Source organism: Paenibacillus sp. FSL P2-0322 (genome assembly GCF_037975315.1).
In the GTDB taxonomy this organism is placed as follows: Bacteria; Bacillota; Bacilli; order Paenibacillales; family Paenibacillaceae; genus Paenibacillus; species Paenibacillus polymyxa_B.
The window spans coordinates 72672-130342 of sequence record NZ_CP150243.1; the positions used below are offsets into that span (position 1 = coordinate 72672).

Genomic DNA, 57671 nt, shown 5'->3' on the forward strand with positions numbered 1-57671 from the left:
CGGGTCATGATCCAGTAGGTGTGGAAGAGGAGCTGGCTCGGGTCATTCCGGTCGTTCAGGCCATCCATCGTATCGCACCGCACATTCCGTTATCTGTAGATACTTACAAAGCCGAGGTAGCCAGGCAGGCGCTTGAGGCTGGCGCACATATCATTAATGATGTGTGGGGGTTTAAGGCAGACCCCGATATGGCACGTGTAGCTTCGGAATTCGATTGCCCGGTCATTTTGATGCATAATCGTCATGACCGTAACTATAGTGATTTGGTTTCTGATATGCTGTCCGATTTAAAAGAAAGTATCCGATTAGCGCTGGATGCGGGGGTACGTGAGGAACAGATCATTTTAGACCCAGGTATCGGTTTTGCCAAGGATTACGATGAAAATATTCATGCCATGACTTCTCTCGATACATTGAGTCAGCTGGGCTTTCCGCTGTTATTGGCTACGTCGCGCAAAAGGTTTATTCGTACAGCACTGGATTTGCCTGTGAATGATGTGGTGGAGGGCACGGCGGCTACCGTTGCCTTTGGCATTGCTCAAGGGTGCCAGATTGTGCGTGTACACGATGTGGCGCAAATCAAGCGCACCGTACGTATGTGTGATGCGATGGTGTACGGGTCTAAAAATGCACTGAGTTATGGTGGTTAGAAGACGCTTCATGAATGATTTGATCCTGCGATCGCTGTTGCAATGGGATTCTTTTGAATTGGTAAACATATGACTGTTAGAATCCCGTTGCAAAGGCGAGCGCTTCGCTTCTCCGGATTCAAATCCTTCATTCCGCTACAACGCGCCATAAAGTCACTGTATTTTTAGGGAGTTATTTATTGTGTAAGGTGAACAGAAGAATAGATCAAGTAGAACGAGAACGGAGTAGGCGGAATGGTGCTGTACAAGCAAAGCGGTCGCTTTAAAAGCTTTCCGTAGGAAAGCTCGCTTCGGAAGCATCACTTCCCCGAATTTCTACCTTTATTATAGGTTTTATTCAAGAAATCTGGGGCAGTGGCGATGGGGAGCACCATCCGACTGCGCAATGGCACGATACGAAACTTCTAAGTTGAGCTTATTGAGAAAATCTAATAAAAAACAGGGGGGGATACCCACGATGGATAAAATGGTTTTGCATCGTATGGAGTATTACGGATATCATGGCGTTTTTCCAGAGGAGCGCAAGCTGGGACAACGTTTCTATATTGATTTGGAACTGGAGCTTGATCTGCGTGAAGCGGGTGAGCAGGATGCCTTGGACAAAACGGTTAATTACGCCGAGGTGCATTACACCGTTAAAGATATTGTAGAAAAGGAATCTTACCAATTGATTGAAGCTTTGGGCGAACGTATTGCATCTTCCCTACTGGACACTTATACTAGTGTCAATGCACTGACTGTCAAAGTCACGAAGCCGCATCCGCCGTTTGATATTCATTTTCAGGGCGTGACGGTTGAGCTTTATCGCGCAAGAAAGTAGGAACGATACATGAATGCACATTCGACCTCTGAGGCATCAGAGGCTTATATTGCTTTAGGGGCTAATTTGGGGGAGCGCGAGCATACCCTGTATGAAGCCATTACGGCGCTGGACGAACATCCGGGTATACGGGTGCTTCGGTGCTCCAGCCTGTACGAAACAGAGCCTGTTGGGTATCTGGATCAACCTTCTTTTTTGAACATGACGGTAGCCGTATCTACAACACTTGCTCCAGAGGAGCTTCTGGTATATATGCTGGAGGTGGAGAGTCGTCTGGGGAGAGTAAGACACATTCCTAATGGGCCACGAACCATTGATCTGGATTTGTTATGGATGGAAGCGGCGCAACTGGCTACACCGGATTTGGAGCTTCCTCACCCTCGTATGTTGGAGCGTGCTTTTGTGCTGGTTCCTTTGGCTGATATCGTTCCGAACCAAGATCCGTCCGGTCTGTACAGTATCGTGCATACTGCATTGAATTCTGTGGATGGAAAGGACGGCATACAGCTTTGGAAAACATGCAGCTGGCGCAACGACTCCGCGCCTTTCGGAAGCTAAAAGGGTTCACACAGCAGGAGTTGGCAGAACGTACTGGTATATCTTTGACTGTATTAGGTGCTGTGGAGCGAGGCAATCGTAGAGTAGACCCAGACATGCTGAACATCATCGCCCAAACGCTAGAAATTGAAGTCCGGGAACTGACGGAATGACGATAAGTATACGATATAAAAGAAGGAATAAAGGGGTGAACAGATATGTTGAAAATCGGCGATATTGAAATGAAAAACCAAGTCGTCTTGGCACCCATGGCAGGCGTGTGCAATCCTGCTTTTCGCTTGATCGCCAAGGAGTTCGGTACAGGCTTGGTATGTGCAGAGATGGTTAGTGATAAGGCCATCATTCACGGCAACAAGCGTACACGTGAGATGCTGTTTGTAGATGAGCGCGAGAAGCCGCTTAGCTTGCAAATTTTTGGAGGCGACCGCGAATCTTTGGTGGAAGCAGCGAAGGTGGTAGATCAGGAAACGAATGCAGATATTATTGATATCAATATGGGCTGCCCGGTTCCCAAAGTGACCAAATGTGATGCAGGTGCTCGTTGGCTGCTCGATCCAAACAAGATTTATGAAATGGTATCGGCGGTAGTGGAATCGGTAAGCAAGCCGGTTACCGTGAAAATGCGTATTGGTTGGGATAGCGAGCATATTTATGCCGTAGAGAACGCTCGCGCTGTTGAACGTGCCGGAGGTCAGGCCGTTAGCGTACATGGCCGTACACGGGAGCAACTGTATACGGGACATGCGAATTGGGATATTATAAAAGAAGTTAAAGAAGCAGTTTCCATTCCTGTAATTGGAAACGGTGATGTGGCATCACCGGAAGATGCCCGCCGCATGCTGGATCTGACCAATTGTGATGGCGTTATGATCGGACGCGGTGCTCTGGGGAATCCGTGGATGCTCTACCGTACGATTGAGTACTTGCAATCAGGTGAGCTGTTGCCCGATCCTTCACCGGAAGAAAAAATCCGCATTGCCATTCTGCATATGGATCGTCTGGTTGCATTGAAGGGTGAAGCGGTAGCTGTCCGTGAAATGCGCAAGCATCTGGCTTGGTACCTCAAGGGGTTTAAAGGTTCTGCACGTATTAAGGATGTCATTATGGAAGAAACAAAGCGCGACGATATGGTACGTATTTTGGATCAATTTGTATCTCAATTGCACATGGTAGAAAACGATGAGCCTTCTACAAGTGCTGCTTCTCCTGCTGCTGTTGCGCAATAAGGAAGCTGTTCCGGCCTGCGCACGCGATTGACTTTTCCAATTGCTTGCCCTATAATCGTTCAGTATAAAATCTTGATGTATGCTACAAATTGTGTGCAGCTCTCAAGACAACAGCAGGAAATGTTCTCATTCCCTCAGAGTGGCATATTATGTTTTGAAAGCGTGCATTCCGATGCACTTTTAAACTTTTCCCATGACAGGAGAATCGGTTAAGATGAGCGATAAAGAAGTCATTCTGACACAGGAAGGTCTTAGAAAGCTCGAAGATGAGCTTGAGAACTTAAAGTCTGTCAAACGCCGCGAAGTGGCTGAACGGATTAAGGTAGCCATCGGATACGGAGATATTAGTGAAAACTCCGAATATGAGGATGCGAAGAATGAGCAGGCCTTTATTGAAGGCCGTGTAATTACGTTGGAAAAGATGCTACGCAATGCCCGCATTATCAATAGTGATGAAATTGACACCGATGTTGTGGGAGTAGGTGCAACTGTGACCGTTGAAGATTTGGAATTCGGAGATATTACAGAGTATGCTATCGTAGGTTCCGCCGAATCCGACCCGCTACAGAATAAGATTTCGAATGAAAGTCCGGTTGGCAAGGCAATTCTCGGTAAGAAAAAGGGAACTGTTGTGGATGTCACCGTTCCAGCAGGCGTTATTCAATATAAAATCGTGGATATCAAGAAATAAGACACGGACTTTGGAATTTAATGTAAAAGCTTCCTTGTGGAAGCTTTTTTTCTCTACACCCGGACGGACCCCGGCCCGTCTATTCATATTGAAGGAGCTGATTTAGCACCATGTCGGATGAAACTACTAACCAGGAAACACAAGAAAATCGCGAGGAATTAAGTGAACTATTACAAATTCGTCGTGCCAAATTGGACGAGCTTCGCGCATTGGGCATTGATCCTTTTGGACGCAAATACATACGCACGGCTGAAGCGGGCGTACTACTGAACAAGTATGACAGTTTGACTAAGGAAGAACTGGAAGAAAAGAATATTGAAGTTAGCATAGCAGGCCGTATTATGGCTAAACGTGTTATGGGAAAAGCCAGCTTTGCTCATATACAGGATCTTAGCGGACGTATTCAAATTTATGTTCGTCAAGACACGGTACCTGAATCCAAATATAAAGCATTTGGTATTTTGGATCTGGGTGATATTGTTGGTGTTAAGGGTGTGCTCTTCAAGACCAAAACGGGCGAAACGACAATCAAAGTGCTGGATATTGAGGTCTTGTCCAAATCCTTGTATCCATTACCAGAGAAATATCATGGCCTGAAGGATGTTGAATTGCGTTACCGTCAGCGGTATGTCGATTTGGTTATGAACCCTGAAGTACAAAAAACGTTCATTACACGGTCCCGTATTATTCAATCCATGCGTCGTTATCTCGATTCGCTCGGCTATTTGGAAGTTGAAACCCCAACATTACATTCCATTGCTGGCGGGGCGGCGGCGAAGCCATTTGTTACGCACCATAATGCATTGGACATGCAGCTTTATATGCGTATTGCTATTGAACTCCATTTGAAACGACTAATTGTCGGCGGAATGGAGAAAGTATATGAGATCGGTCGTGTTTACCGTAATGAAGGTATTTCGACCCGCCATAACCCTGAGTTTACGATGATTGAGCTGTATGAAGCGTATGCTGATTATAAAGATATCATGCAATTGACGGAAAACATGGTTGCACATATTGCGCAGGAAGTACTGGGCACACAGCATATTCAATATCAAGGCCAGGAAGTGGATCTGACGCCGCAATGGCGCAGAGTCTCCATGGTTGATGCTGTTAAAGAAGTAACAGGCGTAGACTTTAGCGTGCAGATGAGTAATGAAGAAGCTCATCGCCTTGCGAAAGAGCATAAAGTTTCGGTTGAACCGCATATGACATTTGGCCATATCCTGAATGCATTCTTTGAGCAGTTCGTAGAGGAAACGCTTATTCAACCGACCTTTATTACTGGACATCCGGTTGAAATTTCGCCGTTGGCCAAGAAAAACGAACAAGATCCGCGGTTTACGGATCGCTTCGAGCTGTTCGTGGTTGCTCGTGAGCATGCGAATGCGTTCACTGAGCTGAATGATCCAATCGACCAGCGCCAACGTTTTGAAGCACAATTGCTGGAACGTGAGCACGGTAACGACGAGGCGCATGAAATGGATGATGACTTTATCCGCGCCTTGGAATACGGGATGCCACCAACAGGTGGACTGGGCATCGGCATCGATCGTTTGGTTATGTTGCTGACAGATGCGCCTTCCATTCGCGATGTGCTGCTTTTCCCGCATATGCGTAACCAACAGTAGAATAACATAACATTATGAATATAGAGGATCAGCCGGGCTTCCCGTGTCTTGTTCCTCTTTTTCATAAGAACGGATGGAGAGAATACTCTAATGAAACGCAGCGTCAAGCTTAGTCGGTTCGCATCGCCTCCTTTTATATTGGTCATCGGATATTTATTGATTATTGCATTGGGTACTTTGCTACTGATGCTTCCTGTTGCCAATCATAGTGGTCATGCTCCGCATTGGATTGATTCGCTTTTTACGTCCGTCTCAGCCGCTTGCGTCACAGGACTGGTCGTTGTTGACGTCGATTCAACGTATACGATGTTTGGCGAAACCGTCATTTTGGTGCTGATGCAGCTAGGCGGGCTGGGGTTTATGACCTTAGCGACCTTGTTTGCGCTGTTGTTGGGGCGGCGATTATCGTTAAAGGATCGGTTGCTGCTTAAGGAGGCTATTAATGCCGATAGCATGGAAGGGATCGTGCGTATTATTCGCAAGGTGCTGATCTTTTCTTTTACCATTGAGGCGATAGCTGCCGTCGTCTTAGCTTTGCGGTGGATGCGAGAGATGCCTGTCGGACAAGCGATATATTATGGAATATTCCATTCCGTATCCCTCTTTAATAACGGGGGATTCGATCTGTTCGGGACTAGCTTCCAACAATACGCTGGAGATTTTGTTTTCAATATGATTGCATCTGTGCTCGTTATATCTGGAGGCTTGGGTTTCCTTGTACTTAGCGATTTGTTCGATTTTCGCCGTACCCGGAGACTGTCTCTACACTCCAAAATGGTGCTTAGCGTGTCGGGAGTGCTCATTGTGGTTGGTGCGCTGGTTTTATTTGTTTTTGAGTTTACCAATGCACGAACCTTGGGTGCGCTGAACTGGGAAGGCAAAGTATATGGAGCTGTCTTTCAATCGGTCTCCACGAGATCATCAGGTACGAGCACAGTCGATATCAGCGGGTTAAGGCAGGCAAGTCAGTTTTTTATTATGTTGCTGATGATTATCGGTGCTTCTCCGGGCTCCACGGGAGGAGGAATTAAAACGACTACGTTTCTGCTTATGGTAGGTGCCCTAATCGCCGTCATGCGAGGACAGAAGGAAATTGTGTTTTTCCGTCATAGGGTCCCCAAAGATATCATGATGCGGGCGCTGACCATTATTGTACTGGCCCTATTTATATTCTCGATTGTGGTTATACTGCTCTTAATGACAGAGGATGCGCCATTTCTCTCCCTTGCATTTGAGGCTGCTTCCGCAATCGGAACGGTAGGGTTGTCTGTAGGAGTGACGCCAGGATTGTCTGACGCAGGCAAGCTGATTATTTGTGTGACTATGTTTATTGGTCGGATTGGTCCTCTTACGATTGCCTATGCCATTCGTCCACGCTCGACCAAGACATTGTACCGTCGTCCCGAAGGTCATATTGTAATTGGATAGTGTATCTGTAAAAAAAGATGTACCCGTGCTGATTAGCATAGGTACATCTTTTTTCATTTCAGATCATCATAATTCTTTATGGGTAGCATATCATGTAAAATGCCCATTTTGAGAACAAGACGAAATGGGCTGAACAGATACTGATTTTCGCAGAAAAAACGGCTATTTGTTTCCTTTTATGTAATTATAGACAAAATACTAGGAATATTATGTATAATATTGTATGATAGTGGGCATGAAAGGGGGATAGTTGAGGTGAATACCAATTTCTAATTTGAAAGGAATCATCTATTATGTATTTATTTATTATTAGTGCTGAAGTTTTATTTTGGGTTTTTGTTGTTGCAGGCTTGATCGCAAGGTATATGTTTGGCTTGAAGAAATTAGGCGGTCTTCTTTTACTATTTACCCCCATTATTGATATCCTGCTACTGATTGCGGTGTTCATCACGGTGAAAAGTGGCATGGAGATTACGACTGCTACTGGCTTGGCGGCCTGTTATTTTGGTATTACAGTAGCATTTGGTCATAGGTTAATTAAGTGGGCGGATGTACGGTTCTCCCATTGGTTTGGTAAGGGACCCAAGCCTGAACGCAAGTATGGTGCTGCTCATGCAAAAGAGGAACGGATAGGTTGGTTGCTTCACCTTTTGGGCTGGGCTATAGGTAATGCTTTGTTGCTTGCAATCATTATGTATGTTGATGATCCGCAGCGTACGGTGTCTTTGGAGGGCATTATGCAAACATGGGCGATCGTTCTGGCAATCGACTTTGTTGTCTCCTTTAGCTATACTTTAGCTCCCAAAAAACAAAAGCGTAGTCTATAGAGGTTAAGGCTTTACACTTAGATTAGATAAAATCTGGCTGGTCACTCAGGATGTTCAAATCGGAAGACTCATTGTTGGTGAAAATGAAGTGGTTACTTCCGGTAGTGGGGTGAGTCCGTCGTCGAAATGTAAATATTTACAAAAATATGAGGATTTTATGTTTAACTCACTTTGACAGTCACCTTATTTTTGCCTCGCTATCTTTTTTCACACACATGTATCCCTTTCGATTTGAACACAGACCAACAGAAGCAACACAACTATTTTTTGTGAGATGACAGACAGCATGCAAGATGTGTTACACAAATTTTAAAATAAATTTTGTGATTTGCCTAAAACGTCGCCTATCCAAGTTTGGCAATTAACGCGATAATATTCCAGGAAAGATTACATATGTCTATAAATGTAGACATACGCAGTTAAGTTGTTATTTTGTTTAAAAATGTAAAAAAGAAAGGTGGTTTCTGTGGCAGTACTACTGAGCGGTAAGAACATTTTGATTATGGGCGTGGCTAATAACAGGAGTATTGCCTGGGGGACAGCTCAATCTTTAGCTGCTGAAGGAGCACAGCTCATTTTTACTTACGAAAATGAGAGGGTTGCAGAGCGGGTACTAAAGCTCGTTGAAACCATTCCAGGAGCACTGGTCTGTCCTTGTAATGTTCAAAGCAATGAAGAGCTTGATGCATTGGCGGATTTTCTAAAAGAAAAAGTAGGCGTATTACATGGTTATTTTCACAGTGTCGCCTATGCTAAGGCTGAGGATTTGGATGGCTTGTTCGTTGACACTTCTCGTGAGGGATTCGCCGTTGCACAAGAAATCAGTGCCTATTCTCTGGCTGCTGTCTCCCGTCGAGTATACCCACTGATGACAGAGGGTGGAAGTATCGTCACCATGACGTATATTGGCGCAGAACGAGCGATCAAAAATTACAACGTTATGGGTGTGGCGAAGGCTTCACTGGAAGCCAGCATGCGCTATCTGTCGAATGATCTGGGCACATATGGCATTCGCGTAAATGCGATTTCCGCTGGTCCGATACGGACCTTGGCTGCCTATGGCATTAAAGATTTTAACACAATGCTCAAACATATTGAAGAAACTACGCCCCTACGCAAGACGGTTGATACGTCGGAAGTCGGAGATACGGCGTTATTCCTATTTTCCCATTTATCGAGAGGCATTACGGGTGAAGTTATCCATGTAGATGCTGGATACCATATTACGGGGATGTAAGGAGGGAACGTTGTGCTTATTACGCATACGGATTGCCGTATTATCTCACCTGAAGGAATTATGACTAGGGAACGTCTGGAGCGAGACGTTACGATCTTCTCCCGGATGTTGACGCTCAGAGGAATTCCCGAAGACGGTAGAGTGATTCTGAAAGCGGCCAATTCCTATTGGTTTGTTGTGTCTCTGTTTTCCCTGTGCAATATCGCTGTTTCGGTGACTGTGGTGGACGAGCAGACTGTGCTCGATGAGGTGGCTCAAATCTATGATGAAGCGGGTGCCTGTTGCATCCTTACGGATTCCGATTTAGAACTTCCTCATGCTCTCGTTATTCTAATTCAAGATCTGATTCAAGAAGAAGCAGTACACCCGGATTGGGTGGGAGAGCCAAAGCTTGAAGCCCTCGACTTTAACAAGTGGTGCGAGAGGCCAGATGCGCTCATTCTGTATTCTTCAGGTACGACGGGAAAACCCAAGGGAATCGTGAAAGCTGGTTCAGCTTTTATGGAGAATATCAGGCATTCCATACACGCCATGAACTACCTACCGTCTGACCATATGCTCCCCGTTGTGCCTTTTTCTCATTTTTATGGAATCTCACTTATCTTCTCCTGGTGGTTAACTTCATGTTCTCTCATCATCTGCAATCCAAAAAACCTCTGGAGCGTCATTGCAAGTATTACGAAAGACCGGGCGACGGTCGTAGACGCTAACCCCTCTGCTTTTTACACCTTGTTGCGTATGCTAAACCGAAAACCCGAACAACTGGAAATGGTCAAGGAAGCTCCGGTGCGCATGTGGTGCGTAGGCGGTTCCCCACTTACCCAGGACCTTGAAGAGAAATTTAACAACATATTTGGACAGCCCCTGCTGAATGGTTACGGCCTTTCTGAACTGGGCAACGTTACGCTGGGGACGCTAGAGTGTCCGAAGGGTTGTGGACTACCATTACCTGGTGTGGATCTGAAAATACTAGATTCTACAGGCAACCAGCAGGCGGACGGTATCGTAGGCGAAGTGTGGATACGCAGTGCTGGATGCATGGAAGGTTATCTAAATCGTCCAGACCTGACGCAATCCGTTCTACAGGACGGCTGGTTCAAGACGGGAGACCTGGGCTATCTGGATGACGGAATGCTGTATGTCATTGGTCGCAGCGGTAAGACGGTCAACCGGATGGGCTACATGGTATCTCCGGTCTATATTGAGGACCGAATTGGTTCGCTAGGCTACCGATCCTGCGTGATTACCTTGGAGGATGAGGCTAAAGGGACATTGCTTGTCGCATTCATCGAAAGTGATTCCTCACAGGTCGTGCCTGTGCTCCGCAAAGAGATGAGTCAGGTACTCCCTTCATACATGTTTCCCGATCTTTTGCTTCCGCTCGATCATTTTCCTTTAAATCGCAATGGAAAAGTAGATCGTCTGGAGATGGAGCGTGTTGCTCTAGAGAAAGCTGCTTCTCGCAAAGCATAACAAGATATATACCAAAACTGCATACAGGAAAGGGAGAATGTGCCATGAGTATAAATCCAGAACTGGCAGAAAACACACTGTTTCTGAAAAGGCATGAATCTATTCTGAAATGCCTCAATTATTTGATTGAAAATCGGCAGGAAGTGATGGATATTCTCACGCAATTTTCATCCTATCGGGCCGCCAATGCAGAAATTGACTCCACGATCCTCACACTTCAAGGTGCTCTGCAAGAAGTGCAGACCTATCAGCCAAGCTGGCAACGATCTATGGCTGTATTCATGCCTTCCAACGTCATTTTGTACTCCTATGCATTATACCTCTTGATTCCGTCCCTGTACGTTGAAAATATAGACTTTCGCCCTTCTTCTCACGTAAACGAGTACGTCAACATGCTGCATGAAAAGCTTCAGGCTGTACACGGATTACCCATCTATATTCGTAAGGTCAGTCAAAGGGTTTTTATGGAAAATTCGGTTATGCCAGCTGATATTGTGGTGTTCACCGGGAGCTATGTCAATGCGGAGAAGATCAAAAAACAAATCCGAAAAGACCAACTCTACATCTTCTATGGACAAGGGATCAATCCTTTCGTCATCGGACCCGATGCTGATCTGGAACTGGCGGTTACCGATGTAATCCGAATGAGACTGTTCAACTCAGGACAGGACTGCCTGGGACCCGACATCATTCTGGTACATCAAGATGTGACAGAGAGCTTCAAAAACCTGCTGATTATGCGGCTTGACCAACTTGTGTTTGGAGCCAACGATGATCCGAACGCAAACTATTCCCCTATTTTCTATAAAGATGCGCTGAACTCAGTTTCTGAATATTTTAATACGAACGATAAGTTTATTATCTACGGCGGTGGCATTGATTTCCGTACGAAAAAGATGGAGCCAACGGTTGTATATAGCGAGCTAGATCAGGATTTGGAGATTATTGAGTATTTTTCACCGGTCTTCAACGTGGTTAGCTACCGAGACGACGAGCAGCTGATCAAGCGTATTTCCTCCAGTTATTTCAGTGAACGAGCAATGGGTTGCAGCTTATACGGGTCTAGTCACCTGGCGGACGTTCTGCGAAAGAAGCACACGCTGACCATTAATCAGACGCTTGAGGATGTGGATCAAGGCAATAAGCCTTTTGGTGGCTATGGCACGATGTCGAACTATATTTTTTACGATTTCAAGCTCATTTCGAAGCCGATCTTGATTTCAGAAATTGTCGCAGAATATTTGTCGGAAAAGAGGAGTTTGGTATGACTGCGAGTTTATTCCCTTGGGATGCCATCATTGGCTACTTAAAATCGGCTGGGGTTCAGCATCTCTTTGGATTACCAAGTGATGATCTCAAAATCGTATCGTCACTCCCCTCATCCGGTATGGATTTTATTCTGTGCAAAGATCAACGTAATGCTGTGTTCATGGCAGCAGGTTATGCGCTCACCACCAACCAGATGTCCGTATGCGTTGTGGGGAAAGGCCCTGCGCTCAGTAATACACTTACAGGGCTACTGGAGGCCAAGAACCTGGGCGCTCCGCTCCTGCTTTTGGCGCTTGGCACTGGCGGAGACAAGCTGGGTACCCGATCCTTTCAGGAAGCCGATCAAATCTCACTCGTGAAGCCGCTCGTAAAATGGGCTTATCGTGTCGAGCATGTGGATCGGCTTGTATGGGCGATGGAGCGGGCTGCCTTTTTGGCTATCAATGGAGCACCGGGTCCCGTCTATATCGAACTCCCTGAAAACCTGATGGACCAGCCTGTGCCAACAGGGCTTCAGTTTACCCCACCAGAAAAGCTGTCGTGCTCTCCGTCTCGTCGGGAGTTGGATGCATCGTGGGAAATTATTGAGAACGCCCGCAGACCACTCATTCTAGTCGGAGGCGGCATGAAGTCAGGTACAGGTGATGTGATTGAGCGGTTCGCTAACCAACATGGAGCGGCCTTGTTCGCAACCGCCTCGGGACGGGGTGTAGTTGATGAAGACCACGAACTCTTCTGTGGTGTTGCAGGACTCTATACAGATCTCAGTCTAAGACAAATCTGGAAGGAATCTGATGTGGTGATCACACTGGGCAGTCGATTGGAAGAAACGGCTACCTTCGAGTGGGATATTTTGCTACAGGATACACCTTTGATTCAAGTCAATGTAAATCTGGAGGATTTTGCACACGAATACAAGGGTATCAAGGTGCTCGGTGATGGATATGCAGCGGTGGAGCAGTGGCTTGAACGACGTGGGCAGGAGCCTGATGGAGTGTGGCTTGAAACGATTGGGAGTTGTAAACAGGAGGCTTTTTCTCACAGGGCTATTTATCTGGAAGAGCTGAAAAAGACCCCTGGAATCCACGTTCCTGAGCTGTTGGACATGATTCAGACGGAGTTCCCTGAAAATCTAGTGCTTCTTCAAGAGAATGGATTGCAGGATATGTGGTCCTATTTTTATCCATATTTTCGCTTTGCCCACAGTTCTCTTTCGATTGTTCCTAGTGATCAAACGAGTCTTGGATTCGGTGCGGCGGCTGCTCTGGGAGCAAGCGTGGCAACACAACGTCTAGTAGTGGCACTTGTAGGTGACGGTGCGTTCAATCTCTTTTGTTCGGATTTTATGACGGCGGTGGAGTATCAAATACCGTTAATCTATATCGTACTCAATAATGGTGGCTATGGTTGGTTGCAGAATCAGATGAATTATAAACATCTCACAGGGCAGTCCCTCCCGTTTGTTTCTGAGGCGGCCAAGACAGGAATTCAAATTCCTCAGTATGAGTTTGTGGAAAGCCTTGCAATTCGGAGTAAGGGAGAGGCACGGGAACAGCTTCAGCTTGCTTGGCAAAAGTATCAGGAGAACAAGCTTGTGGTCGTCGAGGTATATGCTGATCTTGCGGATGTGCATGAAAAAATCAGTCATGTGTATGGCGACTTTCCTCTCTACGAGCAACAGGCTTCCAAGAATTAATTTCAACGAAGGACGTGGATACAGTGAGAAGACGTGTTGTAGTGACTGGACAGGGAGTCGTAACGCCGGTCGGGCTTAATCTTACGGATTTCTGGAATTCACTGTTGGAAGGAAAAAGCGGAATCGGACCTGTCACTGCTTTCGATACAGCGGACATTCCGACAAAGATCGGTGCACAGGTTACGGGCTTTGACCCATTGCAATATATGAGCAAGAAGGAAGCTAATAAAGTCGCACAGTTCACTCAGTTTGCTTTGGCGGCTGCCCGGCAGGCAGTGGAGCAATCAAAATTAGTGATTGATGAGCGGAATGCAAGTCGCGTGGGGGTTATTGTCGGCTCTGGAGCAGGCGGCCTCGACGTTATAGAGGAGAACTATGGGAAATTAACAAAGCTTGGTCCCAAAAGAGTTTCTCCTTATTTTGTTTCCTCGATGATGATTAATTCAGCACCTGGTGAAATCTCCATTGCTATTGGAGCCAAGGGGCCTTCTTTTGCTGTGGTTACGGCTTGTGCCACAGGAAGTAATGCCATTGGTGAGGCATTACGTACGATCCAGTACGGCACGGCTGATGTCGTGGTTGCTGGTGGAGCAGAAGCCAATTTTAGTCAGCTTGATCTGGCATCTTTTGCGAATATCCATGCTCTCTCCAGACGTAATGAAGAGCCGCAGAAGGCTAGTCGTCCGTTTGATGTGGATCGTGATGGATTCGTCATAGGTGGAGGAGCAGGAGTTTTGGTGCTGGAGGAGTTGGAGTATGCTTTGAACCGCGGAGCCACCATTCTGGGCGAAGTTGTGGGTTACGGATGCACAACTGATGCGTATCATATCACGGCTCCAGATCCCTCTGGCTCCGGCCCGGCAGAAGCAATCAACATCGCACTGCAGGATGGCGGCTTAACACCGCAGGAAATCGACTATGTCAATGCCCACGGTACGAGTACGCCATTTAATGATCGTATGGAGATTAACGCTATTCAAAAAGTATTCGGGGAGCATGCCCCCCAATTGGCGATATCGTCTATTAAATCCATGACTGGCCATTTAATGGGCGGTGCAGGGGCAGTCGAATTAATTGCGACTGTGCAGAGTATGATTCACAGCAAAGTACCACCGACACTCAATTGCGACAATCCTGAAGCTCCTGAATTGAATTTTGTGCCGCATGTATATCAGGAACGCGAGGTCCGCGCGGCGATTAGCAATTCATTTGGTTTCGGAGGGCACAACGTCTGCCTTGCTGTTCGCAAGTGGGAAGGGGAATAAGCCTGTGAGCGAAGAGCTGATCCATATCCCGGATGTGCTTCCGCACCGGTACCCATTTCTTCTGTTGGATGGCGTGACCGGGTACGAAACGTCGCAATGGGCGAAGGGATACAAGCTTGTCACCTGGAGTGAGTGGTTCATTACTGACACTAACCCATACATGCCTCCTATGTTGATTGTGGAGTCGCTTGCACAATTAGCGGCATTCGCTGCGATTGATAAAAAAGGAATTTCATACCTGACTAACCTCAATGGAATTCGATTCCACAGCTTGGCCAAGCCTGGGGACCGAATTGATCTCTATTTTGAAGTGATCAAGCGTCGGCGGGGCTATATTCTTGGAAGCGGTCGGGCTTCCGTAGGGGATCGATTGGTGGTTGAGGCGGAAGAAATTGTTTCACTGGATCAATGACAGGGTGGAAGCGCACGTTAAACTGTCCTTTTGTCCTCCTGACTGCCAGGTGCAGCGGGAGGATATTCACATCATGGAATAGGAGTGAATGAGATGAATGACATGCAGTTATATGATTTAACAAATGCGCAGAAGCGTATATGGTATACCGAATTACTCTACCCAGATACGTCAGTGTCACAGCTTTCCGGTACAGCTAAGATGAAGGGGCACATCAATATTGCTGCCTTTATGCAGTCCATTAATTTGATTATCAAACAGTATGATGCGTTCCGCATCCGTATTACTTCGGTGGATGGAGTGCCTCAGCAGTACGTCGTTCCTTATGAAGAGAGACAGCTGGAGTGCCTGGATCTTAGCCACTATGAAAGTGTATCTGAGGTGGAAGCCTTACTTGAGCAACACAAAAGCAAACCTTTGCCCCTGCTGGATTCTGAGCTCTTCCAGTTTTTAATTGTGAAGATTAGCGAGGAAGAGTATTGGATTAATATCAAGATGCACCATATTATTTCTGACGGAATATCAATGGTGGTCTATGGCAATCAGCTGACAGCATTTTACATGGAGTTAATTCAAGGAAATGAACCGAAGCTGGGCGACGATTGCTCGTATATTCAATATATTGCAGATGAGAATGCATACGAACTTTCTGACAGATACCAAAAGGATAAGGCTTACTGGCTGGATAAATTTTCTGATTTGCCTGAGCTTACGGGTTGGAAGTCATATAATCCGTTATCTTTAAGCACCCACGCCGTTCGGGAGCATTTTACCGTACCAGAAGTGCTATATCACGAGCTGCAAGCATTTTGCCAACAGAACAGGATTTCTTTGTTCCAGTTCTTCATGGGTGCGATGTATATCTACATACACAAAATGACGAATCAGCCGGATGTGGTGATTGGCACTTCGTTCGCTAACCGGGGGAACAAAAAAGAGAAGCAAAAGATAGGTATGTTTGTCAGCACCGCTGCTGCCAGAACATACGTCAAAAAGGATATGGATGTGTTGAGCTTCCTGCAGGATGTAGCCAGAGATCAGATGTCAGTCCTGCGGCATCAGAAGTATCCGTACAATCAGTTAATTCAGGATCTTAGAGAAATGCATGGTAACAAGGATATTCAGCGGCTTTTTGGCGTTTCAATGGAATATCGTCTTATCAATTGGGTTGATTTGGATGATGTGCGCATTTTGACGGATTATGATTTCTGCGGGGACGAAGTGAACGATTTCGTGCTTCATATCGTGGAGATCCTGGATGAAGGCGAACTGGTACTGGATGTCGATTATCGGACGGAGCTGTTTGAACGCAGTGAAGTTAAGGACATGGTTTCCCAGTTGCTTACGATCGCCGAGCAGATCATTCATTCACCTCAGCTTTCTATCGCAGAGGTAAACTTATTGGGTGAACCAGAAGAGCAATCCATTTTGGCTCTTTCGGAAGGCGCTGCAGTCGATTATCCACGTGAGAAGACCATCCATGGCTTATTCGAGGAACAAGCCGAGCGCACGCCAGATCACGTAGCCGTTCAGATGGACGAGCAGAGCATTACATACCTAGCTCTAAACGAGCAGGCTAACCAGCTTGCGAGATATTTGCGCTCCGAGGGAGTAGTTGCAGATACGCTCGTAGGGATTATGGCTGACCGTTCCTTGGAGATGGTCATTGGGATGTTGGCCATTTTGAAAGCAGGTGGTGCCTATGTACCGATTGACCCTGATTATCCCGAGGAACGTATTCATTATATGCTGGAGGATTCAGGGGTCCGTCTGTTGCTCACCCAAAGTCATCTATGGGAGAGCACCACTTTTGACGGAAAGCTTGTGAGTTTGGACGAAGCTACAACGTATACAGGAGATGCTTCCAATCTGGAGAGTATTTCGGGACCAAGCCATCTGGCCTATGTTATCTACACGTCGGGTACGACCGGCAAGCCAAAGGGCACGCTGATTGAACACAAAAATGTAGTTCGACTGCTCTTTAACGATAAAAATCTATTTGATTTCAGCTCTCAGGATACGTGGACGCTATTCCATTCGTTCTGTTTCGATTTCTCCGTTTGGGAGATGTACGGAGCGCTTCTTTACGGAGGGAAATTGGTGATTGTTCCATCTCTCACAGCCAAGAGCCCAGCAGCTTTCCTGGAGTTGTTGAAAGACAACCAAGTCACCATTTTAAATCAGACGCCAACGTATTTTTATCAGGTGCTACAGGAAGAGTTAACGCACTCTTCGACAGAGCTTGGCCTTAGAAAAATCATTTTTGGTGGAGAGGCCTTAAGTCCATCTCTTCTGAGAAACTGGCGGGTCAAGTATCCTGATGTGCAGCTGATTAATATGTACGGAATTACGGAAACAACAGTCCATGTCACCTACAAGGAAATCACGGAACATGAGATTGAAGCGGGGAAAAGCAATATTGGCAGAACGATCCCCACACTTAGCGCTTATATTCTCGATGAGCAAAGACGGCTGCAGCCTGTTGGGGTTCCGGGAGAGCTATACATTGCAGGGGACGGTCTTGCCCGTGGGTATTTGAATCGGCCGGATTTGACGTCTGAGAAATTCGTTGAGCATCCGTATCGGGCGGGAGAGCGGCTGTACCGAACTGGGGATCTTGCTCGTTGGTTGCCTGATGGCAATATTGAATATTTGGGACGGATCGACCATCAGGTCAAAATTCGCGGCTACCGAATTGAGCTTGGCGAGGTAGAAGCCCAAATTCTCAAGGCTCCGAACGTACGAGAAACGATTGTCCTCGCACGGGATGACGAACAGGGCCAAAAATTGCTGTGCGCCTACTATGTAGCCTCCAGTGATCTTTCGCCGGGGGAATTGCGGTCTCAGCTGGCAGCGGAACTCCCCGCTTACATGATTCCTTCTTATTTTGTCCGGCTGGAGCAAATGCCGCTTACGCCAAATGGCAAACTGGATCGCCGTGCGTTGCCGGCTCCTGAAAGCAGCGTACAATCCGGCGAGGCTTATTTGGCTCCGAGAACTGCTGTGGAAGCTCAGATGGTACTCATCTGGCAAGATATCTTGGGAGTTACCCGCGTCGGTGTCAGAGATAATTTCTTTGAAATTGGGGGTCACTCTTTGCGGGCAACAGTGCTCGTTTCACGGATTCACAAAGAATTGGGATGTAGCATTTCGCTGCGTGAGGTGTTTCAGTCACCTACGGTCGAATCCTTGGCGCAACTTGTGAAAAAACACATTCCGACCCTGTACGAATCCATCCCGCGGGCAGCGGAAAGCGAAGCTTACCCAGTGTCCTCAGCGCAAAAGCGGTTATACGTGCTGAGACAGATGGACGGGGGAGAGCTTAGCTACAATATGCCAGGGGTCTTCACAGTGGATGGACCATTGGATCGCACGCGGCTGGAGTCCGCGTTCCAGGCACTGATCCAGCGTCATGAATCCCTGAGAACCGGCTTTTATATGCAGGATGGAGAGCTTGTTCAGCGTGTGCATAGGAATGTGCCGTTCGCGTTGAACTACACAGAGGCTTCGGTGGAGGAGACGGATACGCTCATTCACAGCTTTATTCGTGCCTTTGATCTGAGCCAGGCTCCATTACTGCGTGTTAGCTTGGTGAAGCTCCAGGAGGAGCGTCATCTGTTGCTGTTTGATATGCATCACATCATTTCAGATGGGGTTTCTATTCAAATATTGATAGAGGAACTTACTCATTTGTATCAAGGAGAACAGCTACCAGAGCTGCACATCCAGTACAAGGATTATGCCGTATGGCAACGGGAACAGTCAGAGAACCAATGGCAAGATCTTGAGAAATATTGGCTGCAATCCTTTGAAGGAGAGTTGCCGGTATTGGATTTGCCTACAGACTTCCAACGACCTTCGGTTCGGAGCTTCGAGGGTAGCCGAATTGATTTTACATTGGATGAGTTTGGAAATAAGGCAATACAAGAGCTTGCATCCCGTACAGGTACTACACTGTATATGGTATTGCTGGCCGCTTATTCGGTACTACTGCACAAATATACAGGACAAGAGGACATCGTCGTAGGTTCTCCAGTAGCCGGAAGACCGCAGGCTGAGCTTGAGGGCATCATCGGAATGTTTGTCAACACACTGGCCTTGCGCAGCTACCCGGCAGGAGATAAAACCTTTCAGGATTATCTTCTGGAAATCAAGGAAACGGCGCTCAAGGCGTTTGAGCATCAGGATTACCCTTTTGAAAAATTGGTCGAAAAGCTGGGCGTAGGACGTGATGTCAGCCGCAATCCGCTCTTTGACACCTTATTGGTATTACAAAATACCGAGCAGGAAGAGCAGGATATGGACGGAGTGCACTTTACTCCTTACTTGATGGACACCGTCACAGCCAAGTTTGACCTGTCCCTCAATGTAGAGGAGAAGGGATCAAAATTAGCCTTTGGCCTCGAGTATAGTACGGCTTTATATCGGCGTGAAAGTGTAGAGCGACTTGCAACGCACTTGCTCCGGGTTCTGCATGCAGTCTCGGCCAATCCTCAGTTGCAACTGGCCGAGATTGAAATGATCACACCGGAGGAGAAAGTACAAATCGTTGAAGTATTTAACGCGACATCGGCTCCTTATCCAAGGGACAAGACCATTCATGAGCTGTTCGCAGAACAAGTCAAGCGTACACCAGAGCAGACGGCGCTTGTATTCGGCGATGTCCAGCTAACGTACCTTGAATTGCAAGACAAGGCGAGCCGACTGGCCCAAACACTGCGTCGTTTGGGAACGTTGAGGGAGCAGCCTGTGGCCGTAATGGGCGGACGAAGCATCGAGATGGTCATTGGTATGCTCGCGGTGCTTCAGGCAGGTGGAGCCTATGTGCCGATTGATCCTGATTACCCGGAAGATCGGGTTCGTTATATGCTTGATGATTCCGACGCCAAGCTATTATTGGTGCAAAAGGGCGAGCTTATAAGTGTAGACTACGGTATACCGATTGTCGATCTTAGCAGTGAAGAGGCTTATGCTGCTGAGCCTGCCCAGCCGGAGACGGCTCAGGGATCGCAGGGGCTTGCTTATGTCATCTATACATCGGGTACGACGGGGAGACCGAAGGGCGTTATGGTTGAACACCGGAACGTGGTCCGTCTGGTCAAAGAGACCAATTATGTGGAGCTGAATGAATCCACACGAATTTTGCAAACAGGAGCCGTGGCCTTTGATGCTTCTACATTTGAGATATGGGGAGCGTTGCTTAACGGTGGGCAGCTCTATTTCGTAGAGAATGACGACATTCTGATTGCTGATAGGCTCAAAGCGGCTATTGCCAAGTACGGGATTACAACATTGTGGCTTACGTCACCCCTTTTCAATCAGCTTTCCCTGCAGGATGAGTACCTGTTCAGAGGGCTAAAAGCATTGTTAGTCGGCGGTGACGTACTGTCTCTATCTCATATGAATCGTGTAATCGAGGCTAATCCTGATCTTGTCCCTATCAATTGCTATGGTCCGACAGAGAATACGACCTTCTCCACCACCTACAAGATTCCAGATCGTGCCGAAGGGGGTGTGCCGATTGGTCGCCCAATTAGTAATTCGACCGCTTATGTGGTCAATGGATCCCTGCAATTACAGCCTATTGGTGCTTGGGGTGAACTCATTGTCGGCGGTGAAGGTGTAGCGCGCGGATATCTCAATCGTCCTGATCTCACAGCAGAGAAATTTGTTCCTAGTCCTGTGAAGGACGGAGAACCCTGCTACCGAACTGGGGATTTAGTACGCTGGCTTCCAGATGGTAATTTGGAGTTTAAAGGAAGAATTGATGAGCAGGTCAAAATACGTGGTTACCGCATCGAACTCCCTGAAATCGAGGCCCAACTGGCCAAGGTGGAGTCGGTAATCGACGCCGTAGTGGTCGTTCGCGCGGACGAGCTTGGCGAGAAGCAGCTTTGCGCTTATTATGTGGCGGATCGTACGCTCACGGCAGGCGAAGTACGTCTTTCCCTATCGCAGGTACTTCCAGGCTATATGATTCCATCCTACTTTATCCAGATGGATCGTATGCCATTAACATCAAACGGAAAGGTGGACCGCAGGTCTCTGCCGGCTCCTCAAGTAGGCGCGCATACAGGACGGAAGTATACAGCTCCTCGTACACCGGCTGAGGAAGCTTTGGCATCTGTCTGGCAAGGGGTGCTGGGTGCCGAACAGGTGGGTATCCATGATAATTTCTTTGAATTGGGTGGAGACTCCATAAAAGCTATTCAGGTGTCGTCACGGTTACTGCAGGCCGGCTATCGGTTAGAGATGAAGCAGCTGTTCAAATCGCCAACCATTGCCGAGCTAGGCGCTGAAATACAAACGGCTGTGCATATGGCTGAACAGGGAGTTGTGCGTGGAACGACTCGCTTGACTCCAGTCCAACAGTGGTTCTTTGGACGGAAGCAGGCAGAGCCTCATCACTTCAATCAAGCGGTTATGCTGTATCGTGAACAGGGATTTGAGGAAAAGGCCTTGCATCAGGTGCTAAGAAAACTCGCTGAGCATCATGACGCCCTTCGCATGGTTTTCCGTCAGACAGAGCATGGCTACGAAGCTTGGAATCGTGATCTTGAAGAAGGAGAGCTTTATAGCCTGTTCACCGCTGATTTACGGAATGAATCCGATCCGGCTGCAGCCATTACATCGCTGTCGGATAACATTCAGCGCAGTATCAATCTGGCAGAAGGTCCGCTGCTGAAGTTAGGACTTTTCCATTGTCAGGATGGAGACCATCTTCTGATCGTGATCCACCATTTGGTGGTGGACGGAGTATCCTGGCGGATTTTGTTCGAGGATATTGCAGCAGGCTATGAGCAGGTGATTCAAGGACAAGCGCTGACATTCCCGCAGAAGACGGATTCCTTCCGTGACTGGGGAGACGCCCTTGCTCGTTATTCGGAAGGTCCTGAAATGGAGACTCATCGGGCGTATTGGAGGGAGCTGGAGAATCAGCCACTCGAACAGTTGCCGAAGGATGAGGCTGTGGAAAGCCTTCTTTTACAGGATAGCAAAGTAATAACAGCACAATGGACTATAGAAGAAACCGACCAATTGTTGAGAAAAGCCCATCGTGCTTATCAAACAGAGACGAATGATCTGCTATTGACTGCTCTGGGCATGGCGGTATCCAAATGGTCTGGCATCGGAAAGGTTGCTGTGAATCTGGAAGGACACGGTCGTGAGCCGATTATACCGAATATCGACATCACCCGTACCGTCGGCTGGTTTACAAGTCAATACCCGGTGATTTTAGACTTGGGGGATGACCCAGAAGTGGCCTCCTTGATCAAGTCTGTGAAAGAAGGGCTGCGCCGAATTCCGAACAAAGGTATTGGCTACGGGTTGCTTAAAACGATGGCAAGTCAGTTGGATGAAGACAGCTTCAGCTTGCAGCCTGAGATTTCTTTTAACTATTTGGGGCAATTTGATCAGGATTTGCAAGGCAGCTCGTTGCAGATTTCTCCTTATCCGACCGGAAGCGCCCAAAGCTTGTTGGAGGAACCAGCCTATACGCTAGATATCAATGGCATGGTGACGGACGGAGCCCTGACTCTGACGATTACTTATAACGGAAAACAGTATAAGTTATCTACGATGGAACAGCTCGCTGGATATATTGAAGAAAGCCTGCGAGAGCTTCTCCAGCATTGCGTAACCCAAGAAAAAACCGTATTGACACCAAGCGACGTGCTTGCGAAGGGTCTAAGCATTGCCGATCTGGAGGAGCTTTCTAAGCAGACCAGCCACATAGGCGATATTGAGAATGTATATAGTCTGACGCCGATGCAGAAGGGCATGCTGTTCCATGATATGTTTGAGCCGCATACAGGTGCTTATTTTGAGCAGGCTGCCTTTGACTTTAAGGGTAGCTTTGATCCGACTGCATTCGGACACAGTCTGGATGCCGTGGTGGAGCGTCATGCCATCCTGCGCACGAACTTTTACAGCGGATGGGGCAGCGAGCCTTTGCAGGTTGTATTTCGACACAGAGGCGCTAAATTGGTGTACGAAGACCTGCGTGAGATGAATGCATCGCAGCGCGAAGCTTACCTGAAGACATTTGGTGCTAAGGACAAAGCACAGGGCTTCAACCTAGCTGAAGACGAGCTTCTCCGTGTATCAATTTTACAAACAGATGAAGAGAGCTTCCGCCTCTTATGGAGCTTTCACCACATCGTCATGGATGGCTGGTGTGTTCCGTTAATTACGCAGGAGGTATTTGAACACTATTTTGCCCTCCTGGAAGGAAGAGAGCCGCAGCTGGCAGAGGTCCATCCGTACAGTCGATATATCGAATGGCTGGAACAGCAGGATGAAGCAGTTGCGTCCAACTATTGGAGCCGATATCTGGCCGGTTACGAGCAGCAGACGCTTTTACCTCAAGTCGGTGGAGCAAGTAAGGGAGAAGGCTATGTAGCAGAAAAGCTGAATTATCCTCTCAGCAGGGAATTGACTGAGCGCCTTGAAAAGGTGGCCAGGGATGCTCATGTCACGATGAATATATTGCTGCAGTCCCTCTGGGGCATTGCGCTTCAACGCTACAACGGTAGCCGGGATGTCGTGTACGGAAGTGTAGTATCAGGCCGACCAGCAGAAATTCCGGGCATTGACCGGATGATCGGTTTGTTCATCAATACGATTCCCGTTCGTGTGAAGACAGAGGAGAATCTCCCCTTCACCGTTCTGATGAAGCAGCAGCAGGAACAATATATGGCTTCTCATATGTATGACACCTACCCGTTGTTTGAGATTCAGGCTCAGACGGATCAGAAGCAGGATCTAATCTCCCATATTATGGTGTTTGAGAACTATCCTGTGGAGGAGGAGGTAGAGCGTCTGGGTGGTGGCGAGGCTGCCTTTGAGATTGAGGAAGCGGAGCTTCTTGAGCAAACGAATTATGATTTTAATTTAATTGTCCTCCCTGGCGAAGAGATGAGATTGCTGTTCCAGTACAATGCACTTGTTTATGACCAAGTGACAATTGGGCAAATCAAGGGCCATCTGGTTCACCTTATGGAACAAATTGTAGAGAACCCTGCTATTTCCGTGGATGCACTAGAATTAGTCACGCCGCAGGAGAGAGAACAGATTCTGAACGTATGGGGAAATACAAAAGGCATTTACGAGCACTGTAACACGTTCCACGGGCTATTGGAGGAACAGGCGGGACGAACGCCGGATGCGACTGCCATTTGGTTCGAGGACGAGAGTCTGACCTATGCCGAGCTTAATGCAAAAGCCAATGGACTGGCGAGAAGGCTCCGTACTCAGGGAATCAAGACGGGAGATCTGGTGGGACTGATTGCTGAACGGTCGCTCGAAATGATCGTTGGGATCTACGGCATTATGAAAGCCGGGGGTGCCTATGTTCCAATCGACCCAGAGTATCCGAAAGAACGAATCAGTTATATGCTTGAAGATTCCGGAGCGAAGCTGATCCTTACACAGGCCCATCTCTTGGAACATCTCGGATGGACGGAAAATGTTTTGCTGCTGGATGAATCATCGACCTATGATGCCGACACCTCGAATTTGGAGGATACTGCTGGCCCGGATGATCTGGCTTACGTGATCTATACTTCAGGTACGACCGGTCAGCCTAAGGGCGTATTAGTCGAGCATCGGGGACTACCAAATCTTTCAAACGTATATGGGGCACACTTCGAAGTTACACCGCAGGATCGGATCGTTCAGTTTGCAAGCCTGTCGTTTGATGCATCGGTTTCGGAAATTTTAACGGCGCTGAGCCATGGGGGTGTTCTGTGCATCCCTTCTACAGAAGATATTTTAGATCATGCCCTGTTCGAGCAGTTCATGAACGATAAGGGGATTACGGTAGCGACTTTGCCACCCGCTTACGCTATCCACCTTGATCCAGAGCGTTTGCCAACACTGCGGTGCCTGCTAACCGCTGGATCGGCCGCATCGGTCGAGTTGATCGAAGAGTGGAGGAAGCATGTACGTTACTCTAATGGCTATGGCCCAACGGAGGACTCCGTATGCACCACAATCTGGTCTGTCCCGGACAGTGAGGAAGCAACGGATATTGTATCTATTGGACGACCTATTGCTAACCATAGTGTGTACATCTTGGATGACCATTTTAGATTGCAACCTGTCGGTGTAGCTGGAGAGCTATGCATTTCGAGTATCGGATTAGCACGGGGGTATCATAACCGGCCTGAGTTAATGGATGAGAAGTTCGTGGACAATCCGTTTGCTACAGGAGAGCGTATGTATCGGACGGGTGACCTGGTTCGCTGGTTACCGAATGGAACCATCGAGTACTTAGGCCGAATAGATCATCAAGTCAAAATCCGCGGCTACCGTATCGAGCTAGGCGAGGTAGAAGCACAAATGCTCAGAGTGCCGTCCGTTCAGGAAGTCGTAGCCATGGCTGTAGAGGGCGATGACGGCTACAAAGATCTAGTCGCTTATTTCGTAGCTGCTCAGAAACTTGAGGTATCCGAGCTTCGGGCCGTCCTGTCGGAGATATTACCTGGATATATGATCCCTTCCCGCTTCATACAACTGGAGGATATGCCTCTGACGTCGAACGGAAAAATCGATCGAAAAGCGCTGCAGGGCGAGCGTGGATGGGCAGCGGCTTCATCTGAGGCTCCAAGGACACCTGTGGAAATTCAATTAGCCGAAATCTGGCAAGAGGTGCTGGGTGTAGAGAGCGCGGGAGTGAAGGATAATTTCTTCCATTTTGGAGGTCATTCACTGCGTGCAGCCCTGCTAGTCTCACGAATTCGCAAGGAAATGAATCGCGAGATTAGTCTGAGAGCAGTGTTCGAGTCTCCTACTATTGAAGGATTGGCTCGTGCCATTGAGGGCTATACACCGCTGGATTTCGAAGAAATTCCTACAGCGGGAGCGAGAGAGCATTATCCATTGTCCTCGGCCCAAAAACGACTGTTTATTCTAAGTCAGCTGGAAGGTGGAGAGCTGAGCTACAATATGCCGGGTATCCTTACCGTTGAGGGAGCTTTGGATCGGGAACGGCTAGAGCAGGCATTCCGTCGTCTAATTCATCGTCATGGTTCGCTGCGTACTCGTTTTGTGACCGTGAACGGTGAACCTGTACAGCAGCTCCTGACGGATGTTCCGTTTACTGTGGAATATGCGGAGTTGAGCGAGGAAGAGGCAGGAGCTACCCTTCAGCAGTTTGTCCGTCCTTTTGATTTAGGTGTAGCTCCATTGCTGCGGGTCGGCCTTATTCGAATTGCACATGAGCGCCATTTACTATTGTTTGACATGCATCATATTGTCTCAGATGGGGTTTCTATGAATATTCTCATAGAAGAGTTTCTCCGCTTCTACCAAGAGGAGGACGTATTCCCTGAACTACAGATCCAGTACACAGACTATGCTGTATGGCAGCAAGAGCAGCTCGGAAGCGAGCGTCTTAAGGCCCAGGAAGCTTACTGGCTGGATGCTTTCCGCGGAAGCTTGCCAGTGCTGGATTTGCCAGGGGATGAAGTTCGTCCTGCGGTGCGAAGCTTTGCGGGCGATCGAATCGACTTCCAAATTGATTCTTCTCTGAGTGCTTCACTTCAGGAGCTGGCTACCCGAACGGGTTCCACTCTGTTCATGGTACTGCTGGCAGCCTATACAGCGCTCTTGCACAAGTACACAGGTCAGGAAGATGTCATTGTCGGTTCACCTGTGGCAGGAAGATCCCATGCGACACTCGAAGGTCTCATCGGTATGTTCGTCGGCACAGTGGCACTTCGTACTTATCCAGAAGGAGAAAAGCCTTTCGAGGCTTATCTGCAGGAAGTGAAGGAAACAGCGCTGCGGGCCTATGAAAACCAGGATTACCCGTTCGAGGAGCTGGTAGAAAAGCTGGAGCTTCAGCGTGATTTGAGCCGTAACCCGCTATTTGATACCATGTTTGTCCTGCAAAATATCGAGCAGGGAGAACAAGAAATAGAAGGATTGCGCTTCACTCCTTACGATAATGTACATCCGGCTGCCAAGTTCGATCTCACGCTGACCGTGAGTGAAGCAGACGGGGTATTGAACTGCACGCTTGAGTACGCGACTGCGATCTACAAACAAGAGACTGCCCAGCGGATGGCAGGCCACTTTGTACAGCTTATTCGGGAAGCCGTCTCCAATCCGGGAATGCCGTTGTCATCCCTTGATATCGTGACACCTCAGGAAAAATCAAGGCTGATGAAAGCGCCGGACGAAGCCAAGGCAGATTATCCTCGTGACAAGACGATCCATGCGCTGTTCGAGGAACAGGCTGCACGTACTCCGAATGCAGTGGCAGTCGTATGTGAAAATACAGCCCTGTCCTACAGCGAGCTGAACGAGCGGGCCAATGGACTTGCCAGAATGCTAAGGGAACGTGGTTTGCAACCAGACGGTTTGGCTGGAATTATGGCGGATCGTTCCCTTGAAATGGTGGTCGGGATTTTAGCCATCTTGAAGGCAGGCGGAGCCTATGTCCCTGTAGACCCTGAATATCCAGAGGACCGCATTCGCTTTATGCTTGAGGATTCGGGAGCCAAGCTACTGCTGACACAAGCGCATCTGGAGCAACGTGTCTCCTTCGCTGGGGACATCGTAAGTCTGGATAAAACGGCTTCCTATAAGGAAGATGTCTCAAACCTGCAGCCTGCAGCCGGACCGGAGCATCTTGCCTACGTCATCTACACATCGGGCACGACAGGCAAGCCAAAGGGAACGCTGATCGAGCATAAAAATGTAGTTCGCTTGCTCTTTAATGATAAAAATATGTTTGATTTTGGTCCTCAGGATACGTGGACACTGTTCCATTCATTCTGTTTTGACTTCTCTGTATGGGAAATGTACGGAGCATTGCTGAACGGAGGACGGTTGGTCATCGTTCCATCGCTTACCGCGAAGAGTCCAGATCGTTTCTTGCAATTGCTTAAGGATCAGAAGGTCACCGTTTTGAACCAGACACCGACGTACTTCTATCAGTTGCTACAGGAAGAGCTTGGTCATCAGGCGGCAGAACTGAGCCTCCGTATGATTATCTTCGGTGGGGAGGCATTAGCCCCGGCCCTGCTCAAGGAATGGAGAACGAAGTATCCGCAAGTACAACTCATTAACATGTACGGCATTACCGAAACGACCGTGCATGTAACCTACAAGGAAATTACAGAGTTGGAAATTGAACAGGGTCGCAGCAATATCGGCACCACGATTCCGACACTGCGGGCGTACATTTTGGATGAACAACGCCGTCCACAGCCGATTGGCATTCCAGGTGAACTTTATGTGGCGGGCGTAGGTCTGGCGCGAGGCTATCTGAACCGACCGGAATTGACGGAAGAGAAGTTTGTCGCTCATCCGTTTGAAGCGGGCGAGCGCATGTACCGCTCGGGTGACTTGGCACGCTGGTTGCCGGATGGAAGCATGGAGTATTTGGGACGGATTGACCATCAGGTAAAAATCCGTGGTTACCGTATTGAGCTGGGCGAAGTGGAAGCGAAGCTGCTCCATGCTCCGTCTGTAAGGGAGGCCGTTGTGCTCGCCCGGGAGGATGGAAGTGGACAAAAAGTGCTTGTCGGCTATTTCACTGCCGATCAGATGCTGACGGTAGGCGAGTTGAGAAAAGCCTTGGCTGCCGAACTGCCGACTTATATGATTCCATCTTACTTTATGCAATTGGAACAGATGCCTTTGACACCCAATGGCAAGCTGGATCGCAAAGCGCTTCCGGCTCCAGAGGCCAATGTGCAGACGGGGGCGGTTTATGAAGCGCCGAGAAACGCAGCTGAGGAAGCTTTGGCTTCCGTATGGCAAGGTGTGCTGGGAGCGCAGCAGGTTGGCATCCATGATCATTTCTTCGATCTGGGTGGTGACTCCATCAAGGCGATCCAAGTGTCCTCGAGATTGTTCCAAGCTGGATATAAATTAGAGATGAAGGATCTCTTCAAATATCCGACAATTGCCGAGCTAAGCCCGTATCTTCAGGCAGCTGGACGTATAGCGGAACAGGGCGAAATTAAAGGTGCAGCAGAGTTAATGCCAATTCAGCGTTGGTTCTTTGAACGCCATACAGCGGAGCCGCACCATTATAATCATGCCGTCATGCTCTATCGGAAAGACGGCTTTGATGAGGCTGCACTCCGGTTGACAATGGACCAAATTGCGATCCATCATGACGCGCTGCGCATGGTTTTCCGGCCTACAGAAGCTGGATACGCAGCTTGGAATCGGGGAACGGACGAAGGCGAGCTCTACACATTGGACATTGCCGATATGCGGCAGGCGGAAGACCAGACAGCTGCGGTTCAGGCCCAAGCCGATGCCATTCAGGCAAGCTTTGACTTGGAAGGTGGCCCACTGTTCAAGCTAGGCCTGTTCCATTGTGACGATGGCGATCATTTGTTGATTGTCATTCATCACCTCTTGGTTGACGGCGTATCCTGGCGCATCCTGTTTGAGGACATTGCAGCGGGGTACGAGCAGGCATGGAATGGACAAGCAATCGTCCTTCCACAAAAGACCGATTCGTATCTTGTATGGTCTGAGCAAGCGACGAAGTATGCAGCAGGGCCTGCTCTGGACAAGGAGCGTGCATACTGGCAGCTGATTGAGGAGGCGATTTTGGCCCCACTGCCGAAGGATGAGGATCAGAAGCCGGGCACCATTCGGGATACTGAATCGGTTACGGTAACGTGGTCTGCGCAGGAAACTGACCTGCTGTTGCGACAAGCGAACCGGGCGTATCATACGGAGACGAATGACTTGCTCTTGACTGCTCTGGGGGCAGCCATTCAGCGCTGGACAGGCATGGAGCAGATTTTGGTCAATCTTGAAGGACATGGACGGGAAATGATCGTACCAGACCTGGATATTACCCGTACCGTGGGTTGGTTCACAACCCAGTATCCAGTTCTGCTGAACCTGCAAGGCAGACAGGAAGTATCTGCGCGAATCAAGCGCATCAAGGAGAATTTGCGAGAGGTTCCGCATAAAGGAATCGGCTACGGTCTTCTGAAGTATATGGCACTGGAGAAAAGTGTTGGATTCGGCGTGGAGCCGGAAATTTCCTTCAATTATCTTGGGCAGTTTGATCAGGATTTGGAGGGTAATGCCCTTAGCCTATCCACACATTCAGTTGGTAAAGCGCTCAGCGATCTCACACCACAGCAATATGCTCTGGATGTGAATGGCATGATTGCCGAAGGCCAGCTATCACTGACGATTACGTACAGCAGCAGGCAGTATCGTAAGGAGACGGTGAGTCATTTTGCTGAATTATTACAGTCAAGCCTTAGTGAGGTCATCCGTCATTGTGTGGCTCAGGAGCGTTCACAGCTTACACCAAGTGATGTTCTGTTCCAAGGATTAACATTGGAGCAGCTTGATCGACTCACGGCGCAGACGGCTCACATCGGAGAGATTGAGGATGTGTACAAGCTGACGCCAATGCAGAAGGGAATGCTGTTTCACAGCCTTCTGGAGCCGGGCTCCTCTTCATACTTCGAACAGGCAACGTTTGAGCTGCGTGGCAGCTTCGATGTAGATACCTTCTTCGAGAGCTTCCAGGCTTTGGTGCAACGACATGCCATACTACGTACCGGCTTTTACAACAACATTGCTGATGTACCACTGCAAGTTGTCTTTAAGCAACGGTTAATCCCTCTGCACTACGTAGATTTGCGCGACGCATCTATGCAGGAACAAGAAGCCCGAATCAAGACTTATATTGCTGAAGATATGGTTAAGGGGTTCAGCTTGTCAGAAGATCCGCTGATGCGGGTGACCGTCTTGCAGAAGGATCAAAGCTGTCTTGTATTGTGGAGCTTCCACCATATTGTCATGGATGGCTGGTGTATCCCGATCATTACACAGGAGCTGTTCGATTATTATTCTGCCAAGAAACAGCAAGTACAGCCTGTCCTACCTCCAGCTCAGCCCTATAGCCGTTATATCGAGTGGCTTGATGCACAGGATGATCAAGAAGCTTCAACGTATTGGAGCCAATATCTTGAAGATTATGACGGGAACACCGTATTGCCGGAAGGTAAAACGAAATCTCAAGCCAAAGAGGCGGGCTATGTTCTGAATGAGCATGTTCTCCATCTGGGTGCATCCTTGACCAGTAAAATGGATGTTGTCGCGAAGCGCAATCACGTGACCGTCAACACACTCATGCAGACAGCTTGGGGACTGATTCTTCAACGTTATAATGCCAGCTCGGATGTCGTTTTCGGCGGCGTTGTGTCGGGTAGACCCGCTGAGATTGCAGGGATCGAAAATATGGTGGGTCTATTCATCAATACAGTACCTATCCGTGTACAGTCATCCAAAGACGAAGCCTTTGTCGAAGTGATGAAACGTACACAGGCACAGTCATTGGCTGGTCGTGCCTACGACACCTATCCACTGTATGAGATTCAGGGGAAAACAACCCAAAAGCAGGACCTGATTTCTCATATTATGATCTTTGAAAATTACCCGCTCGACGAACAGGTGGAGCAATCGGGTAATCAAACGGAGGACAATCTCGAAGTTGCCAACTTCACCATGTTTGAACAAACCAACTATGACTTTAACCTGGTTGTAATTCCAGGCGAAGACATCAAGGTCTGCATTCGCTATAATGCTTCGGTTTACGAGCAAGAAAGCATTGCACGAATCGGAGGACACTTGTTGCAGATGCTCGATCAGGTGGCTGCTCGTCCGCAGGCGACGATACAGGATCTGGAGATTGTAACATCTGAGGAACGGATGAACCTGCTTGACTGGGGCGGCAAGGCCCATACCTATCCAAGTGATCAGGGGCTGCACACCTTGTTTGAGGAACAGGTGGTCCGTACGCCGGATAAGATTGCGGCAGTAAACGGCGACATCCAGATCACGTATCGGGAGCTGAACGAGCAGGCGAACAGACTAGCTTCCACCTTGATAGACCAAGGACTACGGAGTGAACAAGTGGTAGGTCTGTTGGCAGATCGGTCTGTAGAGCTGCTTGTCGCCATCATGGGTGTACTCAAAGCGGGTGGAGCCTATGTACCTATTGATCCTGAATATCCGCAGGAGCGGATTCAGTATATTCTGAAGGATTCTGGCGCTGAAATTCTGCTCACACAGAGCCACCTGACTAAGTTGGCCTCTTTTGAGGGAACGGTTATGGAATTGGATTCCCCGCACATCTACGGAACCGAGGTGGATAATCCCAATATTCCTGTTGGAGGAAACGATCTGGTGTACTTAATCTATACCTCGGGTACAACCGGAAATCCGAAGGGAACCATGATTAACCACAAAGGGATCGTGAACTACATCTGGTGGGCCAATAAGGTCTATTGTGCTGGGAAACCAACGGATTTCCCGTTGTATTCATCCATTTCGTTTGACTTGACGATGACATCAATGTTTACTCCGTTAATAAACGGAGGAATAGTGCGGATTTATGATGGTATAGATAAAGCGGAGGTTGTTCAGCATATTTTGCGCGAAAATGCGGTCGATATTCTCAAGCTGACGCCAACGCATCTCAGTCTGATAAAAGACATGACCATTCCAGCGGAAAGTCGTATTCAGCAACTCATTGTGGGCGGAGAAAATCTGACCACACATTTGTCCAAAACGATTACCGACCTCTTTGGTGGCAACATCAAAATCTACAATGAATACGGTCCGACCGAAACCGTCGTCGGCTGCATGATTCACCTGTACGATCCTGCGAAGGATACACGGGAATCCGTACCGATTGGGTTGCCGTCCGACAACATATTCATCCATATTCTGGATGATCAGCTTCGTCTCGTACCGTTAGGCGTGGAGGGCGAAATGTACATCGCCGGGGACGGGGTAGCCCGTGGATATCTGAACCGTCCTGAGCTTACCGCAGATAAATTCATTAGAAATCCGTTCGCTTCGGAAGGAAATATGTATCGCACTGGGGATTTGGCTCGTCGCCTTCCTAATGGAGACATTGAGTACATTGGACGCATTGACCATCAAGTTAAAATACGGGGCTATCGTATTGAGCTTGGTGAGATTGAGGCCAAGCTGCTGGACATTCCACTTGTCGAGGAAGCTCTCGTTGTTGCGTGGGCAGATGCTCATGGGCAGAAATCGCTGTGTGCTTACTTCGTAGCTGATCGCGAAATGTCTGTCAGCGAGCTGAGAGACGAACTGTCTGCCGGACTGCCTGCATATATGATTCCGTCTTACTTCGTCCAACTGGACGTGATGCCTCTGACACCGAATGGCAAGCTGGATCGCAAGGCACTGCCTGAACCGAACTCGGGTATAAAGGCGGGAGCAGACTTTACCGCTCCGCGGACGGATGTGGAGAACATTTTGGCTTCAATCTGGCAAGGTGTACTCGGCGTGCCGCTTGTCGGCATACATGATAATTTCTTTGAGCTTGGAGGTGACTCGATCAAATCCATTCAAGTATCCTCAAGGCTTCTCCAAGCAGGCTATAAGCTTGAAATGAAGGATTTGTTCGGTTATCCGACAATTGCAGAGTTGGCGCAGCGCGTTAGTGTGGTCAGCCGAATTGCGGATCAAAGCGAGGTACACGGAGCGGTAAGACTGGGGCCTGCCCAGCACAGATTCTTCCATGAACAGTCTATGGATCTGCATCACTTTAATCAGTCGGTCATGTTGTACCGACGGGATGGCTTCAATACCGATGCGCTCGCCGAGGTTGTTCGGAAAATTGCAGAGCATCATGATGCTTTACGACTGGTGCTCCGCCAAGGAGAGCAGGGGTTGGAGGCCTGGAACCGGAGCGTGGGTGAGGGAGAACTCTATAGTCTCCAAATCCATGACCTGTGGGATGAAACAGACCCCGCTTCAGCGATAGAAGCAGGTGCGGAAGCCATTCAGCGTAGCATCTCTCTGGAGGATGGACCTCTCTTTAGACTGGGTCTGTTCCGCTGTGTGGAAGGCGAACATCTGTTGATCGTTATTCATCATCTGGCTGTGGATGGCGTATCCTGGCGTATTCTCTTTGAGGACCTGCAGGAAGGCTACGAGCAGGCAGTACGTGGAGAAGCGGTCAAGCTTCCACAGAAGACGGATTCGTACCGTGCATGGGTTGAGGGAATCACACAATTTGCAAACAGCCCGGCGGCTGAACAAGAACTCAGCTATTGGGCAGAGGTAGAGGGAGATGGCTTTGCCCCTCTTCCAAAAGACAAGGTAGACGGCGCTCTTCTCATCAAAGACAGTGAGGCTGTCACGGTGAGATGGTCACCAGAAGAGACAGAGCAGTTCCTGAAAGAAGCGAACCGCACTTACAATACGGAGGTTAACGATCTGCTCCTGACGGCTCTGGGTATGGCTGTTCACGAGTGGACGGGAATCGAACGTGTAGGCATCCTTCTGGAGGGACATGGGCGGGAGCCTATTGTGCCGGAACTGGATATTACTCGCACAATAGGCTGGTTTACAAGTCAATACCCTGTCGCCCTTGAGATGGGAGGGGAATTGGAGATCGGCGCCAGAATCAAGCACATTAAGGAAGGCTTGCGTCGTATCCCGAACAAAGGTGTCGGATATGGTATTTTGAAATATTTAAGCGGCGGTTCTGGTGTCTCCTCCTTCTCGGCTGAACCTGAGATTACCTTCAACTACTTGGGACAGTTCGACCAGGATCTTGCAGGAGGGACGATGGAAGTATCGCCTTACTCAGTAGGACCTGAGGTCAGTGAGCAGATGGTGCAGCATCAGACATTGAACATTAATGGACTGATTGCCGAAGGACAGCTTCAACTTTCGGTCAGCTATAACCGTCATCAGTTCCACGGGGAGTCTGTGGCTAAGTTTGTTGACATTCTGAAGAACCGTCTCAGCGAAGTCATTGGACATTGCGTAAGTAAGAAAAGAACAGAACTTACACCAAGCGATGTACTCCTCAAAGATATCAGCTTGGAAAAAATCGAGGAGTTAGAAGAGCAGACACGGCATATCGGCAGTATTGAAAATATGTATAAACTGACGCCGATGCAAAAAGGAATGTTGTTCCACAGCTTGCTGGAGCCTCATTCGGAAGTCTACTTTGAGCAGGCCAAGTTTGAAATTCAGGGAGCATTCTATCCTGAGGATTTCAAACGCAGCTTAAAATATCTGATGAAACGGCATGCCATATTGAGAACCAATTTCCATGCCGGGTGGGGCGATTTCCCTATTCAGATTGTGTTCAAAGAAAGAGCATGTGACTTCGTATACGAGGATCTGCACGAGCTGGAAGCCGATGAAATTCAAGCGCGTCTTGCAGCTTATACTGCTCAGGACAAAGCAAGAGGCTTTAATCTTGCTGAAGAAGCATTGCTGCGTGTTGCTATTCTACGTACAGCAGAAGAGGCTTACCATTTGCTGTGGAGCTCTCATCACATCATTTTGGATGGCTGGTGTATGCCGCTTGTGCTCCAGGAAGTGTTTGAGACGTATGGGGTTCTGCGTGAGCAAAGGGAACCTGAGCTTCCTGCAGCTGTATCGTACAGCCAGTATATTCAATGGTTGGAGAAGCAAGGCGAGGAAGAGGCATCCTCTTACTGGAGAGGGTACCTGGAAGGCTACGAGCAGCAGACGAAGCTGCCACAAGCCATCACACAGCCATCGGCAAAAGCAGAAGCCTACGTGTCGGAGAAGCTGGTATTCACGTTGGATGCGGAACTGACCGATCGCCTGGAACAGGTGGCCAAACAGCATCAGGTGACGATGAATACGCTGATGCAAGCAGCCTGGGGAATCGTGTTGCAGCGTTACAATAGAAGCCAGGATATCGTCTTCGGAAGTGTGGTATCGGGAAGACCTGCCGAGATTCCGGGTATCGAAAGCATGATCGGTCTCTTCATTAATACAGTTCCGGTTCGGGTACAGGCCGAGGGAAGCGATTCGTTCTCCCATGTGATGAAAAGACAGCAGGAATTATATTTGGCAGGACATGCTTATGATTCCTATCCGCTCTATGAGATTCAAGCACAGAGCGAACAAAAGCAAGATTTGATTTCTCATATTATGGTGTTCGAAAATTACCCAGTAGAAGAGCATTTGGAAGAGAAAATTGCCAGTGAAGAGGCTGAATACAAAATTACGGATGTTCAGATGTTTGAACAGACGAATTATGATTTTAACCTCATTGTGCTGCCGGGTCGTAATCTGGAGTTCTTGTACCGTTACAATGCCCGCGTCTATGATCGGGAGAGCGTGGAACGAATTCAAGGACACTTGACGAGAATTCTGACAAGCGTTGCTGTTCAACCTGCTATCCGTATTGATGAGCTGGAGCTGATCAGGCCAGAAGAGAAATCGCAGATTATAGAGGTGTGGGGCGATACAGCAGCTCCTTATCCGCGTGAGCAGACCCTTCACGGTATATTTGAGGAAAAAGCAGCACTCACACCGGATTGTACAGCACTTATTTACGGTGAAACGGAGCTTACCTATGGAGAACTTCATCAGCAGGCGAACCGCCTTGCACGTACGCTGCGTGCCCAAGGGGTCAGACCGGACCAACCAGTCGGCATCATGGTCGAGCGTTCGCTTGAGATGATCATTGGCATTCATGCCATTCTAAAAGCTGGCGGGGCCTATGTACCGATTGATCCGGAGTTCCCAGAAGATCGTATTCGCCACATGCTGGAGGATTCGGGAGCGAAGCTTTTGCTGACGAAGAACCATCTCAAAGATCGTTTTCCGTTCACTGGCACGATCCTGGCACTTGATGATCCGCAGGCGTATCATGCGGATAGCTCGAATCTGGAGCCAATTGCGGGGCCGGAGCATCTGGCGTATATCATTTACACGTCAGGTTCAACCGGCAAGCCGAAAGGGGTAATGATTGAACATCGCGCTGCCGTCCATACGCTGAGTCAGTTGGAAGCTGAATATCCGATGTTGGCAGGCGACCGTTTCCTGCTCAAAACGACATTTACCTTTGACTTCTCCGTGCCGGAGCTGTTCTGCTGGTTCTTTGGAGAGGGGACTCTCGTGATCCTGCCACAAGGCGTGGACAAAGACCCGATGGCACTGCTAGGGGCCGTGGATACGAACCGTATCACGCATCTCAATTTGGTGCCGTCGATGCTCAGTGTGCTCGTTCAATACTTGAAAGAAAGCGGCGCCCAAGGATTCCTTACTCTGAAATATCTGTTTGCCTGCGGCGAGACGCTGCCTGCCAAACTTGTGGAAGAGTATTATAAAGTATCTCCTTACGCAGTACTGGAAAACATCTACGGTCCTACGGAAGCAGCCGTATATGCGACTCGGTATACAACGAGCCTTGAGACTGCGGCTCTAACGCATGTGCCAATCGGCAAACCGTACGCTAACGTCCAAGTATGGATGATGGACAGCGCTTCTCAGGTATCACCTGTGGGGGTACCGGGAGAACTCTGCATTGCGGGCGAAGGGGTAGCGCGGGGGTATTTCAACCAGCCGGACCTGACGGCAGAGAAGTTCATTCCTCACCCGTACAAACCGGGAGCACGGATTTACCGAACGGGCGATTTAGCCCGATGGCTGCCGGACGGGAATATTGAGTATTTGGGACGGATCGATCACCAGGTAAAAATCCGGGGTTACCGCATTGAGCTGGGAGAAGTGGAAGCACAAATTTTGAAAGTGCCATCTGTGCAGGAAGCGGTTGTTCTTGCACTGGCTGATTCTACTGGAAGTACTCAGCTTTGTGCATACTTTGTGGCCGAAGAGGGGCTTACAGCGGGCGTACTACGCGAGGCACTGGCCAGCGAGCTGCCAAGCTACATGATTCCGACTGCTTTCGTACAGTTGGCACAAATGCCGCTGAATCCGAATGGCAAATTGGATCGCAAAGCGCTACCGGCACCGGAAACACTTCTGCGGAGCACAGCGGAGTATATCGCGCCGCGTACGCAGACAGAAGTAGAACTCGCTCAGATTTGGTCCGAGGTGCTCGGCGTACAGGAAATCGGGATCAGGGATCATTTCTTTGAACTTGGGGGCCATTCCCTGAAAGTATTGGGCTTGATCCAAAGGATCTCGTCCGGTATGGGCGTCCAGCTCCCACTCCAAGTCGTGTTTAATCTGCCGACTGTGGAAGAAATGGCGCATGAAATTTCCAAGCTGCAGGCAACAACTGCTGCTAATGAAGAGGAAATGGAAATTATCCGCTTCCCAGGGAAAGGAACGCTCAAAGTGTTTTGCTTCCCTCCACGGGTAGGCCACTCTCTGGGGTACTATGAGATGGCCAAGGAGCTGGAAGGGCTTTGCGAGGTGTACGGGATGGAATTTATCGGCGATCGTTTCCAGGGTCAAGATATGCTGGATCGATACATCGATGCCATCGTGGATATTCAAGCAGAGGGCCCATATGTATTCCTGGGATACTCACTTGGAGGAAATCTCGCCTTCGAGGTAGCGAAAGCCATGGAAAGCCGAGGTCACCATGTTAGCGACCTTATTATGGTAGATGCTATGAGAAAGATGTCCAAGGATGAATCGACACCGGAGGAGCTTGAAGAGATTGTCGAGATGGTACTGGACAGCATTAGGGACCAGTACAAAGCATTCCTCGCCGATCCAGTGGACAGGGAGCGAGTCATGGACAAAATGTTGGTTTACTCCGTCTACCGCGATGAGCTTATTAACTCAGGTGAAGTTCATGCGAATATCCATGCTCTAATTGCAGAGGATGATAGTATTGGTCCGGATACATCATTAGATAAATTGTTATGGCAACAGGCGACACTTGGTCAATACAAAGAATACGAAGTCATCGGAACGCATGATGTGCTGCTTGATTCCGGTTTTATTGGGGAAAATGCTAAAGTACTGAGACAGATACTTGGCAAGGTCGCAGAGGCCCCATCTAAAAACAAGCCCATTTTGTCCTAAGCTCAATCAAGCATAATAAGTGTTAGGCAGCAAAGACGCCCGGATTCCTTTATATAGAAGGAACCCGGGCGTCTTTTGTTTTTTTTAAGCTGTCCTTAACATATAAAGTCCCTAATCATCTGTGTATGCTTTAGACGTGGTTGACTGAAAGTGACTGGTGTCGGTGATGAGTTCACGGATGACTTGGATGACAAGCTCCGGTTGATCATGGATGATCATATGCTCGCTCTTCTTGGCAACAATAAATTTGCTGTTTGTAGAGATGTTAAGCATCTCGCGCTGTCCCATTTGCCAGCTTTGTTCGATCTGATCATTTCCGCGTTTACTAATACCGAACTGAGTCAAATCTTGTTGAATGCCCCGGGCAATTACACGTACAGGGAGATTACCCAGATGCTGTCCCCGTATGGCATCTTCGGTAGTGCTTGCTAGATCACCCTCCTCCGCAACAGATCGAAAGTATTTAGAGGAAGCGACAATATTCACAAAAGATTTTCTATCTTGATATTCGACCCGACCCGTTAGCATTAAATTGGGGAACAGGCGAAAAGCCCCTGACTTTTCTAGGAGAATGGATATTAACGGGGAGGGATTGACTTTAGGCCGTTCCTTGGCATAGATCTCATTTGTCCGGCGAGCGTCATTTTCAGGCCTGGCATCCACCAGAACCAATCCTGCCACTTCGTCTTTGTATGTCTGCGCGTACAGTCTTGAGTACATCCCTCCAAGGGAATGGCCTACCAGAATATAAGGAGCTTGGATGTCTGCGTTTTTTAAGGCGACATGAAGCTCTCGAACGATGTTTTCCCCGGTTCGTGGAGTAGCAGCCTCCTCGCTCCAGGCATAGCCTGCCCGGTCATAGGATACAACAGTGGCGAATGATGACAGTTTTTCGGGAATATCTCTCCATGACAGGCTACTTTCCCCGCTCCCTGATTCAAGCAATATTGTTGGAGAGCCGTTACCGAGTTTACGAATATGGAGTCGATAACCCCCGGCATCGACCAATTCCCCCGGAGGTGGGTATTGTGATTTATCCTTTTTGGATGCAATCCACTCATACACAAATCCTGAGATCACGAAAAGCAGTAAGCAAGAGATGATAAGAAACACAATTCTCGTCCATGTTCGCCTTCGTTGCTTCATTAGAAAATCTACTCCTCTATACAGCTATAATTAATCATTACCTAAAGTTGCGTGAAACAAAGCTGCTATCGCATGGTTTGTTGCTAGCTCCTTATCTTTTTTACCCATCCTTTCTTTGTCAAATCATCAATATTAAAGAAAAAGCAGAATATGCACTTGAGTTGTAATGAGCAACACGCGTATTCGAGATCATTGAATGGATCTCACGTCGTTCTTGGATGCAGATAACTAAGTTCATTTAGCAAAAGTACAGAGTACACAGGATGTCATTACAACAATAAAGATAGTAAAAACAATTTATTAAAAAACGGTTGCATTTAAATATGCGGAGTGGTATACTCTAATTCCGGCCAAGAAATACAATATTGCGAGCGAGTGTTACAAAAAAAGATTTAAAAAAGTGCTTGCAAAGTTGGTTCGGAGATGATATGATATAAGAGTTGGTGAAGCGATAAACTGAATCGACCGAAAAAGAATGTTTGATCTTTGAAAACTGAACAACGAGTGAGTAAAACGATTTTGTTCGCAAAATCAAACAAGAGATATTTTTTATCTCGTCAGTTTCAAAATGAGCTTATCGCTCTTTCTATAAACCAGCTTCGGTTGGTCTTTAATGGAGAGTTTGATCCTGGCTCAGGACGAACGCTGGCGGCGTGCCTAATACATGCAAGTCGAGCGGGGTTGATTAGAAGCTTGCTTCTAATCAACCTAGCGGCGGACGGGTGAGTAACACGTAGGCAACCTGCCCACAAGACAGGGATAACTACCGGAAACGGTAGCTAATACCCGATACATCCTTTTCCTGCATGGGAGAAGGAGGAAAGACGGAGCAATCTGTCACTTGTGGATGGGCCTGCGGCGCATTAGCTAGTTGGTGGGGTAAAGGCCTACCAAGGCGACGATGCGTAGCCGACCTGAGAGGGTGATCGGCCACACTGGGACTGAGACACGGCCCAGACTCCTACGGGAGGCAGCAGTAGGGAATCTTCCGCAATGGGCGAAAGCCTGACGGAGCAACGCCGCGTGAGTGATGAAGGTTTTCGGATCGTAAAGCTCTGTTGCCAGGGAAGAACGTCTTGTAGAGTAACTGCTACAAGAGTGACGGTACCTGAGAAGAAAGCCCCGGCTAACTACGTGCCAGCAGCCGCGGTAATACGTAGGGGGCAAGCGTTGTCCGGAATTATTGGGCGTAAAGCGCGCGCAGGCGGCTCTTTAAGTCTGGTGTTTAATCCCGAGGCTCAACTTCGGGTCGCACTGGAAACTGGGGAGCTTGAGTGCAGAAGAGGAGAGTGGAATTCCACGTGTAGCGGTGAAATGCGTAGATATGTGGAGGAACACCAGTGGCGAAGGCGACTCTCTGGGCTGTAACTGACGCTGAGGCGCGAAAGCGTGGGGAGCAAACAGGATTAGATACCCTGGTAGTCCACGCCGTAAACGATGAATGCTAGGTGTTAGGGGTTTCGATACCCTTGGTGCCGAAGTTAACACATTAAGCATTCCGCCTGGGGAGTACGGTCGCAAGACTGAAACTCAAAGGAATTGACGGGGACCCGCACAAGCAGTGGAGTATGTGGTTTAATTCGAAGCAACGCGAAGAACCTTACCAGGTCTTGACATCCCTCTGACCGGTCTAGAGATAGGCCTTTCCTTCGGGACAGAGGAGACAGGTGGTGCATGGTTGTCGTCAGCTCGTGTCGTGAGATGTTGGGTTAAGTCCCGCAACGAGCGCAACCCTTATGCTTAGTTGCCAGCAGGTCAAGCTGGGCACTCTAAGCAGACTGCCGGTGACAAACCGGAGGAAGGTGGGGATGACGTCAAATCATCATGCCCCTTATGACCTGGGCTACACACGTACTACAATGGCCGGTACAACGGGAAGCGAAATCGCGAGGTGGAGCCAATCCTAGAAAAGCCGGTCTCAGTTCGGATTGTAGGCTGCAACTCGCCTACATGAAGTCGGAATTGCTAGTAATCGCGGATCAGCATGCCGCGGTGAATACGTTCCCGGGTCTTGTACACACCGCCCGTCACACCACGAGAGTTTACAACACCCGAAGTCGGTGGGGTAACCCGCAAGGGAGCCAGCCGCCGAAGGTGGGGTAGATGATTGGGGTGAAGTCGTAACAAGGTAGCCGTATCGGAAGGTGCGGCTGGATCACCTCCTTTCTATGGAGAATCGTTTCCTGCAACGGAAACATTCAAATATGAAGCGTAAGCTTCAAAACTCAGGTTTAGGCCTGTTACTCACTCGTTGCTCAGTTTTGAGAGCTCAAACTCTCAAGCTTCGACGAATGTTTCATTCACACATCCGTGTGGAACCGAAATATTCATCGGGTTTCGCTTCGAAGAAGCGAATTGCACCTTGAAAACTGGATACCGAAACGAAATTGCGTTTTAGAATATTCCTTTAAGCTGATCTTGTGTAAACAAGTGAAATAAAGGTAGCAGGTAAGGAAAGATCTTTTGCCTTTGGCAAAAATCATTCTTTATCGAACATCGACATTTTCTTTCTTTGAAAGAAAAGTCTAGGTTAAGCTACAAAGAGCACACGGAGGATGCCTAGGCGCCAGGAGCCGACGAAGGACGTGGCGAACAACGATAAGGCCTCGGGGAGCTGTAAGCAAGCTTTGATCCGGGGATGTCCGAATGGGGAAACCCGGCTGTCTTCATCGACAGTCACTTTCTGCTGAATACATAGGCAGAATAGAGGCAGACCAGGGGAACTGAAACATCTAAGTACCCTGAGGAAGAGAAAACAATAGTGATTCCGTCAGTAGCGGCGAGCGAACGCGGATTAGCCCAAACCAAGGAGCTTGCTCCTTGGGGTTGTGGGACGTCTCACATGGAGTTACAAAGGAACCGGTTAGATGAAGAGGTCTGGAAAGGCCCGCCAGAGAAGGTAAAAGCCCTGTAGTTCAAAACTTGTTCTCTCCGAGACGGATCCCGAGTAGTGCGGGGCACGTGAAACCCCGTATGAATCCGGCAGGACCATCTGCCAAGGCTAAATACTCCCTGGCGACCGATAGTGAAGCAGTACCGTGAGGGAAAGGTGAAAAGCACCCCGGAAGGGGAGTGAAATAGATCCTGAAACCGTGTGCTTACAAGAAGTCAGAGCCCGATCTATGGGTGATGGCGTGCCTTTTGTAGAATGAACCGGCGAGTTACGTTCCCGTGCAAGGTTAAGGTGAAGAGCTGAAGCCGCAGCGAAAGCGAGTCTGAATAGGGCGAATGAGTACGTGGACGTAGACCCGAAACCGGGTGATCTACCCCTGTCCAGGGTGAAGGTGCGGTAACACGCACTGGAGGCCCGAACCCACGCATGTTGAAAAATGCGGGGATGAGGTGGGGGTAGCGGAGAAATTCCAATCGAACCCGGAGATAGCTGGTTCTCCCCGAAATAGCTTTAGGGCTAGCCTCGGAAATAGAATCGTGGAGGTAGAGCACTGATTGGGTGCGGGGCCCGCAAGGGTTACCAAGCTCAGTCAAACTCCGAATGCCATAGATTTAGTTCCGGGAGTCAGACAGTGAGTGCTAAGATCCATTGTCGAAAGGGAAACAGCCCAGACCATCAGCTAAGGTCCCCAAGTGTGTGTTAAGTGGGAAAGGATGTGGAGTTGCACAGACAACCAGGATGTTGGCTTAGAAGCAGCCACCATTGAAAGAGTGCGTAATAGCTCACTGGTCGAGTGACTCTGCGCCGAAAATGTAACGGGGCTAAACACACCACCGAAGCTATGGCTTGATGCATTGCATCAGGGGTAGGGGAGCGTTGAATGCGGGTTGAAGGTGTACCGTAAGGAGCGCTGGACTGCATTCAAGTGAGAATGCCGGTATGAGTAACGAAAAGATCTGTGAGAATCAGATCCGCCGAAAGCCTAAGGGTTCCTGAGGAAGGTTCGTCCGCTCAGGGTAAGTCGGGACCTAAGGCGAGGCCGATAGGCGTAGTCGAAGGACAACAGGTCGAAATTCCTGTACCACCGTAATCCGTTATGAGCGATGGGGTGACGCAGTAGGGTAGTGACGCGGACTGATGGATGTCCGTCTAAGCAGTGAGGCTGGTGTGTAGGCAAATCCGCACATCGTAAGGCTGGGCTGTGATGGGGAGCGAAAATTATAGTAGCGAAGGTCATGATCTCAGACTGCCAAGAAAAGCCTCTAGCCAGGAGAAGGTGCCCGTACCGCAAACCGACACAGGTAGGCGAGAAGAGAATTCTAAGGCGCGCGGAAGAACTCTCGTTAAGGAACTCGGCAAAATGACCCCGTAACTTCGGGAGAAGGGGTGCCTCGGTAGGGTGAATAGCCCGAGGGGGCCGCAGTGAAAAGGCCCAAGCGACTGTTTAGCAAAAACACAGGTCTGTGCGAAGCCGCAAGGCGAAGTATACGGGCTGACGCCTGCCCGGTGCTGGAAGGTTAAGGGGAGTGGTAAGCCTTCGGGCGAAGCTATGAACCGAAGCCCCAGTAAACGGCGGCCGTAACTATAACGGTCCTAAGGTAGCGAAATTCCTTGTCAGGTAAATTCTGACCCGCACGAATGGCGTAACGACTTGGGCGCTGTCTCAACGAGAGATCCGGTGAAATTTTAATACCTGTGAAGATGCAGGTTACCCGCGACAAGACGGAAAGACCCCATGGAGCTTTACTGCAGCTTGATATTGAATTTGGGTACGATCTGTACAGGATAGGTGGGAGCCGTTGAACTTTGAGCGCCAGCTTGAAGGGAGGCATCCTTGGGATACCACCCTGATCGTATCTAGGTTCTAACTTGGTACCGTGATCCGGTGCGAGGACAGTGTCAGGTGGGCAGTTTGACTGGGGCGGTCGCCTCCTAAAGAGTAACGGAGGCGCCCCAAGGTTCCCTCAGAATGGTTGGAAATCATTCGAAGAGTGCAAAGGCAGAAGGGAGCTTGACTGCGAGACCTACAAGTCGAGCAGGGACGAAAGTCGGGCTTAGTGATCCGGTGGTACCGCATGGAAGGGCCATCGCTCAACGGATAAAAGCTACCCTGGGGATAACAGGCTTATCTCCCCCAAGAGTCCACATCGACGGGGAGGTTTGGCACCTCGATGTCGGCTCATCGCATCCTGGGGCTGAAGTAGGTCCCAAGGGTTGGGCTGTTCGCCCATTAAAGCGGTACGCGAGCTGGGTTCAGAACGTCGTGAGACAGTTCGGTCCCTATCTGTCGTGGGCGTAGGAAATTTGAGAGGAGCTGTCCTTAGTACGAGAGGACCGGGATGGACGTACCGCTGGTGTACCAGTTGTTCCGCCAGGAGCACCGCTGGGTAGCTATGTACGGAAGGGATAAGCGCTGAAAGCATCTAAGCGTGAAGCCCCCCTCAAGATGAGATTTCCCAGTATGTAAGACCCCTTGAAGACGACGAGGTAGATAGGTTGGGGGTGGAAGTGCAGTAATGCATGGAGCTGACCAATACTAATCGGTCGAGGGCTTATCCTAAAAATAAAACGCAATGAGTTTCGGATCCAGTTTTCAGGGTGTAAGTTTTGTATTGTATAAGCTCAAGTAGCTTATATGAAACAAGCGAACACACAGCATTTGGCGATGCTGATTCCTGTTAAAGAATTTACGATGTAAATTCATGTTTGGTGGCGATAGCGGAGGGGTTCCACACGTACCCATCCCGAACACGACCGTTAAGCCCTCCAGCGCCGATGGTACTTGGACCGCAGGGTCCTGGGAGAGTAGGACGTCGCCAAGCAACAAGTAAAGAGGACCATAATCTCAATGAGATTATGGTCCTCTTTGGTATATTGCGCTACAAACCACTTATATAATTGCTTCTATGCTGCGTATTCAAAGAGGAGATATGCTCTTGTGAATAGTTAATACCTTTGGAAACGCTTATTTTTAAAGGTTGTCCTTCGTAGGAGTACAGTTGTTTGTACAGGGAAATACTAAAGGTTAGGGCTATTGATGAAGGCTTGACACCCCTATACCGCTTTGCTAAGATTGCAATAATATATTTTCAGAGAGCCTTGATTTGTCCATGTCGGACAGACAACAAGACCAATACAGACTAAACAATTTGAAGGAGGATCATCTTGGTGTGGGAAGATAAATTCGGTAAGGAAGGCCTTACCTTTGACGATGTTTTGCTGGTACCTCGCAAGTCGGTGGTTCTGCCCAAAGAAGTAAGCGTAGCGACTCGTTTGAGTGATAACGTAAAGCTGAATATTCCTTTGATGAGTGCTGGTATGGATACTGTTACTGAGGCAGTGTTGGCAATCGCGATGGCTCGTGAGGGCGGTATCGGTATTATTCATAAAAATATGTCGATTGAACAGCAAGCGGTAGAGGTGGATCGGGTTAAACGTTCGGAGAGCGGTGTTATCACCAATCCATTCTCATTGACTCCGGATCATTTGGTATCCGATGCTGAAGCAGTTATGGGTAAATACCGTATTTCTGGTGTACCTGTTGTAAACGAAGAAAACAAACTGGTGGGTATTATTACTAACCGCGATCTTCGCTTTATTCACGATTTTAACCTTAAAATCAGTGAAGTCATGACGAAGGAAGAACTGGTAACTGCACCTGTAGGTACGACTTTACAGGAAGCGGAAGTCATTTTGCAAAAGCATAAAATTGAAAAGCTCCCTTTGGTCGATGATGAAAATTATCTCAAAGGCCTTATCACCATTAAAGATATTGAGAAAGCTATTCAATTTCCGAACGCAGCGAAAGATGCACAAGGGCGTCTTCTGGTCGGTGCGGCTGTCGGCATTTCCAAGGATACATTTGATCGGACTGAAGCACTTGTAAAAGCTGGTGTGGATATGATTGTTGTGGACTCTGCTCACGGGCATCATATTAACATTATTGAAGCAGTCCGCAAGCTGCGTGAAGCTTATCCTGATCTGACGATTGTAGCAGGTAATGTAGCTACTGGTGACGGAACGCGCGAATTGATTGAAGCTGGAGCATCGGTCGTAAAAGTCGGTATTGGTCCAGGCTCCATCTGTACAACACGCGTAATCGCAGGGATTGGTGTTCCACAAGTAACAGCAATTTATGATTGTGCAACAGTAGCACGTGAATATAATATTCCGATTATTGCAGACGGCGGTATTAAATACTCCGGTGAAATTACAAAGGCTATTGCGGCAGGAGCTTCTGCGGTAATGTTGGGAAGTCTTTTTGCAGGTACGGAAGAAAGCCCAGGCGAATCTGAAATTTATCAAGGACGCCGCTTCAAAGTATATCGTGGCATGGGATCTATGGCTGCGATGAAGCAAGGTAGTAAAGATCGTTATTTCCAAGATGACGACAAGAAATTGGTACCGGAAGGCATAGAAGGACGCGTTGCTTATAAAGGACCACTTTCCGACACTGTTCATCAGCTGTTGGGCGGTCTTCGTTCTGGTATGGGTTATTGCGGTACAGCTAATATTGAGGAGCTTCGTAACGATACAAGCTTTATCCGTATTACAGGTGCTGGTCTGCGTGAGAGTCATCCGCATGATGTGCAAATTACGAAAGAAGCACCAAACTACTCTCTATAAAGTTCGGCTGTAGTAGACTTGACGACAGGCAGAGCGTATTTCGCTCTGCCTGTCTTTTTTTAGAGATACCCCTGTGATAGAATAGACAAGTGTCCGCCTTTATGACGAAATTAGTGATGAATTAGGGCACGTAGGTCTTTTGGACGATTCCTACCAGTGAAGAAGATTCGAGCAGGAAATGCTCATGACAGGATACAACTAAGAAAACGAAATAAAACTGGATTTTATAACGTTAAAACATTAACTACATTGGCCAAGTAGAGGCTATAACCACCGTCTCGTTATACATAGCGGATCGGGTTGAGGTACGAGAGGAGTTTGTATTCATTTGAAAGCGAACAATTTAAAGGAAAATACAAAACGCAGCATGATTAAAAAGAGTGTGACTGCAGTCATGGTGCTTAATATGATGTATATGTCGGCATTGCCTGTTGTAGGCAATTTCGATTCTAGCGTGGCTACTTTTGCAGCTGGAGCGGCAACACAGGCAACCAATATTACGGGGACAGGTTCTATTAACCCCCCTAGTCTGGCACTACGTTCTGCCATTTTGATCGAGCCTTCCACGGGGCAAGTATTGCTGTCTATGAATCCAGATGAGCCACTTCCACCAGCAAGTATGACTAAAATGATGACAGAGTACATCGTGGCTGAACAGGTTAAGCAAGGTAAACTCAAGTGGACGGATAAGGTTACGGTTAACGAGAATGCTTCTAAGAGCATTGGATCACGTATTTTTTTGGCTCAAGGGGATCAACATACGGTAGAAGAGCTTTATATTGCAATGGCGGTAGGTTCTGCTAATGACGCCACAGTAGCCCTTGCTGAACGCGTATCCGGAACCGAGCAGGACTTTGTAAAACTAATGAATGAAACAGCTCAGAAAATGGGCATGAAAAATACGTATTTTATCAACTCGACTGGTTTGGACCGTGGTGATATGCCGAAAGGCTTCCAGCCGGATACAGACCGGGAAACTGTGATGACAGCGAGAGATGCAGCTACTCTGGCTGGTTACATCATTAAAGATCATCCGGATTACACACGATTCACCACAATTCAATCTTACAAATTCCGTCCTACCGACAAGGCGCCGATTATTAACTATAACTGGATGCTAGAAGCAAACAAAAATATTACTAACTTTAGAAAGTTTGCTTACCCAGGTTTAGACGGGATGAAAACAGGCCATACGGCTAATGCTGGCAACTGTTTTACAGGAACCGCTGAACGCAACGGAGTGCGTCTCATCAGTGTAGTTATGGGAGCTGATTCAGATGCACACCGTTTTACAGAGACAGCTAAAGTGCTGAACTATGGTTTTGATAACTTTGAAGTGAAGCAGGTTGTTGCTCCAAAGACGGTGGTTAAGGGTGTTGAGAATGTGCCAGTGACCAAAGGTACGGAAACAGAAGTACCGATCGTCACCAAGGATGCAGTAAGCTTTATTGTACCTAAGGGTGCGAGCAATCCTAAGGTAACCTTTACAACGAACATTACACCAGCAAGCTCTCTGGTGGCACCTTTGAAGCAAGGGGCCAAAGTCGGAACAATTACGTACACTTACAAGACAGACGGTGTGGATAAAGGGCAGACGAAAACCGTAGATCTGGTTACTACGACGGCAGTAGAAGAGGGCGGCTGGTTCCGAATGCTTTTCCGGGCAATCGGTGATTTCTTCGGAGATCTGTTCCAAGGAATTAAGAACCTCTTCTAAAAAAGCAAAGCTAGGCGACCTACCTTGTTTTTCATTACTTATTTTGCAGCTTGAAATGATTGTGTATTTGGCATTCGTGCGGTAAAATATTAAGTTAGAATCTAAACGTAACCCTTACAGGAGGCAACGACATGGAAACGGGAACTTCGCGTGTAAAAAGAGGTATGGCAGAGATGCAAAAAGGCGGCGTAATCATGGATGTCATGAACGCTGAGCAGGCTAAAATTGCAGAGGCAGCAGGAGCTACAGCTGTAATGGCTCTTGAACGGGTGCCTTCGGATATCCGTGCAGCTGGTGGGGTTGCTCGTATGGCTGACCCAACGATTGTGGAAGAAGTTATGAAGGTTGTTTCTATTCCTGTTATGGCTAAGGCTCGCATCGGTCACTTTGTAGAGGCAAAGGTACTGGAATCTCTCGGTGTTGACTATCTCGATGAGAGCGAAGTGCTGACACCTGCGGATGAAGTTTTCCATATTGATAAGCGGGAGTTCACCGTTCCATTTGTTTGTGGAGCCAAGGATCTGGGAGAAGCGCTGCGTCGTATTGGTGAGGGTGCATCTATGATCCGTACGAAGGGCGAACCGGGAACTGGGAATATTGTTGAGGCCGTTCGGCATATGCGTTTTATCAATGGTCAAATTCGCAAGGTGCAAAACTTGTCGAAGGACGAGCTGTATGCAGAAGCGAAAAACCTCGGAGTTGCTTATGAACTGCTGTTGGAAGTGCATGAGCTTGGCAAGCTGCCTGTGGTCAACTTTGCAGCGGGTGGTGTAGCGACACCTGCCGATGCCGCGTTAATGATGCATTTAGGCGCTGATGGCGTCTTTGTAGGTTCTGGTATTTTCAAGTCGGATAGCCCTGAGAAGTTTGCACGTGCAATCGTGGAAGCAACCACTCATTATACGGATTACAAGCTGATTGCAGAAGTCTCCAAGAATTTGGGGACTCCTATGAAAGGCATTGAAATTTCCAAACTGGCACCGCATGAGCGCATGCAGGATCGTGGTTGGTAAGAAAGAAGGGACCGGCATGAAAATAGGTGTATTGTCGCTGCAAGGCGCTGTAGCTGAACATATACGAAGCGTTGAACGTGCGGGTGCGGAAGGTATAGCGGTGAAGAAGATCGAACAGCTCGATGAGCTGTCCGGTCTTATCATTCCCGGTGGTGAAAGTACCACTATCGGTAAGCTAATGCGCAAGTATGATTTTATAGAGGCTATACGTCAGTTTTCCAATCAAGGCAAGCCTGTATTTGGCACTTGCGCGGGATTGATTGTACTGGCTAAAACGATTCAAGGACAGGAAGAAGCACATTTGGGACTCATGGATATTACAGTATCGCGTAATGCATTTGGTCGCCAAAGAGAAAGCTTTGAAACAGACTTGAACATTAAAGGGATTGAGGAACCGGTTCGTGCTGTATTTATACGCGCGCCATTAATACAGTCTGTTGGAACGGGAGTAGATGTGCTGTCTGAGTATAACGGCGAGATCGTGGCAGCCCGTCAGGGTCATTTGCTGGCTTCATCCTTCCATCCGGAGTTAACAGACGATTACCGGTTACATCAATATTTTGTGGATATGGTCCGCGAATAGTGGAAAGTCAGGTTTGTAGTGTAGGAGGGATTACCTGTGTTAGATATAAAGATTTTACGTAATGAGCTTGGTCGGGTTGAGAAAGCTTTGCAGAACAGGGGGAAATCTCTGGATCTGATTAATGGTTTTACAGATCTGGATGTAAGCCGTCGTGAGTTACTTCAAGAAAGCGAAGGACTCAAAAATCGTCGGAACGTGGTATCCGGTGAAGTAGCCAAGTTGAAGAAGAATAAGGAAAATGCGGATGATCTTATTGCAGAAATGCGTCAAGTCTCCGATCGTATTAAAGAATTAGATGAGCAAGTACGCGAACTGGAAGTACAGATCGACGAACTGGTGATGTCTATTCCGAATATTCCTAATGAAACAGTACCTGTAGGTGCATCGGAAGAGGATAATGTAGAAATCCGTCGCTGGTCGGAGCCACGCGAGTTTTCTTTTACACCTAAAGCGCATTGGGAATTGGCTCAGGATCTAGATATTCTTGATTTTGAGGCAGCAGCCAAGGTAACAGGTTCTCGTTTTACGTTCTACAAAGGATTGGGAGCAAGATTAGAGCGTGCGCTGATTAACTTTATGATGGATCTGCACAGCAGTGAGCATGGTTATGAAGAAATGCTTCCTCCATACATTGTAAATCGGGACAGCTTGTACGGAACGGGTCAACTTCCGAAGTTTGAAGAAGATTTGTTTAAGCTGCGTGATACTGAGTATTATCTCATTCCTACGGCTGAAGTTCCGGTAACGAACTACCACCGTGAAGAGATTATGAATGCGGAGCAGCTTCCAAAATATTATGTAGCATACAGCTCTTGCTTTCGCTCGGAGGCAGGATCAGCAGGACGTGATACACGTGGCCTGATCCGTCAGCATCAGTTCAATAAGGTAGAGATGCTTAAGCTAGTTCACCCGGATACCTCTTATGAGGAATTGGAGAAAATGACGAATAACGCTGAGCGTGTTTTACAGCTGCTCGGACTTCCATATCGCGTGCTGGCACTTTGCACTGGAGATATGGGTTTTACGTCTGCCAAAACGTACGATCTGGAAGTATGGTTGCCTGAGAGTGGCATGTACCGCGAGATTTCTTCCTGTTCAAACACAGAAGACTTCCAAGCGCGTCGTGCAAACATTCGTTTCCGTCCAGATTCGAAGGCGAAGCCTGAATTTGTACATACGCTGAACGGTTCAGGATTGGCTGTAGGACGGACTGTGGCTGCTATTTTGGAGAACTATCAGCAAGAGGACGGAAGCATCGTGATCCCAGAAGTGCTGCGTTCATATATGCGAGGCATTGAGGTTATTGCTCCTAAGCAGTAAGTGTTGCATTCTTAGAAATCCTGTGGTAAAATAATTTTGTTGCGCCTGAGTATGTTAAAAGGGAAGCAGCTTTATCCATTTACCACCTGGAGAGGTACCGAAGCGGTCATAACGGGGCGGTCTTGAAAACCGTTAGAGTGCAAGCTCACATGGGTTCGAATCCCATCCTCTCCGCCATATTCTAAATAAACCAAGTCATTCAAATACGATAGCTGATACATTGGCCTTTATAAGCTAATGATCAGGAATCGTGGAGAATGGCTTTTTTGTTGTATAAAAAGCTCGTTTTTTTCACACGTTATCAGATGTGGAGGTGCTGGCATGAATCGAGAAATGACAGTAGACCAGCAAAAGCTGGTAGAGGCCTGGCAGGAACAACTGCCGATTCTTTTGAATTCAGGGGACAAATCACAGGTACAGGCAGATGAAGCCAATAACCGGGCTATACGAATCCACATCGAGGTTGAAGGCCGACAAATGTACTCCTTTGATTTTGCATGTACTTATGTAGACTCCCGGGAAGTACAGGTTAGCTTAGTCGATGTAGAGCGGGACGGACAGTCTGTGGATGAACGAACAGATATCATTCAGCAGTTAGTGTCCGATTATACTCGGCATATTCACCAATGTGCCCAAACATTACAGTCGTTGACGCATTCGTAGGTCATGAAGGAATGAGGAGGAAGGCTACATGACAAAAGCCAAAAACGGACTGGATAAAAATCTGTCTAACATTGTTGATGATTTGGAGCAACGTCCAGTTAATAGTCATCAGGCACAGCAAGTGCAGCAGGATCGTAATGATCGCCGTCATCAGGATTCACTAAATCACGATAAAACGGAAGATCTACACCATCTATAGTCCTATTTTTAATGGTAATAAACGGATTCGTTGATGTACCAAAAATATAGACTGAGAATGGAGGATGCATAAATGAGCAAGCCTAAAGCCATTCCTGTTCCCGAAGCACAGGATTCTGGTGGAAGTAACGAAAAGCGTGAGCGTAGTCATCAGCAGGAGCCGTTATCCGGTTCCAAGAAGGTGAAACAGCGGAATCACGTGGATCACCATAATAGAGAAGGCTCATAAGCAGGCAGACCTTTCTCCTAAAATATATTGCATAGTGTAAGACACCCTGGTTAGAGAGCCAGGGTGTCTTTGTGCTTATTGTAAGAAAATTTTCCAATAAGTGTTTCGCCGTTTGAGAATATGAGTTAAAATAGAGGGTGTGTATTTTTTTTGTTAGCATAAATAAAGGGGTTAAATACGAGAGGAGAGAATCTACACAATGAGTAAAAAGTTATCCGTCTTGGTACTCACTATGGTGTTGCTTATGACGGTAGCCCTGGTAGGTTGTAGCAAGAAGTTAGAACCGAAGGAAGCTGTTACGACCGGTACAGCTAATGCAATGAAATTGAATTCTTATGAATCCAAAAGTCAATTCACGATTAAGGAACTGACAATTACATCCGCTTCTGTTCCAAGTGAGCAAAGTGCAATGGTAACTAGCATGCTGAAAAATGCTGATATTACGTTGGATGGTGTATACCAAAAAGAACCTTTCCAATCTGAAATGACGCTCGGTATTCATTTGAAGGGTGATCTTTCCACCAGCTTCACGATTCCAATGGTAATGACTAAAGATAAACTGTACGTTAAAATTCCTAATATTCCATTTTACCCGCTTCCACAGGATGTTGTAGGTAAATTCCTGATCATTGATCCACAAGAACTGGCTAAACAATCAGGACAAGAATTTAACCCTGCAGCCATGGATCAGGAAAAATCGCAGAAATTTGCGAATGAAGTGATTGCTGCGATTATGAACGAGTATGATCAAGCTACGTACTTCTTTGATATTGATCCTAAAGACGCTAAATTGCCACAAGGCGTTGAAGCTAAACAAGTAGTTCAGTTTAAAATAACGAACGACAATGTGAAGCAAGCGACCAATACATTTATCACTAAGGCGCTTCCTAAAGTCCTTGATGTGATGTCTAAAGATGAATATGCTAGCATGCTTCAAGTGAAGAAGGAAGAGTTGGCTGAAGCGAAGAAAGAACTGCAATCCAACACCAGCGAAGTTAGCAAAAAGCTGGACGAGTTGAAAAACTATTTGACGGTGAAACAATTTGACATTAACACAGCTTTGAACAAGGATAACATTCCTGTGTATCAAGACCTGAATGCGAATGTAGAGATGAATGATCCGGCTACAAAAGACAATGTGAAATTGTCCGTAACAGGCTACACGCAATACAGCAAAATCAATGCTAAAGCAGCATTTAAAGTGGGTATTCCAACAGGTGATCAAGTCCTGACTATGGAACAACTGCAACAAAAAATGCAAACTGTTGCTCCTTAATTATGGGATGACATGATTGCAAAACATCATTTTTTTCGTATATGATGTAAGAAAACCGCTCGGCATAAGCCGGGCGGTTTTTTGTTTACTGTTAATGTTGTCCCTGTGCAGTCATTTAGCTCTGCCACACGTCATCCTCAGCCAAAAGTCCAAACATCTGGTGATCCTGCCATGCGCCCTGAATCTGTATAAGCTTGCGAGCAATGCCTTCTGGCTGGAAGCCGCATTTTTTTAATACACGTTGTGAGGGATCATTATGCAAAAGGGTACCCGCTTGGAGACGATGTAGAGATAAGGCACGAAAGGCATATTGTATGATCAACTTTAAGGCAGCGGTCATATGCCCTTTACCCTGTTCATGATGATCCATCATGTAGCCGATATCAGCGAATTGTCCAACTCCACGTACTAGATTGGAAATAGAGATATAACCGATGAGCCGTTCTTCCTTTAAGAGAAAGATACCGAACACGTAACCTCGATCCTCTTCGGCCTGACGCAATTTCTGACGGATATAATCCTGCTGTTTCTCTAATGTGAAAAATGAATCCTCGTAAAGCGGCTCATAAGGCGCATGGGAATCCCTATTACGGTGCCTAAGGGCGAGAAGGGCTTCGCTATCCGCCAAGCTAAATGGCCGTAAAAAGATACCTTGAGGCGTATTATACAAGCTCATAGGCATGGGTTGGTCTCCTTCCATGGGGAATTAGCAATGAGATGAAGTGTTTTGGACTTTTCCCCCTCAGGATGAGGATGGGGGAGGAGACAATCTGGCTGCCGCTCTTTTTTGCCGGAGATGCCGAAAAAAGCTCGTTAGCAGCGAGGCGCATTCCTCCTGCAGTACACCACTAGTTACTTCTGTACAGTGATTAAACCGAGGCTCCTGTAATAAATTCATCAGCGTGCCTGCGCAGCCTGCCTTGGGATCTGTAGTTCCGTATATCAAATGGGGAACCCGTGATTGAACAATGGCTCCGGCGCACATTGGACACGGCTCCAGAGTGACATACAGCCTACAATCCAGCAGGCGCCAAGCGCCTAAGTGCTCACTGGCCTGACGAATGGCAACCATCTCTGCATGTGCGGTTGGGTCAGCATCCGTCTCGCGCAAATTGTAACCGCGGCCGATGATTTCATTATCTTTTACGATGACAGCTCCGATGGGGACTTCACCTAACGTTTCTGCCTTATACGCTTCCTGAATGGCTTCTTTCATCCAATAGGCGTGATCCATAGTGGTCACTGGGAAAATGCTCCTTTCAAACGCGGAATTATCCAACGAACAAATATTCCGTTGTTAACATGATGTGAATAAAATTGTGGATAACAAGGCACTTGTCCACAGGTTTATCCACAGTTTATAATAAAATCTGTGTATTTGTGGACTACCTGTGGATGATTATCTTCTTATATTGTAGGCAAACGCCCGTCTATTGACAATACTGTACACAAGGTGTGTATTTATGTATATCCGGTAAATGTAAATGCTGGTATCAGAGGCGCTATTACGGTATCATTGAGTTAGCAATTGCCAGTAATCGCCAGCATACGGCAAGAGGTGAGAAATCAGTGTGTCGATAAAAATCAGAATAACGATCATTTTGTCGGGGTCCGTCTTGTTTATCCTGTTGTTAAACATCGCACTCAATTATTACACGACCCACGAAAATCTAAGAAGTGACAGTGAAACTAAAATGGTTCTGACCGCTAAAATTATCGGAGGAGCTATCGAACAAACCCAACATAGCTGGGAGGCCGTTGACAAACAGCTCGGATATAATCTGTGGCTTTCTGCCACGTTGGCTGCCAATCAGCTCGATCCTGACATCCGAAATATTCAGCAGGAACAGCTTCAACAGATAGCCACACTCCACAGGGATATTAATATTTCTTTGATGATTCGAGACGGGCAGGGGTATAAGGTTGTCAAATCCTCCGATCCTAAAGAAGTAACGCCATCCGATCCATTGACCGGGCATTGGAAAAATGCAGTTGACCAATTATATGAGCATGGACAGGCTGCAATGGCGCAAGGTCAGAAACTGGATCATTTTTGGACCGGATCATTTGACTACACGGGTTCAGACTCCTCACATATTAATAAATGGGGATTTTATTATGACCAAAAACGTAACTACTTAATTCGAATTTCCTTTCAGGATACTTCAGTACAAAATTTCATAACCATCCTGAGTCCCGATGAGATCGTAAAGCAAACCCAACAAGTGGATTATCGCATCATGGAGATTACAGGAATTAACCCTGCAACCTTTGGTGGCGCTACGATGGACAAGAACGGGAACGACTGGAAATACTATTACATGTACAACAAACCGATCCAATTCGGCACGTATCAACTAACGAGAGTGCAGGAGGATCGTTTGGCCGTGTCCAGGGCTATCATCTCGGGGGAGAGTATTGTACAAGACTGCTATATTAAAGGCGAACGGGTTCTCGTCAGTTACATACCTTTTTATCCGGCTAACCGTGATGCCTATGTTATCCGTATTGTTATGAATTATGATACGATCACTTCTGTTATTTCCAAGCAATTGATTAGTTTAATTGCCATTTCTATTGTCCTTTTAGAGGTTGTGATCATTGGAAGCTATGTGCTTGCCAGTCTGTTTGTCCGTCCAATTCAGTCGATTCTGGGCAAAGTGAACGAGATGGCTGATGGTCATTTTGATACACGGCTAGAAATCAAGGGTGGTCATGAGCTTGCACAGTTGGGTGAGCGCATCAATGCGATGGCCTACAATTTGGGGGTGTATACGAGAAGACTCGAACAAATGTATGAAGAGAACCGTTCTGTAAAGGAGCATCTGGAATCGGTTATTAATCAGACAGCAGATGCGATTCATGTGACTGATGAAGAGGATCGTGTCGTTCGGGTCAATCATGCCTTCGAAGCTTTGTACGGCTGGACCAAGAAAGAGTTGGTTGGTCGTAAGCTGGAGTTTGTACCTCCGCAGCAACAGGAGGAGTATGAATTTCAGAAGAA

The 57671-nt window shown here is 47.8% G+C and carries 29 protein-coding genes, 1 tRNA gene and 3 rRNA genes (2 of these 33 cut by a window edge); 30 read left to right on the forward strand and 3 right to left on the reverse strand.

From position 1 onward, the window contains the following. From folP to MKY24_RS00420, 16 genes are all read left to right on the forward strand, one after another. On the forward strand, positions 1 to 650 hold the 3' portion of the coding sequence (folP, locus tag MKY24_RS00345) for a dihydropteroate synthase (protein WP_023986456.1). It extends 217 nt beyond the left edge of the window; 650 of the gene's 867 nt are visible here — the last part of the coding sequence; the start codon falls outside the window, past its left edge; it ends in the stop codon at positions 648 to 650. 457 nt (positions 651 to 1107) lie between these two features. Continuing rightward, the gene (gene folB, locus MKY24_RS00350) at positions 1108 to 1470 is read left to right on the forward strand and encodes a dihydroneopterin aldolase (RefSeq protein ID WP_023986457.1); all 363 of its coding nucleotides are present in this window, start codon (positions 1108 to 1110) and stop codon (positions 1468 to 1470) included. A 9-nt stretch (positions 1471 to 1479) separates the two neighbouring features. Continuing rightward, positions 1480 to 2028, forward strand: coding sequence for a 2-amino-4-hydroxy-6-hydroxymethyldihydropteridine diphosphokinase (gene folK / locus MKY24_RS00355; protein ID WP_023986458.1), 549 nt, complete (start codon positions 1480 to 1482; stop codon positions 2026 to 2028). Further along, positions 1980 to 2180 (forward strand): helix-turn-helix transcriptional regulator, encoded by a 201-nt coding sequence (locus tag MKY24_RS00360; RefSeq protein WP_175405216.1) that lies wholly within the window; start codon positions 1980 to 1982, stop codon positions 2178 to 2180. Before folK ends, MKY24_RS00360 begins: the two co-directional genes overlap by 49 nt. A gap of 45 nt (positions 2181 to 2225) precedes the next feature. Continuing rightward, entirely contained in the window at positions 2226 to 3254 is a 1029-nt protein-coding gene (gene dusB, locus MKY24_RS00365; protein WP_023986459.1) for a tRNA dihydrouridine synthase DusB, read from the forward strand. A 214-nt stretch (positions 3255 to 3468) separates the two neighbouring features. Beyond that, positions 3469 to 3945 carry a transcription elongation factor GreA gene (gene greA, locus MKY24_RS00370; protein ID WP_013308160.1) on the forward strand — a complete coding sequence of 159 codons (477 nt, stop codon included), beginning with the start codon at positions 3469 to 3471 and terminating at the stop codon, positions 3943 to 3945. A gap of 110 nt (positions 3946 to 4055) precedes the next feature. Further along, the gene (gene lysS, locus MKY24_RS00375) at positions 4056 to 5576 is read left to right on the forward strand and encodes a lysine--tRNA ligase (RefSeq protein WP_339201225.1); all 1521 of its coding nucleotides are present in this window, start codon (positions 4056 to 4058) and stop codon (positions 5574 to 5576) included. Between the two features lie 90 nt (positions 5577 to 5666). Next, on the forward strand, positions 5667 to 7004 hold the full coding sequence (locus tag MKY24_RS00380) for a TrkH family potassium uptake protein (protein ID WP_023986461.1): 1338 nt from the start codon (positions 5667 to 5669) through the stop codon (positions 7002 to 7004). 293 nt (positions 7005 to 7297) lie between these two features. Continuing rightward, positions 7298 to 7831: a hypothetical protein gene (locus tag MKY24_RS00385; protein WP_023986462.1), complete on the forward strand. Its 534-nt coding sequence runs from the start codon at positions 7298 to 7300 to the stop codon at positions 7829 to 7831. Between the two features lie 466 nt (positions 7832 to 8297). Continuing rightward, positions 8298 to 9068: an enoyl-ACP reductase FabI gene (gene fabI, locus MKY24_RS00390; protein WP_013308164.1), complete on the forward strand. Its 771-nt coding sequence runs from the start codon at positions 8298 to 8300 to the stop codon at positions 9066 to 9068. A 12-nt stretch (positions 9069 to 9080) separates the two neighbouring features. Then, positions 9081 to 10541 (forward strand): class I adenylate-forming enzyme family protein, encoded by a 1461-nt coding sequence (locus tag MKY24_RS00395; RefSeq protein ID WP_160788569.1) that lies wholly within the window; start codon positions 9081 to 9083, stop codon positions 10539 to 10541. 44 nt (positions 10542 to 10585) lie between these two features. Beyond that, positions 10586 to 11809: an aldehyde dehydrogenase family protein gene (locus MKY24_RS00400; protein ID WP_028542503.1), complete on the forward strand. Its 1224-nt coding sequence runs from the start codon at positions 10586 to 10588 to the stop codon at positions 11807 to 11809. Further along, on the forward strand, positions 11806 to 13506 hold the full coding sequence (locus MKY24_RS00405; RefSeq protein WP_339201226.1) for a thiamine pyrophosphate-binding protein: 1701 nt from the start codon (positions 11806 to 11808) through the stop codon (positions 13504 to 13506). Before MKY24_RS00400 ends, MKY24_RS00405 begins: the two co-directional genes overlap by 4 nt. Positions 13507 to 13529: 23 nt before the next feature. Beyond that, positions 13530 to 14771, forward strand: coding sequence for a beta-ketoacyl-ACP synthase II (gene fabF / locus MKY24_RS00410; protein ID WP_053324335.1), 1242 nt, complete (start codon positions 13530 to 13532; stop codon positions 14769 to 14771). 4 nt (positions 14772 to 14775) lie between these two features. Beyond that, positions 14776 to 15183 (forward strand): 3-hydroxyacyl-ACP dehydratase FabZ family protein, encoded by a 408-nt coding sequence (locus MKY24_RS00415; RefSeq protein WP_025721676.1) that lies wholly within the window; start codon positions 14776 to 14778, stop codon positions 15181 to 15183. Positions 15184 to 15276: 93 nt separating this feature from the next. Next, entirely contained in the window at positions 15277 to 39003 is a 23727-nt protein-coding gene (locus MKY24_RS00420) for a non-ribosomal peptide synthase/polyketide synthase (RefSeq protein WP_339201227.1), read from the forward strand. Between the two features lie 111 nt (positions 39004 to 39114). Here MKY24_RS00420 and MKY24_RS00425 read toward each other — a convergent pair whose 3' ends face one another. Beyond that, positions 39115 to 40149 (reverse strand): alpha/beta hydrolase, encoded by a 1035-nt coding sequence (locus MKY24_RS00425; protein ID WP_068938689.1) that lies wholly within the window; start codon positions 40147 to 40149, stop codon positions 39115 to 39117. Positions 40150 to 40759: 610 nt separating this feature from the next. On the opposite strand from MKY24_RS00425, the gene MKY24_RS00430 reads away from it, so the two are divergent. From MKY24_RS00430 to MKY24_RS00490, 13 genes are all read left to right on the forward strand, one after another. After that, positions 40760 to 42315: ribosomal RNA gene (locus tag MKY24_RS00430) — 16S ribosomal RNA — on the forward strand. 362 nt (positions 42316 to 42677) lie between these two features. Beyond that, positions 42678 to 45602, forward strand: a 23S ribosomal RNA gene (locus MKY24_RS00435). 145 nt (positions 45603 to 45747) lie between these two features. Beyond that, a 5S ribosomal RNA gene (gene rrf, locus MKY24_RS00440) occupies positions 45748 to 45864 on the forward strand. Together the 16S, 23S and 5S rRNA genes form the textbook arrangement of a ribosomal RNA operon. A 346-nt stretch (positions 45865 to 46210) precedes the next feature. Continuing rightward, entirely contained in the window at positions 46211 to 47668 is a 1458-nt protein-coding gene (gene guaB, locus MKY24_RS00445) for an IMP dehydrogenase (protein WP_013308172.1), read from the forward strand. A 328-nt stretch (positions 47669 to 47996) separates the two neighbouring features. Then, entirely contained in the window at positions 47997 to 49385 is a 1389-nt protein-coding gene (locus MKY24_RS00450; protein ID WP_028542609.1) for a D-alanyl-D-alanine carboxypeptidase family protein, read from the forward strand. 131 nt (positions 49386 to 49516) lie between these two features. After that, the gene (pdxS, locus tag MKY24_RS00455; RefSeq protein ID WP_025720037.1) at positions 49517 to 50398 is read left to right on the forward strand and encodes a pyridoxal 5'-phosphate synthase lyase subunit PdxS; all 882 of its coding nucleotides are present in this window, start codon (positions 49517 to 49519) and stop codon (positions 50396 to 50398) included. Between the two features lie 16 nt (positions 50399 to 50414). Next, positions 50415 to 50981, forward strand: coding sequence for a pyridoxal 5'-phosphate synthase glutaminase subunit PdxT (gene pdxT / locus MKY24_RS00460; RefSeq protein ID WP_029514961.1), 567 nt, complete (start codon positions 50415 to 50417; stop codon positions 50979 to 50981). A gap of 36 nt (positions 50982 to 51017) precedes the next feature. Further along, positions 51018 to 52301, forward strand: coding sequence for a serine--tRNA ligase (gene serS / locus MKY24_RS00465; protein ID WP_025720034.1), 1284 nt, complete (start codon positions 51018 to 51020; stop codon positions 52299 to 52301). An 88-nt stretch (positions 52302 to 52389) separates the two neighbouring features. Further along, positions 52390 to 52478 (forward strand) — tRNA-Ser (locus tag MKY24_RS00470). A gap of 144 nt (positions 52479 to 52622) precedes the next feature. Further along, complete coding sequence (locus MKY24_RS00475) at positions 52623 to 52964, forward strand: hypothetical protein (protein ID WP_013308177.1); 342 nt, start codon at positions 52623 to 52625, stop codon at positions 52962 to 52964. Positions 52965 to 52992: 28 nt separating this feature from the next. After that, on the forward strand, positions 52993 to 53163 hold the full coding sequence (locus MKY24_RS00480) for a hypothetical protein (RefSeq protein ID WP_007428073.1): 171 nt from the start codon (positions 52993 to 52995) through the stop codon (positions 53161 to 53163). 72 nt (positions 53164 to 53235) lie between these two features. Next, positions 53236 to 53391, forward strand: coding sequence for a small acid-soluble spore protein P (locus MKY24_RS00485; RefSeq protein WP_025720032.1), 156 nt, complete (start codon positions 53236 to 53238; stop codon positions 53389 to 53391). Positions 53392 to 53590: 199 nt separating this feature from the next. Next, on the forward strand, positions 53591 to 54667 hold the full coding sequence (locus MKY24_RS00490; protein ID WP_339201230.1) for a hypothetical protein: 1077 nt from the start codon (positions 53591 to 53593) through the stop codon (positions 54665 to 54667). A gap of 115 nt (positions 54668 to 54782) precedes the next feature. On the opposite strand, the gene MKY24_RS00495 is transcribed toward MKY24_RS00490, so the two are convergent. Together MKY24_RS00495 and tadA are read right to left on the reverse strand one after the other, a co-directional pair. Next, positions 54783 to 55349 carry a GNAT family protein gene (locus tag MKY24_RS00495; protein ID WP_053324342.1) on the reverse strand — a complete coding sequence of 189 codons (567 nt, stop codon included), beginning with the start codon at positions 55347 to 55349 and terminating at the stop codon, positions 54783 to 54785. A gap of 60 nt (positions 55350 to 55409) precedes the next feature. Then, a complete protein-coding gene (gene tadA / locus MKY24_RS00500) occupies positions 55410 to 55910 on the reverse strand; it encodes a tRNA adenosine(34) deaminase TadA (protein WP_053324343.1) in 501 nt (166 codons plus the stop codon). Between the two features lie 328 nt (positions 55911 to 56238). Here tadA and MKY24_RS00505 point away from each other — a divergent pair, with 328 nt between their 5' ends. Then, on the forward strand, positions 56239 to 57671 hold the 5' portion of the coding sequence (locus tag MKY24_RS00505) for a PAS domain S-box protein (RefSeq protein ID WP_028542603.1). The gene runs 844 nt beyond the window's last position; only the first 1433 of its 2277 coding nucleotides appear in the window; the start codon lies at positions 56239 to 56241; its stop codon lies off the right edge, out of view.

What these genes read in the sequence shown, in the direction of transcription:
- folB (WP_023986457.1), top strand. Translation starts at nt 1,108, where the DNA reads ATGGATAAAATGGTTTTGCATCGTATGGAGTATTACGGATATCATGGC.
- folK (WP_023986458.1), top strand. Translation starts at nt 1,480, where the DNA reads ATGAATGCACATTCGACCTCTGAGGCATCAGAGGCTTATATTGCTTTA.
- dusB (WP_023986459.1), top strand. Translation starts at nt 2,226, where the DNA reads ATGTTGAAAATCGGCGATATTGAAATGAAAAACCAAGTCGTCTTGGCA.
- greA (WP_013308160.1), top strand. Translation starts at nt 3,469, where the DNA reads ATGAGCGATAAAGAAGTCATTCTGACACAGGAAGGTCTTAGAAAGCTC.
- lysS (WP_339201225.1), top strand. Translation starts at nt 4,056, where the DNA reads ATGTCGGATGAAACTACTAACCAGGAAACACAAGAAAATCGCGAGGAA.
- MKY24_RS00380 (WP_023986461.1), top strand. Translation starts at nt 5,667, where the DNA reads ATGAAACGCAGCGTCAAGCTTAGTCGGTTCGCATCGCCTCCTTTTATA.
- MKY24_RS00385 (WP_023986462.1), top strand. Translation starts at nt 7,298, where the DNA reads ATGTATTTATTTATTATTAGTGCTGAAGTTTTATTTTGGGTTTTTGTT.
- MKY24_RS00400 (WP_028542503.1), top strand. Translation starts at nt 10,586, where the DNA reads ATGAGTATAAATCCAGAACTGGCAGAAAACACACTGTTTCTGAAAAGG.
- MKY24_RS00405 (WP_339201226.1), top strand. Translation starts at nt 11,806, where the DNA reads ATGACTGCGAGTTTATTCCCTTGGGATGCCATCATTGGCTACTTAAAA.
- MKY24_RS00420 (WP_339201227.1), top strand. Translation starts at nt 15,277, where the DNA reads ATGAATGACATGCAGTTATATGATTTAACAAATGCGCAGAAGCGTATA.
- MKY24_RS00425 (WP_068938689.1), bottom strand. Translation starts at nt 40,149, where the DNA reads ATGAAGCAACGAAGGCGAACATGGACGAGAATTGTGTTTCTTATCATC.
- pdxS (WP_025720037.1), top strand. Translation starts at nt 49,517, where the DNA reads ATGGAAACGGGAACTTCGCGTGTAAAAAGAGGTATGGCAGAGATGCAA.
- pdxT (WP_029514961.1), top strand. Translation starts at nt 50,415, where the DNA reads ATGAAAATAGGTGTATTGTCGCTGCAAGGCGCTGTAGCTGAACATATA.
- MKY24_RS00475 (WP_013308177.1), top strand. Translation starts at nt 52,623, where the DNA reads ATGAATCGAGAAATGACAGTAGACCAGCAAAAGCTGGTAGAGGCCTGG.
- MKY24_RS00480 (WP_007428073.1), top strand. Translation starts at nt 52,993, where the DNA reads ATGACAAAAGCCAAAAACGGACTGGATAAAAATCTGTCTAACATTGTT.
- MKY24_RS00485 (WP_025720032.1), top strand. Translation starts at nt 53,236, where the DNA reads ATGAGCAAGCCTAAAGCCATTCCTGTTCCCGAAGCACAGGATTCTGGT.
- MKY24_RS00490 (WP_339201230.1), top strand. Translation starts at nt 53,591, where the DNA reads ATGAGTAAAAAGTTATCCGTCTTGGTACTCACTATGGTGTTGCTTATG.
- MKY24_RS00495 (WP_053324342.1), bottom strand. Translation starts at nt 55,349, where the DNA reads ATGCCTATGAGCTTGTATAATACGCCTCAAGGTATCTTTTTACGGCCA.